General features: G+C 71.3%; 41 protein-coding genes and 1 tRNA gene (1 of these 42 running past the window's edge). 20 read left to right on the forward strand and 22 right to left on the reverse strand.

Annotated elements, in window-relative coordinates; genetic code table 11:
- Positions 1-327: 327 nt before the first annotated feature.
- Complete coding sequence (locus ACH4U8_RS38375) at positions 328-5,100, reverse strand: DUF4082 domain-containing protein (RefSeq protein WP_395782791.1); 4,773 nt, start codon at positions 5,098-5,100, stop codon at positions 328-330.
- A 184-nt stretch (positions 5,101-5,284) separates the two neighbouring features.
- Positions 5,285-8,512, reverse strand: a complete 3,228-nt coding sequence (locus ACH4U8_RS38380; protein WP_395782792.1) for a DUF4082 domain-containing protein — start codon at positions 8,510-8,512, stop codon at positions 5,285-5,287.
- Between the two features lie 232 nt (positions 8,513-8,744).
- Here ACH4U8_RS38380 and ACH4U8_RS38385 point away from each other — a divergent pair, with 232 nt between their 5' ends.
- Positions 8,745-9,680, forward strand: a complete 936-nt coding sequence (locus ACH4U8_RS38385; RefSeq protein ID WP_360309609.1) for an NAD-dependent epimerase/dehydratase family protein — start codon at positions 8,745-8,747, stop codon at positions 9,678-9,680.
- Here the strand turns inward: ACH4U8_RS38385 and ACH4U8_RS38390 are convergent.
- A complete protein-coding gene (locus tag ACH4U8_RS38390) occupies positions 9,673-10,290 on the reverse strand; it encodes a NeuD/PglB/VioB family sugar acetyltransferase (RefSeq protein ID WP_395782793.1) in 618 nt (205 codons plus the stop codon). The genes ACH4U8_RS38385 and ACH4U8_RS38390 overlap by 8 nt on opposite strands.
- A 188-nt stretch (positions 10,291-10,478) precedes the next feature.
- On the opposite strand from ACH4U8_RS38390, the gene ACH4U8_RS38395 reads away from it, so the two are divergent.
- Positions 10,479-11,444 (forward strand): O-antigen ligase family protein, encoded by a 966-nt coding sequence (locus tag ACH4U8_RS38395; protein WP_395782868.1) that lies wholly within the window; start codon positions 10,479-10,481, stop codon positions 11,442-11,444.
- Positions 11,445-11,982: 538 nt separating this feature from the next.
- Here the strand turns inward: ACH4U8_RS38395 and ACH4U8_RS38400 are convergent.
- The 5 genes from ACH4U8_RS38400 to ACH4U8_RS38420 all read right to left on the reverse strand — a co-directional run bounded on the left by ACH4U8_RS38400 (position 11,983) and on the right by ACH4U8_RS38420 (position 17,999).
- On the reverse strand, positions 11,983-12,756 hold the full coding sequence (locus ACH4U8_RS38400; protein WP_360309615.1) for a sugar transferase: 774 nt from the start codon (positions 12,754-12,756) through the stop codon (positions 11,983-11,985).
- An 87-nt stretch (positions 12,757-12,843) separates the two neighbouring features.
- Complete coding sequence (locus ACH4U8_RS38405; protein ID WP_360309617.1) at positions 12,844-14,001, reverse strand: glycosyltransferase; 1,158 nt, start codon at positions 13,999-14,001, stop codon at positions 12,844-12,846.
- Positions 13,994-14,809 (reverse strand): polysaccharide deacetylase family protein, encoded by an 816-nt coding sequence (locus ACH4U8_RS38410; protein WP_360309619.1) that lies wholly within the window; start codon positions 14,807-14,809, stop codon positions 13,994-13,996. Before ACH4U8_RS38410 ends, ACH4U8_RS38405 begins: the two co-directional genes overlap by 8 nt.
- A complete protein-coding gene (locus ACH4U8_RS38415) occupies positions 14,806-16,383 on the reverse strand; it encodes a GNAT family N-acetyltransferase (RefSeq protein WP_379988939.1) in 1,578 nt (525 codons plus the stop codon). The genes ACH4U8_RS38410 and ACH4U8_RS38415 overlap by 4 nt, the downstream gene beginning before the upstream one ends.
- Positions 16,383-17,999: a GNAT family N-acetyltransferase gene (locus ACH4U8_RS38420; RefSeq protein ID WP_395782794.1), complete on the reverse strand. Its 1,617-nt coding sequence runs from the start codon at positions 17,997-17,999 to the stop codon at positions 16,383-16,385. The genes ACH4U8_RS38415 and ACH4U8_RS38420 overlap by 1 nt, the downstream gene beginning before the upstream one ends.
- A gap of 325 nt (positions 18,000-18,324) precedes the next feature.
- On the opposite strand from ACH4U8_RS38420, the gene ACH4U8_RS38425 reads away from it, so the two are divergent.
- The 3 genes from ACH4U8_RS38425 to ACH4U8_RS38435 all read left to right on the forward strand — a co-directional run bounded on the left by ACH4U8_RS38425 (position 18,325) and on the right by ACH4U8_RS38435 (position 21,580).
- On the forward strand, positions 18,325-19,251 hold the full coding sequence (locus tag ACH4U8_RS38425; RefSeq protein WP_395782795.1) for a polysaccharide deacetylase family protein: 927 nt from the start codon (positions 18,325-18,327) through the stop codon (positions 19,249-19,251).
- A 110-nt stretch (positions 19,252-19,361) separates the two neighbouring features.
- Entirely contained in the window at positions 19,362-20,438 is a 1,077-nt protein-coding gene (locus ACH4U8_RS38430) for a GNAT family N-acetyltransferase (RefSeq protein WP_395782796.1), read from the forward strand.
- Positions 20,435-21,580, forward strand: coding sequence for a glycosyltransferase family 4 protein (locus tag ACH4U8_RS38435; RefSeq protein WP_395782797.1), 1,146 nt, complete (start codon positions 20,435-20,437; stop codon positions 21,578-21,580). The genes ACH4U8_RS38430 and ACH4U8_RS38435 overlap by 4 nt, the downstream gene beginning before the upstream one ends.
- Before the next feature lie 129 nt (positions 21,581-21,709).
- Here ACH4U8_RS38435 and ACH4U8_RS38440 read toward each other — a convergent pair whose 3' ends face one another.
- The 5 genes from ACH4U8_RS38440 to ACH4U8_RS38460 form a co-directional block, all read right to left on the reverse strand.
- Positions 21,710-22,786 (reverse strand): glycosyltransferase family 4 protein, encoded by a 1,077-nt coding sequence (locus ACH4U8_RS38440; RefSeq protein ID WP_395782798.1) that lies wholly within the window; start codon positions 22,784-22,786, stop codon positions 21,710-21,712.
- Positions 22,783-24,054: a glycosyltransferase family 4 protein gene (locus tag ACH4U8_RS38445; protein ID WP_395782799.1), complete on the reverse strand. Its 1,272-nt coding sequence runs from the start codon at positions 24,052-24,054 to the stop codon at positions 22,783-22,785. The genes ACH4U8_RS38440 and ACH4U8_RS38445 overlap by 4 nt, the downstream gene beginning before the upstream one ends.
- A gap of 6 nt (positions 24,055-24,060) precedes the next feature.
- Complete coding sequence (locus ACH4U8_RS38450; protein ID WP_395782800.1) at positions 24,061-25,281, reverse strand: ABC transporter ATP-binding protein; 1,221 nt, start codon at positions 25,279-25,281, stop codon at positions 24,061-24,063.
- Positions 25,271-26,374 (reverse strand): ABC transporter permease, encoded by a 1,104-nt coding sequence (locus ACH4U8_RS38455; RefSeq protein WP_360309637.1) that lies wholly within the window; start codon positions 26,372-26,374, stop codon positions 25,271-25,273. The genes ACH4U8_RS38450 and ACH4U8_RS38455 overlap by 11 nt, the downstream gene beginning before the upstream one ends.
- Positions 26,375-26,496: 122 nt before the next feature.
- On the reverse strand, positions 26,497-27,621 hold the full coding sequence (locus ACH4U8_RS38460; RefSeq protein ID WP_395782801.1) for a glycosyltransferase: 1,125 nt from the start codon (positions 27,619-27,621) through the stop codon (positions 26,497-26,499).
- 130 nt (positions 27,622-27,751) lie between these two features.
- On the opposite strand from ACH4U8_RS38460, the gene ACH4U8_RS38465 reads away from it, so the two are divergent.
- The 7 genes from ACH4U8_RS38465 (at position 27,752) to ACH4U8_RS38495 (ending at position 38,270) form a co-directional block, all read left to right on the forward strand.
- Positions 27,752-28,948: a glycosyltransferase gene (locus ACH4U8_RS38465; protein ID WP_360309641.1), complete on the forward strand. Its 1,197-nt coding sequence runs from the start codon at positions 27,752-27,754 to the stop codon at positions 28,946-28,948.
- Positions 28,949-29,095: 147 nt separating this feature from the next.
- A complete protein-coding gene (locus tag ACH4U8_RS38470) occupies positions 29,096-31,018 on the forward strand; it encodes an AAA family ATPase (RefSeq protein WP_395782802.1) in 1,923 nt (640 codons plus the stop codon).
- Positions 31,018-32,121 (forward strand): glycosyltransferase, encoded by a 1,104-nt coding sequence (locus ACH4U8_RS38475; RefSeq protein WP_395782803.1) that lies wholly within the window; start codon positions 31,018-31,020, stop codon positions 32,119-32,121. Before ACH4U8_RS38470 ends, ACH4U8_RS38475 begins: the two co-directional genes overlap by 1 nt.
- Positions 32,118-33,203 (forward strand): GNAT family N-acetyltransferase, encoded by a 1,086-nt coding sequence (locus ACH4U8_RS38480; protein ID WP_360309647.1) that lies wholly within the window; start codon positions 32,118-32,120, stop codon positions 33,201-33,203. The genes ACH4U8_RS38475 and ACH4U8_RS38480 overlap by 4 nt, the downstream gene beginning before the upstream one ends.
- A 92-nt stretch (positions 33,204-33,295) precedes the next feature.
- On the forward strand, positions 33,296-34,786 hold the full coding sequence (locus ACH4U8_RS38485) for a hypothetical protein (protein ID WP_395782804.1): 1,491 nt from the start codon (positions 33,296-33,298) through the stop codon (positions 34,784-34,786).
- Positions 34,777-35,955 carry a DegT/DnrJ/EryC1/StrS family aminotransferase gene (locus ACH4U8_RS38490; protein WP_395782805.1) on the forward strand — a complete coding sequence of 393 codons (1,179 nt, stop codon included), beginning with the start codon at positions 34,777-34,779 and terminating at the stop codon, positions 35,953-35,955. The genes ACH4U8_RS38485 and ACH4U8_RS38490 overlap by 10 nt, the downstream gene beginning before the upstream one ends.
- Positions 35,956-36,077: 122 nt before the next feature.
- Positions 36,078-38,270 (forward strand): hypothetical protein, encoded by a 2,193-nt coding sequence (locus ACH4U8_RS38495; protein ID WP_395782806.1) that lies wholly within the window; start codon positions 36,078-36,080, stop codon positions 38,268-38,270.
- Positions 38,271-38,294: 24 nt separating this feature from the next.
- Here ACH4U8_RS38495 and ACH4U8_RS38500 read toward each other — a convergent pair whose 3' ends face one another.
- Both ACH4U8_RS38500 and ACH4U8_RS38505 read right to left on the reverse strand, forming a co-directional pair.
- Positions 38,295-38,966, reverse strand: coding sequence for a hypothetical protein (locus ACH4U8_RS38500; RefSeq protein ID WP_395782807.1), 672 nt, complete (start codon positions 38,964-38,966; stop codon positions 38,295-38,297).
- Positions 38,967-39,000: 34 nt separating this feature from the next.
- Complete coding sequence (locus ACH4U8_RS38505) at positions 39,001-39,747, reverse strand: PIG-L deacetylase family protein (RefSeq protein WP_395782808.1); 747 nt, start codon at positions 39,745-39,747, stop codon at positions 39,001-39,003.
- An 85-nt stretch (positions 39,748-39,832) separates the two neighbouring features.
- Here ACH4U8_RS38505 and ACH4U8_RS38510 point away from each other — a divergent pair, with 85 nt between their 5' ends.
- The 3 genes from ACH4U8_RS38510 to ACH4U8_RS38520 all read left to right on the forward strand — a co-directional run bounded on the left by ACH4U8_RS38510 (position 39,833) and on the right by ACH4U8_RS38520 (position 43,068).
- Positions 39,833-41,470 carry an ABC-F family ATP-binding cassette domain-containing protein gene (locus tag ACH4U8_RS38510; protein ID WP_395782809.1) on the forward strand — a complete coding sequence of 546 codons (1,638 nt, stop codon included), beginning with the start codon at positions 39,833-39,835 and terminating at the stop codon, positions 41,468-41,470.
- A 22-nt stretch (positions 41,471-41,492) separates the two neighbouring features.
- Positions 41,493-42,380, forward strand: a complete 888-nt coding sequence (locus ACH4U8_RS38515) for a CAP domain-containing protein (protein WP_360309661.1) — start codon at positions 41,493-41,495, stop codon at positions 42,378-42,380.
- A 196-nt stretch (positions 42,381-42,576) separates the two neighbouring features.
- A complete protein-coding gene (locus ACH4U8_RS38520) occupies positions 42,577-43,068 on the forward strand; it encodes a hypothetical protein (protein ID WP_360309663.1) in 492 nt (163 codons plus the stop codon).
- A 691-nt stretch (positions 43,069-43,759) separates the two neighbouring features.
- On the opposite strand, the gene fahA is transcribed toward ACH4U8_RS38520, so the two are convergent.
- The 4 genes from fahA to hppD all read right to left on the reverse strand — a co-directional run bounded on the left by fahA (position 43,760) and on the right by hppD (position 48,225).
- A complete protein-coding gene (gene fahA, locus ACH4U8_RS38525; RefSeq protein ID WP_360309665.1) occupies positions 43,760-44,980 on the reverse strand; it encodes a fumarylacetoacetase in 1,221 nt (406 codons plus the stop codon).
- 22 nt (positions 44,981-45,002) lie between these two features.
- Positions 45,003-45,875, reverse strand: a complete 873-nt coding sequence (locus ACH4U8_RS38530) for a hypothetical protein (RefSeq protein ID WP_360309667.1) — start codon at positions 45,873-45,875, stop codon at positions 45,003-45,005.
- Positions 45,872-47,074, reverse strand: a complete 1,203-nt coding sequence (locus ACH4U8_RS38535) for a homogentisate 1,2-dioxygenase (RefSeq protein WP_395782810.1) — start codon at positions 47,072-47,074, stop codon at positions 45,872-45,874. Before ACH4U8_RS38535 ends, ACH4U8_RS38530 begins: the two co-directional genes overlap by 4 nt.
- A gap of 71 nt (positions 47,075-47,145) precedes the next feature.
- The gene (gene hppD / locus ACH4U8_RS38540; RefSeq protein ID WP_360309862.1) at positions 47,146-48,225 is read right to left on the reverse strand and encodes a 4-hydroxyphenylpyruvate dioxygenase; all 1,080 of its coding nucleotides are present in this window, start codon (positions 48,223-48,225) and stop codon (positions 47,146-47,148) included.
- 242 nt (positions 48,226-48,467) lie between these two features.
- Here hppD and ACH4U8_RS38545 point away from each other — a divergent pair, with 242 nt between their 5' ends.
- Positions 48,468-48,977, forward strand: coding sequence for an Lrp/AsnC family transcriptional regulator (locus tag ACH4U8_RS38545; protein ID WP_380018114.1), 510 nt, complete (start codon positions 48,468-48,470; stop codon positions 48,975-48,977).
- A gap of 678 nt (positions 48,978-49,655) precedes the next feature.
- Positions 49,656-52,169 carry a Tex family protein gene (locus tag ACH4U8_RS38550; protein ID WP_395782811.1) on the forward strand — a complete coding sequence of 838 codons (2,514 nt, stop codon included), beginning with the start codon at positions 49,656-49,658 and terminating at the stop codon, positions 52,167-52,169.
- Between the two features lie 126 nt (positions 52,170-52,295).
- Here the strand turns inward: ACH4U8_RS38550 and ACH4U8_RS38555 are convergent, their stop codons facing one another.
- Together ACH4U8_RS38555 and ACH4U8_RS38560 are read right to left on the reverse strand one after the other, a co-directional pair.
- Positions 52,296-52,871 carry a Clp protease N-terminal domain-containing protein gene (locus tag ACH4U8_RS38555; protein ID WP_360309675.1) on the reverse strand — a complete coding sequence of 192 codons (576 nt, stop codon included), beginning with the start codon at positions 52,869-52,871 and terminating at the stop codon, positions 52,296-52,298.
- Positions 52,871-53,080 (reverse strand): helix-turn-helix domain-containing protein, encoded by a 210-nt coding sequence (locus ACH4U8_RS38560; protein ID WP_026218136.1) that lies wholly within the window; start codon positions 53,078-53,080, stop codon positions 52,871-52,873. Before ACH4U8_RS38560 ends, ACH4U8_RS38555 begins: the two co-directional genes overlap by 1 nt.
- A 151-nt stretch (positions 53,081-53,231) precedes the next feature.
- Here ACH4U8_RS38560 and ACH4U8_RS38565 point away from each other — a divergent pair, with 151 nt between their 5' ends.
- From ACH4U8_RS38565 to ACH4U8_RS38575, 3 genes are all read left to right on the forward strand, one after another.
- Complete coding sequence (locus tag ACH4U8_RS38565; RefSeq protein WP_395782812.1) at positions 53,232-54,188, forward strand: NAD-dependent epimerase/dehydratase family protein; 957 nt, start codon at positions 53,232-53,234, stop codon at positions 54,186-54,188.
- Positions 54,189-54,330: 142 nt separating this feature from the next.
- Positions 54,331-54,414, forward strand: a tRNA-Leu gene (locus ACH4U8_RS38570).
- A gap of 430 nt (positions 54,415-54,844) precedes the next feature.
- On the forward strand, positions 54,845-56,956 hold the full coding sequence (locus ACH4U8_RS38575; protein WP_395782813.1) for a protein kinase: 2,112 nt from the start codon (positions 54,845-54,847) through the stop codon (positions 56,954-56,956).
- Positions 56,957-57,161: 205 nt separating this feature from the next.
- Here ACH4U8_RS38575 and ACH4U8_RS38580 read toward each other — a convergent pair whose 3' ends face one another.
- Positions 57,162-57,671, reverse strand: the final stretch of a protein-coding gene (locus tag ACH4U8_RS38580) for an MFS transporter (RefSeq protein ID WP_395782814.1). The gene runs 1,071 nt beyond the window's last position; 510 of the gene's 1,581 nt are visible here — the last part of the coding sequence; its start codon lies off the right edge, out of view; it ends in the stop codon at positions 57,162-57,164.

A 57,671-nucleotide genomic window follows, 5' to 3' on the forward strand; every position in this document is an offset into this window, starting at 1 on the left:
CTTCCGGACTCTAGCAGATCCTGCGACCCGCTTTTCGTCCGTTGCTTTCCGCCTTCGAAACTTTCGTTTCCTCGGCTTCCGGCTCTTCGAGCTTAGCAGTCCTTGCGGCCTGCTTCGCTCACCGCTTCGGGCATCGGGAATTTACATTCTCCGAGGCATTTGGCGGCGTCCGCAGACTTTAGCGGAGCGCATTCCCGATCGCCTAATCGGTGATCATGGATTTGCTCGCCTCCCGGGCGGACTTCGCAACAGTACACGGCCGGGCCCGGAGCACCAAATCGCTCCGAGCCCGGCCGCTCATACCGTCCCCGCGGCGTCAGCCCAGGGTCAACGCCCCTTCCCCATCGCCGGTTTCGGGCCCGTCACCGGCTTCGGGCCGGGCAGCGTGTTCGGGCCTGCCTCCGTCACCGGGGGCGTGGTCGTGACCGTGCCGTCGTGGGTGAAGCCGATGCCCCGGAGAGTGGGCAGCGGGCGACCGTCGGTGGTGCCGGCGAGTTCCACTCGGTATTGCAGGAAGCGCGATGCGCTGCCGACCGTGTCGCCGGGGCGGGTGAGGTCCTTCCATGGTGTCCAGCTCGCGTCCGGGGTGGCCGTCGTGCCGGTGCGTACCGATACCCGCAGCGTGGTGCCCTTGGGGATGTCGGCCTGCCAGTCGCCGGCCAGCCAGGTCACCATGCGGCCCGCGTCCAACGGCTTCGACACGTACGTACCGGTTGAGGCCCGGTCCAGGGTGAGTGCGTCCGGCCGGTCGCCGCTGACCGCTCCGCCGGAGACCGTGCCGTTGGTGAAGTCGAACGCGCCGGTCTCGGCGACGCCCGGCCTGGGCATCACCAGTCGGGCGCTGTCCTTCTTCCTTCCGTCGCCGCCCGACCAGGTTCCCTCGTTCCCGGCCGCGTCGACGCCGGCGAGGCGGAACGCGTAGGTCTTGCCCGAGCCGAGGTGGCCGAGCTTGGCGTGGTGCTCGGTGGTCGACTGCTTCCGGTCCGCGTATACCGGGCGCACCGACGCGGGGTTGTCGCCCAGGAGCACCGAGGCGGTCGTGGGCTTGTCGGTCTTCCAGGTCAGGTCGGCGCTGCCGTCCGGCCAGGTCTTGACCGAGACGTCGCTGATCACCGGCGCCTTGCGGTCGGCCTTGGGGGTGCGGAACTCGGCGGGCTTGGCGTTCGGGGCGGGCCAGACGCTGCGCTCGCCCTTCGCGTTCTCCGAGGTGAGTCGGTAGTAGTAGGTGGTGTCGGGCTTGAGCGCGCCCAGGGCGATCTTGTGTTCGCCGGCGGTCTCCACGCTCTTGTGGGTGATCGGCATCTGGTCCGGCCTGGTGCCGAGCTGCATCTCGGTGGTCGAGGGCACGTCGGTCGTCCAGGTCAGCGTGCCCGAGCCGTCCGCCGTCGGGGCGGCCTTGGCCTGGGCGATCTGCGGTGCGACCGGGTTGGCGTAGGTCGCCGTGTAGGCGCCGGAGGTCCCGTCGAAGACGGCGTACTCGATGCCCTTGACGGTGGTCTTCTGGAAGGTGACCGGAATGCCGCCGCGGGAGAGCGCGGTGAGTGTGGTGCCGCCCGAGCCGGTCGTCGGCAACATCGTCATCAGGTTGGTCGCGGCCGCGTTCTGGTTGACGGTGAAGGTGACCGAGTTGCCGACCCTGGTGAGGCCGGTGATCGTGGACGCGTTTCGGGCGTCGGTCCAGTCCAGCAATTGTTTGGCCGAGACGATCGGGACGTTCTTCGCCTTGGCCGAGGCGATCAGGGCCTGCTCGATGTCGAGCTGACCCACGTTGCCCACTCCGCCGTTGGCGTTCGCCGAGTCCGTGTGGTTGTTCATCACGAAGGCGCCGTAGAAGCCGTCGTTGTTGGCGCCGTTGACGAGCTGGTCGAAGGTGTCCGGATAGACCTGCTGGAATTCGTCGTTGATCTGTGTGGTGCCCTGGTAGATGTCGATCATCTGACCGCTGGGGTCGGTGAATCGCATCGGGAAGCCGGAGCCGGTGAAGAAGCCGGGACTCGCCTTCATCAGCGGCCCGCCCCAGGTGTTCTTCCAGTAGTCCGGCATGTAGTAGTAGTTCGTGTCGAGCCGGATGCCCTTGGCGCGGGCGATCGAGGCGTTCGAGCTCCAGTCGGGCCAGGTCAGACAGTGGGTGCGGTTGGTGGTCGGCTTCAGGGGCGCGTAGCGGGTGAAGTCGTCCAGGCTGTTCTCGTACACCGCGCCGAGTTCCGCGTTGATGTCCGTCTGGGACGCGCCGGCGCGCAGTTGCGGGCAACTGCCGTTCTGGTCGACGTGTCGGGCGATCTCGAAGCCCTGTGCGGTCCAGTTCTGGACGTCGGACACCGACGGTGCCTGGGTGCCCTGCGGTCCCGGGCCCCAGACGTAGATGGTGCCGCGCATGCACTTCCAGTTGCGCACCGCGGCGTCGCGCAGCGCGGCGATCGGGCTCGCGCAGGCCGGGTCGGAGCTGTTGTTGTTGTAGCGGGTGACCCTGCCCTGCATGTCGCTGAGGTTCTGGCCGTGGTTGTCACCGGTGGAGACCATCACGACCTTGAGCAGGTCGGGTGCGGCGGTGGCGGCGTTGCCGGGCAGGTACCAGGTGCGCGGGATCGGGGCCTTGGCGCGGTTGCCGATTTCGATCAGGTTGGCGAACAGGCGCTGCTGCTCGTCGGCCTGCGGGACCTGGACCCGGCTGAGGTCGACCCAGTCCGGATAGAACATGTCGTCGGCGCGCATCAGCGGGCCGCCGCTGTCGGAGAAGTTGTCGTTCTCGACGCCGGCCTGGGCCGGGTTGCCCTGCCGGGTCTGCACGATCGAGCGGGCCAGGTCGTAGGTGAACGCGGACGCGGTGCCGCTGCCCACGGTGCGGGTGGTCACGGCCGGGCCGAGCGGGCTGGTGCCGGTGCGGGTGTACAGGTCCGCGACACGGACCGTGCCGACGCCGCCCGGGACCGTCCACACGTCGGCGGGCCCGTGGTACTGCATGCTCAGTTGGCTGTAGATGCCGGCGCCGGCGGCGGTGCCGCTGTCGACCTTCATGTACTGGTTGGCCTGGAAGCCGCCGGAGGTGCCGAGGCCGAGCAGGCCGGCCAGGGCGGCGCGCGGGTGCATGGCGATCAGGTTGCCGCCCGCGTTGACCCACGCGGTGAGGTCGGCGACCAGTTGCGTCGAGGGGGCGAAGTCGCCGAGCACGACGGTGGTGTAGCCGTTGAGGACGGTCGCGGTGACCGCGCTCGCGTCCTTGACCGCGAACGAGTTGAGGCCCTCGCTGCGCAGGATCTCGGTGTAGTAGCAACTGAACGGGTTGGAGTCGGCCTTGATCACCAGGATCGGGCCGGTGTTGGGCGCGTCGCACGGCGGGGTCGGCGGGGCCTGGCCGGTGGTGAAGGTCCAGGTGGCGTCCGGCATCGCGTTGTCGGATCGGTCCTTGACGCCGCTTACGGTGAGTGTGTAAGGGGTGCCGTAGGCCAGTTCGGCGTTCGGCTTGAGGGTGAGCTGGGTCGGTGTGGTCGGGTTGTCGAGTTCGAGCTCGGCGGGCACCGCCGTGCCGTTGCGCTTGAGCTGGAAGTTCAGGCCGGTGGGCTTGAGCGGTTCGCTGAAGGTGACCGAGGGCTGGATGCCGGAGAGCACGCCGTTGGCGTTCGGCGTCGGTGTCATGTCGGTGACGGCGGGGGCGACGGTGTCCTCGGCGTTGGTGCTGAAGACCACGTCCACCCAGTAGTTGCTGCCGTTCCAACTGTCCGTCGGGTAGCTGCTGCCGGCGTTGTACTTGTACACGCCGTTGCCGCCGTCGACGCCGTCGGCCAGGGCCGTGATCATCGAGTTGCCGACGGGTTGGGAGAACGAGGCGGTGTTGGCCGGGTAGTTGCCGTTGGGCGCGAAGTAGGACGCGACGTAGGTGACACCGGCGTGCACGGTGATCGGGGTGGGCAGGTCGACGGTCTGCCAGCCGCTGCCGGTGCGGTTCACGTTGGGCACGGTGGCCAGGCGGGTCTGGGTGTTCTTGTCCCACAGGCTGACCGCGTACGGGCCGGTGCTGCCGGTGAGCTTCCAGAACCTGATCGACTTGATCTGGCCGTCGGTGGTGGTGCGGAACTTGACGCCGACCTCGACGCTGTTGTTGTCGGTCTGGTTGGGCGTGCTCGGGCTGACCGGGCCGGTCCAGATGCTGGTTTCCACGGACTGGCTGCTGCCGGTGCCGGTGGTGAAGGACCAGGACTTGGTGGCCATGGTGTTGCCGGCGGCGTCCTTGGCCCCGGTGACCGTGACGGAGTAGCCGGTGGATACCGCGAGTGCCGCGGTGGGCTGGAAGGTCGCGGTGTTGCCGGTGTACGTGGCGGTGCCGGCGACGGCCGGGCCGCCGGTTTGGGTGACCGCCCACTGCACGGTGGCAGGCTGTACCGGCTCGCTGAAGGTGGCGGACAGCGGTGCGGCGGTGGCCACTCCGGTGGCGCTCGCGGCCGGCGTGGTCTGGGTGACCGTGGGCGGCGTGGTGTCGGCGCCGGGGACGAAGGAGACGTCCACCCAGTAGTTGCCGGCCTGGTAGGAGTCGGTCGGCATGCCGCCGCCGGGGTTGTAGGTGTAGACGCCGTTGCCCTGGGTGCCGTTGCTCGCCGGGGCGACGAGTTGTTCGACGGTGTGGTCGATCGCGAAGAAGTTGTCGGTGACCGTGTAGCGGCCGCCGGGTGCGACGTAGGAGGCGATGTAGGTGGAGCCGGCGGCGACCGGGATCGGGGTCGCGAAGGTCGCGGTCTGCCAGCCGGAGGCGCTCTCGCCGGTGAAGGTCACCGAGGTCGCGGTGCCGGTCGCGGTGTTCCAGATCCGGCCGGTGTGGGTGCCGGTGTTGCCGGCGTCCTTCCAGAATTTGACCTGGGTGATCGTGCCGTTGCTGTCGGGCTTGAACCGCACTCCCACCTCGACGGCCACCGCGTCGGTGTCGGTCACGGCGCCGGCGGGGGTGGCGCCGGCGAACAGCGAGCACGGACTGCATGGCGCGGCCTGGGCCGCGGTGATCGGTGCGAACAAGGTGAACAGCAACGCGCCGATCGTGGCGAACGCGATGCTCGTCCACGTCGCTCTGCGTGGCCGGTGACCCGATCTGGTCCTGGCGCGGGCAGCCTTCATCGAGTTGGTGCTCCTCAATGGCATGACGGTCGGTTCGTGGGGGTCGAAAGGGCCGTGCGGCGCGCCGGATCCGGGTCGCCGTGTCCCTTTGCGAGACCGGCGGCCGGCGGATCGATGTCGATGCCGCCGGCTGCCGGGTCGGTGCCCGGTGTCGGGTCGCTGGGGCCACCCGCACCGCTGTGGGCTAGTTGGTGGTGAAGACGACGTCCACCCAGTAGTTGCTGTCGTTCCAGGTGCTGGTGGGGAAGCCGGTCCCGTAGACGTAGACGCCGTTGCCGCCGACGCTTCCGGACGCGGCGGCCTTGATCGGCCCGGTGCCGGCCGCCGAGGTCAGGCCGCCCTCGGTGGAGGAGTACCGGCCCTGGGGGGCGAAGTACGAGGCCACGTAGGTGGTGTTGGCGGCGATCACGATCGGTTGGGCGAAGTTCACCTGTTGCCAGCCGGAGGCGGTTTCACCGGTGAACGTGGCGGTGGCCAGTGCGGTGCCGGTCGAGGACCACAGCGTCCCGGTGTGCGTGCCGGTGTTGTTGGGGCCCTTGTAGAACCGCAGTCCGGTGATCTTGCCCGGCACCGTGCTGCTGAATTTGACGCCGAGTTGGATGCCGGTGGTGTCGGTGTCGGAGAGCACGGCCGGCGTCGCGGTGGCGGGCCAGATCGTGCAGGACGGATTGCAGGTCGGCGGTGGTGTGCCGCCGGCCGTGGTGAAGGACCACGACCTGGGGGCCATCGGGACGCCTTCGGCGGTTTGTGCGCCGCTGAGGGTGACCGAGTACGACGTGCCCGGTGCCAGGTCGGTGGTGGGATCGAAGGTGGCGGTCCTGGTCCCGGCGTTGTAGCTCGCGGTGCCGGCGACGGTGCTGTTGTCCGACTTCTTGAGCGACCACACGATCGTCGCGGGTTGCACCGCGAGGTCGAAGGTCGCGGCGAGGTTGCCGGCGACCGGGGCGAAGCCCGCGCCCTCCGCCGGGACGATCGTGGTGACCACCGGCGCGGGGCCGGCCGGGCCGGTGTTCGAGGTGGTGAACACCGGGTCGACCCAGAAGTTGGCGTCGTTCCAGGTCGAGGTCGGGAATCCGGTGCCGTAGCGGTACACCCCGTTGCCGCCGGAGGCGTTGCTGGCCGGTGCGGTGAGCGGGCCGCGGATGTGCGCGTTGGTCAGGCCGCCCTGGTCGGCGCTGTATCTGCCGTTGGGTGCCTGGTACGACGCCACGTAGGTGGTGCCGGCGGTCACCGGTACGGGCTGACCGAACGTCACCTCCTGCCAGCCGGAGGCGGTTTCACCGGTGAACGTGGCGGTGGCCAGTGCCGTGCCGGTCGAGGACCACAGCGTCCCGGTGTGTGTGCCGGTGTTCGCGGCGTCCTTCCAGAAGCGGATTCCGGTGATGAAGCCGGCCCGATCGGGCTGGAATTTGACGCCGAGTTCGGTGCCGGCGGTGTCCGGGTCGGGCCCGGACGAGGGTTGGTCGGTCGGGGTCCACAGGGTGCATGGGCAGACGACCGGTTGCGGTGGCCCGCCGATGGTGACCGTGACGCCGGCACCGGGGGTCTCGGTCCGGGCGCTGTCGTCGGTGGCCCGGGACTTGATGGTGACCGACCCGCCCGGGCCGGTGGTGAACACGTAGGTCCAGTTCTCCCGCCCGGTGGTGGCCGGGTGCCAGGTGGCGCCGTTGTCCACCGAGACCTCGACGCCGCCGACCTTGCCGCCGGTGTCGGTCGCGGTGCCGGTGACCGTCACGTTGGCGTTGGCGGGCAGGCTGCCCCCGTTGGTGGGGGCGGTGATGGTCGAGACGGGCGGTGTGGTGTCGGTGCTCTTGACCGGCACGACCATGCCGGCCATCAGCGTGCCGGGTTGCACGCCCATGTCGGAGAAGAGGTTGATGGTGGCCTGCTGCATCGCGGTGTCCACGGTGCCGTTGGCGCCGATCCGGTAGACGTCCAGGCCCCAGGCCCATTGCACGGTGCCGGCGCCGAAGACGAGCGCGCCGCTGGGTGCGCGGTAGAGGGTCAGGCTGTGGGTCGAACTGCCGTCGGCGTAGGTCGAACCCTGGTCCTGGAGCACCGACATGCCGGACTTGACCGTGGTCGAGAGCCGGATCAGACCCGCGGGTCGGGCGCCGTTGTCCAGGTCGGAGTCCCATTCGTAGCCGAGGGTTCCGCTTCCGAGAGTGGTTTGTTCGGTGAGGCCGAGGGTGGCCAGGCGGGTGTTGCGCCACAGGCGCAGTCTGCCGTCGGCACCGTTGGCGTACATGTCGGTGGTGCAGCAGTTGACGGTGAAGATGGTGCCGGTGAGGCTGTTCTCCGGTCGGCCGCCGTCACCGGGTGGCGAGAAGCGCGGGTCGCGCCACGTGCCGGTCCACATGGCCGGGCCGAGCGGGTCGATCGACTCGTTGGCGTGGGTGTCCTTGTACGCCACCAGGTTGCGGTGGTCGGGACCGTTGCCGTTGATCCCGCCGTTCTCCCAACGGGTTTTCCAGAACACCTCGTTGCCGGAGAAGAAGGCGAGGTTGACGCCCGCGTCGCGGGCCGCCTCGACGTTGGCCCGTTGCGGGCCGGACCAGTACTCGTCATGACCCACCGACAGGAACACCTTGTGGTTCTTGATCAGTTGGCCGCGTCGATCGCTGTCCACACCGGTCGAGTACGTGACGTCGTAGCCGTTGCGCTCCAGGAAGCGCAACATCGCGAACTCGGCGTTGAACAACGAGTCCGCGGGGTTGTCGGCACGTGTCGTGAACGGCCGGTTGTAGCTGACCTTGTACGCCCGACCCACCGGCTGGCCGGTGTAGAGGTCGTTGCCGCCGTACGCGTTGTACGCCTGCCACGTGGTGTCGGACGCCTGCATCAGCAGCGCCGAGTGCGAGGCGTCGTTGCGGACCACGAACGGGATGTGGCTCGCGCCCGAAGTGCCGTCGGTGCGTGTGGGTTTGGCGATGTAGTAGCCGGACGCCGCGTCGGCGGGTACGGTCCAGGAAGCGGAGTCGGTCCAGTTCGAGCAGTCGATCAGGCCGGTCACCAGATTTTCGGTGTCGCAGTTCGACTGCTGACGCGGGGTCACCGCCGAGGCCGGGATCGTGTAGACCTTGCGGGCGCCGTTGCCGTTGTACCAACCGAGCCGGTAGATGTCGACGCGATAGGAACTCGCGGTGGTGTCGATCCGGAACTTGATCTGGCCACCGGCGTTGACGCTGATGTCGGTGGAGAAGCCCTGGATGGAGCTGCTTCCCGCACCGCTGACGTCCCATTCGGTCCGCGGGTTGCCGGTCTTGCTGTTCTCACAGACGACCGCGTTCGTGACCGGCGCGTCGCACGGTCCCGCGGCTGCCTTCGGTGTGTTCGGTGCCGCGACGATCAGCGCGAGCAACAACGCGATGAGCGTCGGAATCGTTGCTCTGCGCAGCCGCGGCCTGGGCATGTTCATGAGTGTCCCCCACCCCAACTTCGGTGCCCGGGGCGGTGTCCCGGGTCCGAGATAGGGGAAAGTGTGGCGCACGTTCCGGCCTGTTGTCCGGGTTTTGCCCTCTCGTGAAGCGGCCCGTGGGTACAGTGCGGGGGCCGGGGGCGGGTCGGCCTCGGGTCGGACTTGGGGGAGTTCGAAACACCGGCCCTCGCGGGGCTGGTTCCGCACGACGGTCCGGGGGGACTTTGTGAAGGTAGTGATCACCGGCGGCGCCGGTTTCATCGGCTCGAATCTGGCCGCCGCGTTGCAGGACCACGACGTCGTGCGCGACGTGCACGTGGTCGACGACCTGTCCACGGGGTCGCTGGAGAGTCTGGCCGGTCTGAAAGTGACGTTCCATCAGGGATCGATCCTGGAGCCGGAGTTGCTCGACCGGGCATTCGCGGGCGCGGACGCGGTGGTGCACCTGGCGGCGTTGCCGTCGGTACCGCGGTCGGTGGAGGCGCCGTTGGCCAGCCATCACGCCAACGCGACCGGCACGTTGGAGGTGCTGGAGGCGGCGAGGCGGGCCGGGAACATCCACGTGGTGGCCGCGTCCTCGTCCTCGGTGTACGGCGCCAACCGCGAGTTGCCCAAGCGGGAGGACATGCGCACCGCGCCGCTGAGCCCTTACGCGGTCAGCAAGTTGGCCACCGAGTCGTATCTGATCGCCTACGGCAACTGCTACGGCCTGCCGGTGTTGCCGTTTCGCTTCTTCAACGTCTTCGGGCCCGGTCAGCCCGCCGATCACGCCTACGCGGCGGTGATTCCGCGGTTCGTGGACGCGGCGTTGGCGGGTCGGCCGTTGTCGGTGCAGGGCGACGGCGAACAGACGCGGGACTTCACCAACATCGGGAGCGTGTGCGCGGTGCTCACCGACGCGGTGCTGCGCCGGGTGGTCTCGGACATTCCGGTCAACCTGGCGTTCGGCTCCCGGACTTCGTTGAACGCGTTGATCGACTTGTTGACGCAGGTGCTCGGGCATTCGGTCGAGGTCGAGCATGTGCCGCCGCGTCCCGGCGATGTCCGGGATTCGCAGGCGGACGGGTCGCGGCTGCGTGCGCTGTTCCCGACCGCGGAGCCGGTCGAGTTGCGGGACGGGCTCGCGCAGACGGTCGCGTGGTTCCGGTCTCGGCTCAGCTGAGCCGGTCCTCGCGCGGGCGGAGCGGTCGAGCGGGTGAACCCACCACGGTGACGCCCGCCGGTACGTCGCGGGTGACCACGGCACCGGCGCCGACGAAGGCGCCGGCGCCGACGGTCAGCCCTTGCAGGACCACGGCGTTGCTGCCGACGGTGGCGTCCTCGCCCAGGTGCACGTTGCCGGAGATGTTCGCGCCCGGGTACACGGTGCTGCGGGGGTCGAGCACCGCGTCGTGACCGATGGTGGCGTTGTAGTGGACCTGCACGTGCCGGCCCAGGGTGACGCTGCTGGAGACGTGTGCGTTGGCCTGGATCAGGCAGCCGGCGGCGATCGAGGTCTCCGGCGAGATCACCGCGCGCGGATGCACGAGGGTGACGGCGCGCAGGCCGCGTTCGTCGAGCAGGAGAGCCAGTCGGGCGCGGGCGGCCGGGGCGGCGATGCCGACCAGGTAGTCGCCGGAGTCGACGTCGGCGGGGCGCAACACCGGCAGGCCGCGCACCTTCTCGCCGGCGCGGGCGTCGTCGAGGAACGCGGTGACGGTGAGGGTGGTGGCGAGCGCGGCGTCGAGGGCTTCGCGGCCTACGCCGCCGGCCCCGCAGATGTAGAGCGGCATGAGGGACATCCTGGCATCGCCGGGCGGCCGGGATGAGCGCGCGCACTGGGGCGCGGTACGGGTCGGGCCCGGATCGTCGAGCGGAAGCGGGTTGTGCGGTGGAGGCTGACCGGGAAGGGGACCGTCGGGTCCGGGGTTGGGCGCGGTATCCGTCCCGACTCGATCTGTTGGGTGCGGCCGTGGTCGCGATGACCGCGCTGTGGGCGCTGGTGGCGGCGGCGAACCGGGCCGGCGAGCCGGCGGCGTTCCTGCTCGCGTTGTCGGCCGCCGTCGGCGGGTATGTGCTGGGGCGTTTACTGGGCGTGGGTTCCGCGTTACCGGCGCCGGCGATGGTGGCCGGCGCGGTCGCGGGAATGTCGGTGTTGTGGCCGGGCGCGTCGAGTGGGGACGCGACGGCGCCGCCGTTGCACTACGGGAATGCGAACGGCGCGTTGGTCGCGCAGGCGGCGGGGGCCGCGTGTCTGGCGGCTCTGGCGGTCGCCTCCGCTCGGTGGCGGCGCGGAATTCTGGTACTGGCGGCCTTGTTGGTGCTCGCGACGTTCGCGACCCGGTCGGTGGCGGCCGCGGTGGGCGCGCTGGCGGTGTTGTCGGCCGGGTTGTTGTCGGCGGCGGCCCGTCGCAAGGGCACGGTGGTACTGGTGTCGGCCCTGTGTGTCGTCGGCGTCGCGTTGGGCACCGTGGTGCTGGGGGTGCTCGGGACGCGTACGGGTGGTCTGGAGGGCGCGGCCGAGGCGGGTCTGACCGAGCGTCGGGTGCAACTGTGGGGCGAGGGGGCACATCTGACGAAGAGTCTTCCGGTGCGCGGGACGGGTCCGGGGATGTTCGTGACGAACAGTGCGACCGCGAGTTCGGATGCGGATGTGCATTCGGCGCACTCGTTGTGGCTGCGACAGAGCGCCGAGCAGGGGGTCCCGGGCGCGGTGTGTCTGGTCGCGCTGGTGGGGTGGGTGTACGTGCGGTTGTGGCGGTCGCCGCAGCCGGTTGCGGTGGTGCTGGTCGGGTCGGCGACGTTCACCGCTTTTCTGGTGCAGGCGTCGATCGACTATGTGGCCGAGTTTCCTGCGGTGTTGGTGGCGGTCGGGGTGCTGACAGGGGTGGCGACGGCCGGTCCGGATCGCAGCGCGCGGGCACGGTCGACGGACGGGGTCTCGTAGCGCGGGCGGGTTGTGGGTCGACCGGCGCGCGGTGGGGATTGTCTGCAATGGGTGGCTCGTTACTTTTGGGCGTGATGCCCGACTCACCCATATCCAGGGGTGCGAAACCTCAGATGATGCTCAGATCCGTGTTGTGTGAGGGGCTCCGCGTCTATTTTGTGGAATCGCCGCACCACGGGCGCACCTATTTCCCAGGCAAGGGGAATGTCACGTCGATTCGCAGGTTTGTCGATCCGCGTGCAGGATTGCCGGAATCCCGTTTCGAGTTCGTTGCGGGATTTTCCAGAAAATAAGAAAAGCGGGACGAGCGGTCCGGGGGGCCGCTGCCGCACAGGTGGGTATGAGCCCTGGGTGTCCCGTGTACGTGCAGGTCACAGCATGCCTGGGCCGCACGATCGTGTTCCGGACGATTCCGGGAAGCCCTCACCGCGATATCGCCTCGGGCCCTTCGAATACGCTGCGCGACCGGTTCGACGTGATGTCCGTGCTCGACCCCCACGATCGGGCACGGACATCCGCACATCGAGCCGTTCCGGCCTCAGGAGACCTCTTCGGCCAGCGAGTCGCCCTTCGGCCGCTGCGGTGGCAACAGCCGGGTCGGGTCGACCGGGGAGTGCGTGATCGGCGCGGACCAGACGATGGGTCTGGGCAGCGGGAATGTCTCGCCGCGGTCCTGCCGGACGGTGCCGGAGCGGGCGGCGGCCTCGCGCCCGGGATCCTCCTGGGGCAGCGTGGCGACCGGCACCGGGAAGCCCGGGTTGACGCCACCGGCGGCGGTGATCCCGCTCGGCTTCAGCAGCACGCCGACGGTGCGCCACAGGATGACCAGGTCGACCCGCAGGCCGCGGTTGCGCACGTACCAGAGGTCGTATTCGATGCGCACCGGCCAACTGAGCGCGTTACGCCCCTGAACCTGTGCCCAGCCGGTCAGCCCGGGTCGCACGTCGAGCCGGCCGCGCTGGCGTTGCGTGTAGTGCACGACCTGGCTCGGCAAGGTCGGCCGCGGCCCGATGATGCCCATCTGACCGCGCAACACATTGATCAGTTGCGGCAGTTCGTCCAGGCTCGTGGTCCGCAGCAGTTGCCCGGCGCGGGTGATCCGGGTCGCGTCGGGTTCGTCCGGATAGCGCGGGTCGTGCATGGTGCGGAACTTGAGGATCTCGAAGTCGCGGCCGTGCAGGCCACTGCGTGTCTGGCGGAACAGTACGGGTCCACCCATGGTCGCGCGGATCATCACGTGTATCGCGAGCAGGACCGGTCCCAATAGAACCAATGCCAGCACGGCCACGGTGATGTCGAACAGTCGTCGCATGCCATGCCCCTCCCCTGGTGTGGCGTTCGGTGTGGCGTCCCTCGGGCGCCGGCGGTGTCTCCCTCACCGGCCGTCGCCCGTTGTGCGTCAAGTCCAGCCCAGGCCGCGGCGTCCGGCCACGGCCCGATAGGTGTCGATCGAGATGCCCGCGACGCGGCGCTGGTCGAATTCGGCCAGTGCGCGTCGCCGGGCGGCGGCGCCGAGTTCGGCGCGCAGATCCGGTTCGGTGAGCAGTCGGTCGATCGCGGCGGCCAGCGAGCGGGGCTCGCCGGGCGGCGCGAGGAGCAGGTGTTCGCCGTGGGTGCCGATCTCCCGGCAACCCCGGATGTCGCTGAGCACCATGGGCAGCGCGCAGGACGCGGCCTCCATGGCCGATCGTGAGAAGCCCTCGCGGTGCGAGGGCAGGACGAACACGTCGAGGGCGTTGTACACGGCGGGCATGTCGGAGCGTGCGCCGACGAATTCGACCCGGGACCCGTGCACGGCGCGCGAGACCGCGTCGGCCTTGTCCGGGTCCTCCGGCCCGATCCATACGAATCTGGCCTTGCCCGCGAGCAGTCCGGCTGCTTCCACGTATTCGAGGATGCCCTTTTCCGCGACCTGCCGCCCGACTCCGCCCACGAGCAGTTCGTCTTCGGCCACGTTCAGTGCCCGACGAACGGCCGCCCGGGCGACGGGATCGGGTCGAAAGCGGGTCAGATCGGTACCGTTGCCGACCACTCGCGCGCGCCACCCGGGCACGGCCCGGCGCAGCGTCGCGTGGTCGGTGGCGTTCTGGTACAGCTCGGCGTGCGAGGCGCGGGCGGCCAGGCCCTCGGTGCCGAGCACGAACGCCCGGCGGGCCCACGGGTCGCCGGGGCGGATCCACAGGCCGTGGCAGGTGTTGACCACCACCGGAACGCCGGTGGCGCGGCCCAGGATCCGGCCCAGCACACCGGTCTTCGGGTTGTGCGTGTGCAGCACGTCCAGGCGCAATCGGCGCAGGGTGCGCACCAGTTCGCCGGCGGCCGCGGCGTCGCTGCGCAGACTCCAGGCGCGGGTCAGCGAGTTCAGCGGTACGTGGGTGACGCCCAGCGCCTCGATCTCGGGGACGTAGGGGCCGGCGGCGCTGATCCCGTAGGTCTCGAAGCCGGCCGCGACGTCCTCCTCCAGTTCGGTGCGCAGGAGCAGGGCCAGGCTCATGTCGATGGTGGTCAGGTGGGCGACCCGCAGGGGTCGACCACCCGGCCCGCGCGGCTCACGCATGGGCACCGGCCCGCTTGCCCAGGCTGACCACGGCCGCGTAGGCGCGTTCCTGCGCGAGCCGGCCGCCGAGTTTGGCGCGGAAGAACGCGGGTGGGTCGGTACGGCGGACCGGGACCCGGCGCAGCCGGATCGGGTCGCAGCCCGGGAGGTTGCGGCCGAGCACGCCGGTGGCGGCGCTGCGGAACCGGCAGCGCAGGGCGTGCTCCATGTCCGGGACGGCGATGCCCCACGGGTAGGCGAAGTGGGCCGGGCGCAGCCCGAGTCGACGCTCGACGTCGTCGGAGGCTTCGTCGAGTTCGGTCGCGGTGAGTGCCTCGGGGCGGGCGTGGCTTCGGGTGTGGTTGCCGATGGTGGCCAGGCCCGATTCGGCCAGTTCGGCGACCTGCTCCCAGCTCAGCGCGGGGGATCCGCCGCTGGTACCGGTGGAGCCCTCCCAGCGCATCTGTTCGCCGATGCAGCCGGTGGCCAGGTAGAGGGTGAACGGCAGCGCGCGGGCCCGCAGTTCCGGCCAGGCATTGGCGTACACGTCGGCGAAGCCGTCGTCGAAGGTGAGCACGATCGAGGGTGTCGGGTCGCCGGCCGCGAGCCGGTCCACGGCGGTGTCCAGCGAGACCACGTGCGCGCGCGGGAGCAGGTCGAGCTGGGTGCGGAACGCGTCTGCGGGCAGGTCGAGTTCGTCCCGGCTGCCGCCGCCGACCCGGTGGTAGATGAGCAGTGTCGCGCCGGGCGCGGGATCGCGGCCGAGCGAGGTGGCGGCCAGGCCGCGCTTGAGCGTGGCGCGCACGCGGTCGCCGCTGATGGCGGTCATCGGGTGGTGCCCTTCGGGGTGAGCCGGGTGGGATGGGTACGGGCGAGCGGCCACGGGATCGGTTCGCTTTCCCGCCGGAGCGGGGTGCCGGCGCGGCCGGCGGGGTCGAGCAGGTGCAGCCGCAGGGTCTCGCCCAGGGCGGTGGCCACGCTGCGTACCGCTTCGTCGGGCTCCCACGCGTGTGGGTGCTCCCGGTCGGTGCCCAGCGCGGCGACGGTGTGCACGGTGCGGTCCGCGTCCAGGTGCACCAGGGTGTGTGGCTCCTCGCCGACCAGCCACCACGTCTCGCCGCGGGTCCGGCCCCCGTCGACCACGTCGGTGCCCCGATAGCCGCAGGCCAGCGCGATGGGTCGGTTGTGCTCGGCGCCTGCTTCGTGGACCGGGTCGAGCTTGTGGCCGGCTTCGCCGTGTGGGTTGATCGCGGGCGGGATCACCGTCTCGGCGACCAGGGTGGGTTGCTCGGCCGCGGGCTTGGCGCGGCGAACCCGAAGGTGTTGTTCGACCGACATCCGGGTGGCTCGGGCGAAGCCGCGGACGGGCAGGGTGGCGGCCAGCAGGCGTCGGTCGCGGATCGCCTCGATGTCCCACAGGGCGGGGCGCTCGGGGGCCAGTCGCAACTTCTGCGGGGTGCGGGTGGGCATCAGGTCGACCAGGCGCGGGCTGCTGCCGGCGGGCCAGGGTTCGGTCAACACCCGTTCCTGGGCCTGCCATTGCACCACGGTGCCGATGCCGAGCGCGGCGAAGCGCTCGTCGTAGGCGGTGGAGTGCCAGGTGGCCACGTCGCCCAGGCGGAACCACAGGTGCATCGCGGCGGGGATGCCGTCCACCCGCAGGATGTACAGCCGGGCCCAGTCGTGCCGGGCGGCGCGGGCGATCAGTTCGCGGCGGGCCTCGGCGGCGGCGGGTTGCAGCGGGCCCTTCCAGCTACGGGCGAACAGGTCGGTGTAGAGGGCGAATCCGGCGTCCAGGTCGCGCTCGGATCCGGTGTCGGCGCCGGCCAGTTCCTCGACGGTCAGGTCCCAGTGCGCGCGCACCCGGGCGGCGAAGCGATGTGCGTAGCGGTCGAAGCTGCGGAATCGGGCCTTGTGGCCGGCCCAGCCGCCTTCGACGCCGGCCAGCATGTCGCAGGCTTTTTCCCGGGCGGAGACGGTGTAGCCGCACGCGCGCAGTCCGGCGATCAGCCGGTGGGTCTCCGGGTCCCGGCTGGGCATCCGGTGCAGGCGCAGTTCACGGATGCCGGTGCGGGCGAGGGCGTCGGCGATCGAGTCGGCGCCGTGCGGTTCGTCGGGGTGCACGACCACGTGGCTGCGGGGTCGGCGGTGTGCCGAGAACACTCCCCAGCGTTCGGCGCCGATCCGCTCCAGCGGCAGCAACGCGCGCGGCTGGTCGGCGTCGTCGAGTACGGAGACCACCCGGATGTCGTCGAGCGGGTCGTGGTGGCCGTGCAGGGTGGAGGCGAACCACGCGTGCGTGTCGAACGGGTCGGCGTGCACGCCGCGGGCGGCCACGAGCCGGTCCCAGGACGCGGCGAACGCGGCGTCGATCTCCAGCGGGTGCATCGGGCGGGCGTGCATCAGGCCCCCTCGGCGCGGCTGAGCGCACCGCGGGCGTCGGTGCCGGCGGCGGACGTGGCGGCCTCGGCGGCCGTGCCGGGCACGGTGGTGACCGGGCCGGCTCCGGTCGGGGCGAGGCCGGCGGTGGGCGGGCCCCACGCGCGGGGCCAGCGCAGGCGCGGGTCGCGCACGGGCACCTCGTCCAGGTACCGGACGGGCGACGCGAGCAGGTCGGCCAGCATCAGCGCGATCGCCTCCAGGGTGTAGGTGGGGTCGTAGCGCACGACCTCGCGCAGGGTGGGTACGGGTTCGTGGTGGTCGACGCGGGCCACCGCCAGCGGGCCGGTGCCGATCCGATACCAGCGGTCGTCCGGCCCCCAGTCGGCCCGCATCTCCTGCGGGCCCCGGCGGGCGCAGGCCACGGTGAGCAGGCGCAGCGTGGGTTGGTCCAGGGTCAGCTCGGCGGCGGCTCGGGTCGGGATCTCGGTCGCGGGTCGGGCCTCGAACCGGCGGGCGGTGCCCGAGGAGCCGGGGTCGACCGCGGTCACCCGCGCGCGCAGGCCGCGGACCCGGGCCCGGGTGGCGATCGGGATCGCGCGTTGCGCCTCGCGGGCGCCGCGCAGCAGCGGCAACACCCGGCTGGGCACCCGGGCGGCGCACATGTCGAGCAGGGCGGGTCGTTCGGTGCTGACCCGGTCCTTGAGCGGGCTCGCTCCGGGCAGCAGGTCGATCAGGGTCAAGCCGCCTTCGGCGAAGGCAAGTTCCTGGGCGCGCCAGTGCACCACGTTGCCCGGGGAGAGCATCGCGGCGGCCGGGTCGTAGGCAACCGTGTGCCAGTGCACGACCGGGCCGATGCGTACGCCCAGGCAGGACGCGATGGCGCGGTCGTCGGCGTAGAGCACGTACAGCCGGGCCATGCCGCGCGCGTCGAGGGCCTGGGTGAGCAGTCGGCGGCGCTCGGGCGCGGCGCCGAGTCGGCCCTTCCAGCTCAGGTCGAACAGTTCCTCGTGGTCGGCCAGGCCGGCCGCCAGCGGCGGGGTGTCGGGCGCGCCGAAGGCGGCCACCCGCAGCTTCCACAGTTGTCCGGCCCGCCGGGTGGTCTGGGCGATCGCGCTGTCGAAGCCTCGGTGTCGGGCCCGGTAGCCGGACCAGCCGTCGGGGGTGGCCTCGATCATGTCGGTCATGCGTTCGCGCACGTCCACCGCGTAGCCCGCCTCGCGCAGCGCGGCGACGAGGGCGTGTGTGGCCGGGTCCCGGCTGGGCAGGCGCTGGAGCGTCAGTTCGCGGATGCCGGTCCGGCGCAGTTCCGCGACGAGTTGGCGCAGTACGGCGGGCTCCGGCTCGGGTGTGCCCAGCACGACACGTGTCCGTTCGCGTTGGCCGCGGCCGAGTTCGTGGGCGCGGCCGGCCGAGTCGAGCTCCAGCGGGAGCAGGGCCAGCGGGCGCCCGGCGGCGAATACGCCGGGTATGCGCACGTGTTCGGCCCGCTCGGGGCGGCTTGCCACCCACGAGGACGCCCACGCGTGTGTATCGAAGACGTCTGCCTGGACCCCCCGTCCCACCACCAATTCGTCCCACGCACGAGCCAGATCGGCATCGATCTCCTCGGCGCGCAGGGTCGATGCACGATTGACCATCGCCTGGCCCCCACCTCGCGGTCCCGATGTGAGCAGCATCGGAACGTTTGTGCCCAACCGGCGTCCCCCGCCCCCACACGGCCGGGACACGAGTCGCCCGCCGACCAGATTAGGCCGGATGGGTCACGCGTGAAGGGTGTTTCGCAATCCGTCCACGAGTCGTTGGTGATGCTCCGCGATATCCGGGGTTGGCAAGCTTGCCCCGATGTGGCCGGTGGACGGACGGCGGATGACCGGCGGTGGACGGCGTTCGGCGACCGGCTGACGGGAGGTGACCCCGCTGTTACGGTTCCGGCAACGACGCCGCGGGGCTGGGGAGGCTTGGGTGGGCGGTTCGATGGTGGGGTCGGTGCGGTCCGGGGGCGACGCGTTGTTGCGGCGTTCTCCGGCGCAGGTGTGGTTCGCGCGGCGCGCCCGGCTGCGGCTCGCGGTACTCGGGTATCACGGGATCGCCGATCCGGACACGTTCGCGGGCCAGTTGGACCGGCTGCGCCGGATCGCGCGCCCGGTGTCCCTGGACGAGGTGGAGACGGCGCTGGCCACCCGCCGCGCGTTGCCCGCCAAGGCGGTGTTGCTGACCTTCGACGACGGTGAACGCAGCATTCTGGAGCACGGTTTGCCGCTGCTGCGCGAGCGTGGCATCCCGGGGGTGGCCTATGTGGTGGCCTCGGCGATCGACTCGGCGACGCCGTTCTGGTGGCACGAGGCGGACCGGTTGGTCGCCGCCGGGGCGCGGGTGGCGGGCGAGCCGGAGCGTTCGCCGGGCGCGTGGGTGGCGTATCTGAAGACGGTGCCGCAGGAGCGGCGACTGCGCCTGCTCGCGGCGCTGCGCGAGGGCCACGAGCCGGTGCGGACCGCCCAGTTGACCGGTGCGGATCTGGGCACGCTGGAGTCGGGCGGCGTGCGGGTGGAGAACCATTCGCTGACCCACCCGCTGCTCGACCGGTGCACCGATGCCGACGTGCGGGACGAAGTGGTCGAGGCGCACGAGCGGTTGACCGGGTTGCTCGGTCGCGCGCCGAGTTCGTTCGCGTATCCGAACGGCAACTGGGACGTGCGGACCGAACGGTTGTTGGTCGAACTCGGTTACCGCACCGGGTTCCTCTTCGATCATCGGCTCGGACCCAGGCTGCCGGACCACCCGTTGCGGATCTCCCGCCTGCGGGTCGGGTCGAATACCCGCCCGGATCGCTTCGCGACGATCCTGTCCGGGCTGCATCCGGCCCTGCATTCGCTGCGCGGCGGGCGTTGACCTGCTTGAATCGGCGCGTTGTTCGGGCCGATGGTGCGCGGATCCGGTCGAGAACCCGACTCCGGTCGACGGACCCGACCGCGCTCGACGGACGAGACAGGGAGATCACCGTGCTTGCTCTGCCCACGCTGCTGCGCTCGCCCGGCGAGTTGGCGGCGCTGGTCCCGTCCTGGCGCGCGCTGGTGGCCGCGACGCCCGGGACGTCGTACTTCACCACGCCCGACTGGGTGTTGGGCTGGAGCGAGTCGCTGGGTCGGGAGCAGGCCGGCCGTGCGGTGGTGGCGGTGTGGCGTGCCGAGGACGGCGCCGCGGAGGCGGTCGTACCGCTGCTGCGCGCCCGTGAGCGGCTGCATCCGCGGTTGCCCGGCGGTGTATTGAGCTGGACGCTGCTGGGCACCGGGCCGGGCGCCGCGGACCACTGCGGGTTCGCCGTCGATCCGGTCCGACACCAGGACGTACGCGCCTGGTTGGCCTCGCTCGCCCGGCGGCGCAGCATGGTCTTCCCGCACCTGGACGCGGCCACCGGCGATCCGTTCCTGCCGCCCGGGGCCCGCGAGATCGAGCGCACCGCGTGTCCGGTGATGCCGGCCGACCCGAACGCGCTCGGCTCGGCCCGGCATCGACAGGGGGTGCGGCGCAAGGCTCGGAAGCTGGCCGAGGACGGGATCACCTTCGACTGGGTGACACCCGACGCGATGACCCCCGAACTGTTCGACGACCTGTTGCGGCTGCACCGGTTGCGTCGGGAGGCCATCGGTGGGTCGAGCGCTTTCGACGCGACCCGGCGTCCGTTGCACGCGGCGCTCGCGGCGCGCGCCGATGCCGATCGTGGGCCGTGCGCGCTGGTGGCGCGTGATCCGCAGGGCCGGTCGGTGGGGATCCTGTACGGGTTCCTGTGGCAGGACACCTTCGCCTACTACCAGTTGGGCTGGGATCCGGCCTACGCGAAGGCGAGCCTGGGCACGGTGTTGTTCCACGAGACGCTCACCGCGCTGGCCGCGCGGGGGGTGCGGACCTTCGACTTCCTGCGCGGGGCCGAGGAGTTCAAGCACCGATTCGGTGCGACCGATCGATACGACACGACATGGCTGGTGGCCCGGGGAGCGGGCGGCGCGCTGTTGGGCGCGAAGTCCGCCGCTCGCCGGGTCAGGGATCGCCGGCTGCGGCCGGTTCGGGGGGAAGCGTGAAGGATCGCATCAGGCTCGTGCACGTGGTGTGGCGGCTGAGCGTCGGCGGTGGCATCCCGCAGGTGAGCCGGCAGGTACTGGCCGGACTCGACCCGGAGCGCTTCGAGTGCCACGCGATCATCGCCCGGCCGGCCTGGGAGGAGGACCGGCTGGCCGAGTTGGGGCCGAACGTGACCGTGCACGCGCTCGACCACGAGGGGCCGACCCGGCCGCAGGACGAGATTCGGCTCGGGCTGCGGATTGCCTCGCGGGTCCGCGAGTTGCGTCCGGACGTGTTGCACGCGCACAGCGGCACGGCTCGGCTGTCGCTGCCGTCCGCGCTCGGCTCGCCGGGGACGCCGAGGGTGCTGGAGGTGCACGAGCCGCTCAAGGACGGCCTGCACTCCCGGCTGACCAACGGCATCGAGGTCGGCATGGTCAAGGCGGCCGGTTTCCGCCCGTTCGCGCATTCGACACACGTCCGGGATGCGACCGCGGCGATCGTGGGGTGGCGGCCGGAACGTATCCCGTTGGTGCCGTTGGGTGTTCCGGTGCACGAGCCGGATCCGGCGGCGGGGTCGGCGTTGCGCGCCGAGTTGGGCATTTCGCACGAGGCACGCGTGGTGGTGGGGGTCGGTCGGGCGACACAGAAGAACATCCCGCTGATGGTGCGGGTCGGCGCGGACGTGGTGCGCAAGCTCGGCGACGCCGGTCCGCCGGTGGTGTTCCTGGTGATCGGTCGTCAGGAACCGGAGATCGCGGCGCTGATCGAGGAGTTGGGCGTCGGCAAGCACGTGCGGGTGGTCCCGCCGTTGCCGCGACTGAGCGACGCCTTCGACGCGGCCGACCTGTTCCTGTCCACGTCGCACTACGAGGGCTTCGGGCTCGCGGTCGCCGAGGCGATGATGGCGGGCGTACCGGTGGTCGGCACGGCGGTGGGCGGGGTGACCGACGTGGTCGCGGACGGGGTCACCGGGCGGTTGTTGCGGGCGGGTGATCGCGGCGGGCTGGTGATGGCGTGCCGCGAGTTGCTCACCGACGACGCGTTGCGGGCCCGGATGGGCGCGGCGAGCCGGGAGCGGGTGCTGGGCCGGTTCACCCGCCGGCACATGCTGGACGGCTTCGCCGAGGTCTACGAACGCGCCGCGCACCGCCGCCGCTAGGCGCCGAGGGCGCGGCTCGGCCCCGAGCGCCGGCCGGACTGCTACCGATCGATCCGGCCGGCGTTCACTGATACCGATCAACCCGGCCGGCGTTCGAGGCCGCTCGATGGGTGGGACGACCGGGGTCGGTCAAGGGCACAGTTCGGTCAGGATGTGGTCGGCGACCGCGGACCAGGTCATCGTGGTGCGCAGTTCCACGCCGCGGGTGAGGGCTCGGGTACGGAAGGTCGGGTAGTCGGCGCTCAGTTGGGTGAGGGCCTCGGTCAGGGCGTCCACATCGCCCGGCGGTACGGCGATGCCCGCGTCGCCCACGATCCACGGTTGGTTGCCGACCGTGGAGGCCACGCACGGCAGGCCGCGGGTCAGCGCCTCGACCAGGGCGATGCCGAACGCCTCCATGTGTGTGGGGATCACCACCGCGTCGGCCTCGTCGTAGGCCGCGCCCATCGCCGCGTGCGGCACCCGGCCCAACGCCCGCACACCGGGCGGCAGCGGTCCGTCGGGGCCGCTGCCGACCAGGGTCAACGTCCGGCGCGGGTCGCGCGCGTACAGGCGCGCGAAGGCTTCCAGCAGCGTGGGGCCGCCCTTGAGCTCCCACTGTGTACCGACGAACAGCAGCCGGGGCGGATCCGCCGCACGCGGACCGGGATCCGCCGCCGCAGGGCCCGCGTTGGTGCCCGCGCCCACCACGTGCACCCGGTCCGCGGCCAGCCCGTACTCGGTGACCAGCACGTCCGCCGTGCTCGGCCCCATCACGAACACCCGGTGCGCGCCCGACAACAGGCGCCGCTCGCGGGCCAACCACCCGTCCGTGAAGCGGGATCGATGCATGCCGCCGACCGCCGCGCCCTCCAGGCCCACCCGGTCGGTGTAGACGCCGTAGCGCACCCCCGCCGGCGGCACCAGCGCGGGCAGCGTCTGCACGATCAGCACCGGACGGTGCGGGCCGAGCAGACCTCGCGCCCGGGCCCTGCGATCCAGCGCCGCCGTCCAGGCGTGCGTCTTGGTCCACGGCGTCCCGGGCCCGGCTCGGCGCGCCTCGCGCACGGCCCGCAACCGGGCGCCGGCCAGACCCGGCGCGCGGGCCAGCGGCATCAGGTCGTGCGCCTCGACCGCGGTGCGCTCCGCCAGCGCCCGGCGCAGCGCCGGCACCGAGCCGGAGAACGCCCCGACGTGCAGCATGGTCAGGCCGGTCGAGCCGGTCATCCCGTCGTGGCCCCACGCGCGCCGCGCGTGCGCCGGCGCAGGGCCTGGCCGCGCTGCCCGGCCTTGAAGCCCACCAGCCGCCCGCCGACCCGGACCGCCTCGCCCACCCGGCCGCGCGCCACCGGCCGCTCCAGCCGTGCCTGTTCGTACCATTCGACCAACCGGCCGGCCTGGCTCTCCAGCGCGAAGCGCTCGTGCACCAGGTCCAACGCCCAGCCGCCGATCCGCTCGCGTTCGGCCTGATCCCGCAGCAGCGCGGTGAGTTGGCCGACCAGCGGGTCCTGCTCGACCGGCACCCGGCCCGCGCCCAGGCCGTAGAAGCCGAGCGCGTCGAAGTCGCCGATCGTCTCCGGGGTCACCGGTTTGCTGAAGCCCTGTTCGCCGACCACCACCGTGGGTTTGCCGAAGGCCATCCCGCGCAGCGCCGAACTGCCCATTCCCACCACGACGTCCGCGAGCGCGTAGGCCGGGCGCGGGTCGGCCAGCTCGCCGGTCAGCACGATCGCGCGCCGACCCAGGTTGCCGTTGTGGTCGGCGGCGCGGGCCTGGAGTTCGCGTTCGATCGAGCCACCGCCGACCATCACCAGGCGCAACCCGGGAATGTCCGGGGACAACCGGGCGACGGCGTCCATGGTGCGTTCCAGGTGTTCCTGTTTGAGGTGCCGGGCCAGCCGCGACACCACCACCACGGTGGGTGCGGGCTTGAGCAGTCCGTGTTCGGCGGCGAACGCGTCGACGTCGACCTTCGGTGTGCCGTCGGCCTTCGCCGAGCCGACCGGGTGGTCGATCGCGGTGTCCACCGGCGGCTCCAGCAGGTGCACTCGCGCACCCTCCAGGCCGCGCAACTCGCCGGTTTCCTCGTACAACTCGCCGTAGCCCACGGTGAGCGGCACGCCGGTGCGCGGAAAGTACGGGGGCAGGCTGCCCATCGACATGATGGTGCCCAGCACCGGGGTGCCGCGCGGCACGAAGGCGCCGAGGAACGCCTCGACGAGCGGCCAGTATTCATAGGTGTGCACCACGTCGATCCGATGCCGACGCACCGCCGCCGCGATGGTCCGGGAGACTGCGGGCGAGGGCCGCACGTGGGCCCGTTCAGGGAGTGCGAGCAGCGGCAGTCCGGCGGCGGCTACCCGTTGCCGGAGCGGGCCCTGACGTCCCATCACCCACACTTCGTGGCCGAGGTCGCGGACGGCGCGGGCCAGGTCCACGGCGTTGATCGAGCTGCCGCCGAGTTGCATGTCGTGCGGACACACCAGGATGCGCACGGTCGGTCACCCCTCCCAGGTGTGGTCGACGTAGACCGGCGCGGCCAGCACCACCGCGCGCGGCGGGGTGTCCAGCTCGGGGCCGGCCACGTCGAACTGCTTCGCCGGATGCCAGGTGGTCAGCGGGTGCCCGTCCCGGTCGTAGACGCCGATCCACAGCGCGTATCGGCCACGTGGCAGCGGGAGTCGGTCCAGGGTGCACCTGACCCGGTTGCCCGCTCGGCCGAACTGCACGTCCCGGCGGGTGGTGAAGACCGGACTCGCGGTGCCCTCGGTGACCCCGATATGCACCGAGGCGGGTCCGCGATGGTCGCCCGTGAACTCCGCCTCGACCACCATCGACCGGTTGGTGGTGGGGCCGGCCGTGTCCACGCCGCGCACGTCCACGAAGGTGGTCCGGATCGCCTCGTCGGTGCGGGTGCGCGCCTCGGTCTCCTCCTCGACGCTGTCCCGATATCCGCGCAGCGCCTGCCGGATCGGGCCGTCGGTACGGATCTCGCCCTGCTCCAGCCAGATGCCGCGGGTGCAGATCGACTCGACCGAGGCGAGGTCGTGCGAGACCAGCACGAGCGTGGTGCCCTGTTCCAGCACCACCCGCATCCGGTCCAGGCATTTCTGCTGGAAGAGCGCGTCGCCGACCGCGAGCACCTCGTCGACCAGGAGCACGTCCGGTTCCAGGAACGCGGCGACCGCGAAGCCCAGTCGCATCTGCATGCCGGAGCTGTACCACTTGACCTGCCGGTCGATCGCGGTGCCCAACTCGGCGAAGTCCACGATGTCGTCGAAACGGTTGGCCACCTCGGCCCGCTTGAGGCCGAGCAACGATCCGTACAGGAACGCGTTCTCACGTCCCGTCAGGTCCGGGTGGATGCCCGCTCGGACCTCGATCAGCGCGCCGACGCGACCCCGCACCTGGAGTCGGCCGGCATAGGGGTACATCACCCCGGTGAGCATCTTGAGCAGCGTCGACTTGCCCGACCCGTTGGAGCCGATCAGGCCGACCGCCTCGCCGGGGTCGATGTGGATGTCGATGTCGCGCAACGCCCAGCGCCAGTCCGCCTGGTCGCGGCCGGAGATCTTGCGCGCGATGCGGCCCAGGTTGTCCCGCAGGAGCATGCGCTGACTGTCCGCGCGAAATCGTTTCCACAGGTGCTCGGCCCGGATGGTGCCCAGCGGCAGGGTGCCCGGCTTGGCCGGGGCCTTGGTCGTCGTCGGGCTAGGCGACATCGGCGATCCCCGCTTCGAGCTTCTTGAAGATCTTGTATCCGACGATCAGGAGCACGGTCGCCGATCCGGCAGCGGCGCCGGTGAGTTCCCAGTCGGGTTGTTGTCCGTACAGGATCGACCGTCGGTAGCCGTCGATCACGGCGGCGAGCGGATTGCAGATCACGTACGGCAGCAGCCAGTCCTTGGTGATCTGGTCCATTCCGTAGGCGACCGGGGTGGCGAACATGCCCATCTGCATGAGCAGCGGCAACACGTGTCGGATGTCGCGGAAGTAGACCACCGCCGCGGACAACACGAGCACCACCCCGAGGGTGACCTCGAATTGGATGAGCAGCAGGATCGGCAACGCCCAACTGGTCGCCGCGGGCGGCGTGGTGTACGCCGCGAACAGCACGACCAGTACGGAGGAGGCGATCAGCATGTCCACGGTGGCCACGATCACGGTGGCGAACGGGAAGACCTCGCGCGGGCAGTAGACCTTGTTCAGCAGCGGCCCGTTGGACACCAGGGACGAGGAGCCCTGGGTCACCGAGGACATGAAGAACGTCCACGGGAGCAGGCCGAGGTAGCTGAACAGCGGGTAGGGCACGTCGTACTTGTGCGCCGTCTCGCTGAGGTTGCCCACCCGCTGGAAGACGACGGTGAACACCAGCATCAGCAACACGGGGGTGATCACCGCCCACGCGAAGCCGAGAACGGCTTGTTTGTAGCGGGCCTTGAGGTCGCGCTCGGCCAGGGTGCGGACGAGTTCGCGCGAGTGCCACAACTCGCGGATGCCGCGGATCAGGCTGGTGCGGCGCTTGAACTTGAGTTCCGGCGGTGGTCCCTTGATCTCGGGGTCGGGTGCCTGTGCTGCGGCGATCCGGCCGGTTCCGCTGCCGACGCCCGCCATGGGCGCCGCATGTCGTCCGGTACCGGTGCGACTGTCGATGGTCGGCGTGGTCGCTCCCCCGTGGCCCGTGATGGGCGCTCCGTTGACGTGTGTTCGGTGGTCGGCGGGTTCGTCGACACTGCCGCCCGGCCGCGCATGCCGGCCCACCCGGCCCATGCCGTCGCCGGGCATGCCGACGGCACCCCCCACATACTCCCCCACGGACTCCCCCTCCCTGGTTCGACAACAACCTTGGCACATGCGATCTCCCCACGAGTCGCATTCGGCCGTACGGAACTCGACGCTCCCGCCCTACTTCTTCCCCACCCTGCGGTCCTGCGGCCTCATCGGCGCTGTTCGTCGAGCAGCGCGATCCACGCGTCCACCACGGTCTCCATCGCGTGCCGTTCCAGGCAACGGGCCCTGGCCGCACGCCCCATCGTGTCCCGATCGGCCAACACCCGGCGAATCGCGGCGACCAGCGCCCGCGGATCGCCGGGGCCGGGGCCGACGTCGGCGAGCGCGCCGGTGACCCCGTCCACGACCACGTCGCGCACGAAGCCGACATCGGTCGCCGCAGCCGGGACCGCGCTCAGGCCCGCCTCGACGAGCACGCCCGGGACGCCCTCGCTGGTGCTGGACAATACGAGCAGGTCGGCGGCCCGGTACACCGGACCCGGGTCGGCGAGGTTGCCGGTGAAGGTGACCCGGCCCGGCGCCCGGCGTTCGGCGAGCGCCTCCAGGGCGGCCCGTTCGGGGCCCTCCCCGGCCACGAGCAGGCGGTGGTCCGGGGTTTGCGGATGCTCCCCGACGCTCGCCGGCTCGGTGCCCGCGAGCAGGCCGAACGCCTCGATCGCCAACGCGACCCGCTTCTCGCCGGCCAACGCGCCCACCACCGCGAGCACCGTCGCCTCCGCCGGCAGCCCCAACTCGGCACGCGCCTTGGCCCGATCGCTCTCGTCCGGCGGCGGGAATCGTTCCGGTCGGCGGCCGTTGGGGATCGCCCGCACCCGCTCCGGCGCCAACCGGTAGGCATGCAGCAGCACTTCCCGGCCCATCGGCGACACCGACGCGATCGCCGTCGCGCGGCGCAACATCAGCCCGACCCGGGCCCGCCGCAGCGCGTCCTTGGCCCAGTGCCGGGGGTCGCCGATGTTGACGTAGACGAACGGCGTGCCCGCGCCCACGAGCGCGATCCCGCAGGCGTCCAGCGTGGTCGAGCCATGAGCGATCACCAGGCCCACGCCCGCCGCCCGCCGGCGCAGTGCGCGCAACGTGCGCGGGTGCAACCGGCCCGGCCCCAGCACCGGGATGTCCAACTCGCCGGAACCCGCGAGCGCGACGATCGACGACGCCCGGCCACGCTCGCGCAGCGCCACGTCCAAGTCGTGGGCGAATGCCTGTGATCCCCGGCGTCGGGGGTCGGTCACGACGTGCAGGACCGCACGCCGGTCCGTCGGTGTCCCCATGAGGTGACAGGTTGTCACGAATCCCGCCCCGCCGGGGGCGTATCGATGACATGCTCAGCCGTGTGGGGTGGGGGCGCCCTGGTGTCGGCGACTTGCCGAGCAAATTGGCGGGGATGGCAGAGGTGATGCAGTGCACGTGCTCCAGGTGATCGACAGCGTGGATCGAGTCGGTGGGGCCGAGCGGGCGGCGGTGGCCATGGCCCCGCAGTTGATCCGCAGGGGAATCACGCTGGACATCGCGTATCTCTTGGATTTGGACGGATTTCAACCGGAGTTGACCGAGGCCGGGGTGTCGTTGTTCGGCGTGCATCGCGGTTCGCGGGCGGGTTCGGCACGCGGACTGGCCCGGGTGATCCGCGATCGCCGTCCGGATCTGGTGCACACGACCCTGTACGAGGCGGACATCGCCGGACGAATCGCCGCACTGGCGACCGGCGTTCCGGTGGTGTCGAGTCTGGTGAACACCTCCTACGGTGCGGAGATGCGCGACCAGCCCGGGATTCGGCCGTGGAAACTGCGGGCCGCCCAGGGCCTGGACGCGGCCAGCGCGCGCGGCGTGCGCCGTTTCCACGCGTTGACCGAGCACGTGGCCGGTGTGATGTCCCGCCGACTGGGGGTGCGCCGCTCGCGGATCGAGGTGGTGCCGCGCGGACGCGATCGCGAACTGCTCGCCGCCGCCCGGGATCGCCGCGACGCCACCCGGGCCGCGCTGGGGCTGGGGCCGGACGTGCCGGTCCTGGTCACGGCCGCCCGGCAGGAGTACCAAAAGGGTCTGGACGTGCTGATCACCGCGTTCGCCCGGGTGCGCCACGAGGTCCCGGACGCGGTCCTGTTGCTGGCCGGACCGGACGGGAGCCGCACCGAGTCGCTGCGCCGATTGGCGGCCGAAACAGGCGGAATCGGGGATTCCGCCGGCGCGGCGGAGCCCGTACGGTTCTTGGGACACCGTGACGACGTGCCCGATCTGATGGGCGCGGCCGATGTGTTCGTGCTGCCTTCGCGCTGGGAGGGGTTGGGCAGCGTGCTGATCGAGGCGATGGGGGTGGGGACGCCGATCGTCACCAGCGACCTGCCCCCGGTGCGCGAGATCACCGGGGCGGGCGACTGTGCGGCGTTGGTGCCGCCGAACTCGCCCGAGGCGCTGGCGACGGCGCTGGTTGCCGCCCTGACGGAGCGGGAGAAGACCGCGATGCGCACGGAAGCGGCGTATCGACGTTTCGGCGAGGAGTACACGATCGACAGCGTTTGCGACCGGATGGTCGCGTTCTATGCCCGGGCCATCGACCCCAGAGCCGGCCGTGACGTGTCGTCAGGTCCGGTGCGGTGACGGCCACCCGAACACACCCGTCGGGATCTCGACGGAATCTCCACACTTCCGGCACAGTCCCGGGACCGATCGACACCGCGAGTGCTCTACGTTTGGCCTGCCCCGCGGTCCGTTCGCAGGGCGGCAACTCGAACCGGAGGGGGACCGGTGGAAACCTCTAGCTACTTCTCCGTTCTCCAGCGCCGTTGGCCGCTGGTACTCGCGTGTTTGGCGATCGGACTGCTCGCCGGGTTGATCCTGACGCCATCGGACCCCAAGGGCACGGGCAATCAGTGGACCAGCTCGGTCAACGTGGTGCCGGCGCCGAACTCGGCGAAGGAGTTCAATCTGGCTCCGGTACAACTGATGACGGACGGCGGTGAGGTGGCCCGCCGGGTGGCGAAGCGGCTGAACAACCCGGATCCGGCCGTGCTGGCGGCCAAGGTCACCTCGCAGTTGAACCCGGACCTGGGGCTGGTGCAGATCGCGGCCAAGGCGCCCAGTCGCAAGGCGGCCGAGGATCTGGCCACCGCGTGGGCGCAGGAGACCGTCGCCGCGTTCGGCGACTCGCAGCGCAAGACCCGCCAGGGTCAGGCGGACAGCATGACCGCCCAGTTGGACAAGCTCAAGACCGACATCGACGGTCTGGAGAAGAGCACCACCAACGCACCGGTGGGCAAGAAGGCCACGCTCCAGGCCGAGTTCGACGCCAAGCGCGGGCAGTACACCACGCTGGTGGGCCAACAGCAGGAGCTGATCAACCCGCTGAACGACCCCAAGGTCGAGGTGATGGACGGCCTCAAGAGCACGCCGGACTCCACCACGAGCATCCTGGCGCCGACCTCGCGTCCGCTGCGGATCGGCCTCGCGGCGGCGCTCGGGCTCGCGCTCGGGTTGATCGCGGCGCTGATGGTGGACCGAATGGACGTCCGGCTGCGCGGGCGCATCCAGTTGGAGGACGCGTTCGGCCTCCCGGTGATCGCCGAGGTACCCAGGGCGACCAGGCGCCAGCGCGCGGGCCACGCGGTGCTGGTCGCCGGACGGCCGGAGAGCCCGGTCGCGGAGGCGTATCGCACGCTGCGTTCGGCGCTGTTGTTGTCCGGGCCGCCCGGGCTGGCCTATCGGCTCAGCGGCACCGATCCGCGGCAGACCAGGGCCACCGCGATGCCGGTCCGCCGGATCAGCGACCCGGCGCCGGTGATCCTGGTGGTGTCGCCGAGGCCGGGCGACGGGCGCACCAGCACGGTGGCCAACCTGGCCGCGGCGCTGGCCGAGGCGGGGCGCTCGGTGCTGGTGCTGGACTGCGACTTCCGTACTCCGGCCACCCATCTGTACCTGGGCGCCAAGCCGGGCAAGGGCATGTCCGAGGTGCTGCTCGCCGAGCAGGAGATCGACCTCCAGGACGTGATCCGCGGCACGAACATCCCCAACGTCCGGGTGATCACCGCCGGCGCGCCGGCCGCCTACCCGGCCGCGCTGCTGCTGCGCGCCGGCGAGGTGGTGCAACGCGCCCGGCATCACGCGGACGTGGTGCTGGTGGACAGTGCGCCGCTGCTGTACGCGAACGACACCAACGACCTGGTGCAGCACGCCGACGCGATGTTGGTGGTGGCCCGCAGCGGCAACCTGACGGCCGATCAGGCCTCGCGGGTGGGCGAGCTGTTGACCCGTACCGGGGTGCCGATCGCCGGGGTGGTGCTGCTCGGGGTGGACCCGCAGCGCTCGATGGGCGGCGGACTCAAGCGCGGATCGCGCGTGGGCGCGGTGGGCCGGATCGGCTCGACCGCGGGCCTGGTGCTGCGTGGCCGCTCGGCCGCCCCGAGCCCGGTCGAGGACGAGGACGCCGAGCGACCCGCGCCCAGTTGGGCCAAGCGCGGCCAACTCACGGACGGTGAGCCGGAGTCGACCCCGAGCGGGCGGGGCACGCACCGCGCCGAACCGGTGGCCTCGACGCCGGACTCGGCGGACCCCGGATTCCGGGTGCAGTCCGCGACGGAGCGGGCGTTGCACAACGGCGCCGGTGACGGTGCGCAGCTCGGACCGCACTTCGACACGTGGTCCACCGTCGAACTCGGCTCGGAGGATCGCTGATGGGTGACCGCGTTCGCGTCCTGTGGCTCGCCAAGGGTCTGGGGCGCGGTGGCGCCGAGCAGTTGCTGGTCAACTGCGCGCGACACCTGGACGGCGAACGCTACGAGGTCGAGGTGGCCTACGTGTTGCCGTGGAAGGACGCGCTGGTGCCGAACCTGCGGGAGTTGGGCATCACGGTGCACTGCCTGGGTGGCGGCCGAACCTGGCCGCTGCGGTTGCGCGCCCTGTTGCGAGCGCGCCACTACGGCCTGATCCATACCCACATGCCGGTCCCGGCGGTGGCCGCGCGGGTGCTCTCGCGCGGCGTGCCGCTCGTGCACACCGAGCACAACATGTGGCCGCGCTATCGGCGACCGACCCGGATCGCCAACGCCTGGACCTACCGGCGCAACAGCGGGGTGATCGCGGTCTCCGGCGCGGTGGCCGAGAGCATCCGATCGACCCGGTTGCGGCGCGGGACCACGCCGACGGTGATCCACCACGGCCCGGACCTGGGCGAGGCGTTCGCCGGACCGGGCGCGCGGGAGCGGGCCCGGCAGGCGCTGGACCTGGACCAGGACGCGTTCACCGTCGGCACGGTGGCCAACTTCACGCCGAAAAAGGACCAGTTGGGCCTGCTCGACGCGCACGCGCTGCTGCGGGTCCGGTATCCGGACGCGGTGCTGGTGCTGATCGGTTCCGGCCCGCTGGAGGCGACACTGCGCGAGCGGGCGAGTCGTCCCGACCTCAAGGGAGCGGTGGTCTTCGCCGGCTCGCGCGGCGACGTGCCCATGCTCCTGCCCGGATTCGACGTGTTCGCGCTGAGTTCGCGGCAGGAGGGGTTGCCCGTCTCGCTGATGGAGGCGATGACGGTCGGCCTGCCGTCGGTGGTGACCGCGGTGGGCGGGATGCCGGAGATCGTCACCGACGGTATCGAGGGCACGGTGGTGCCGGCCGGTGATCCGGCGGCTTTCGCCCGGGCGTTGACGGCGTTCGCCGACAATCCGGCGCGCCGGCGCGCGTGCGGCGAGGCCGCGGCCAAGCGCTCCGACGAGTTCGATGTCGCGGGCGCGCAGCGGCGGATCGAGGACGTGTACGCGAGGGTGCTGGAGGGATCGCGGTGAGTGGACCGGAGCGGGACGGTTCGCCGTTCACCGTCCGCGAGTTGGGCAAGCACGACGAGCCCCGGGTGTTGGCGCTGCTCGGTGACGCGTTGTCGGGTGGCCCGACCGGTGAGCGCACCTCGGAGTTCTTCCGCTGGAAGCACCGGGACAACCCGTTCGGCGCCAGTCCGGGCCTGGTCGCCGAGGCGGCCGGCCGGGTGGTCGCGGTACGGCTTTTCCTGCGTTGGGAGTTCGTGCTCGGCGGCGAGGTGATCCGGGCGGTGCGCGCGGTGGACACCGCGACCCACCCGGACGTCCAGGGCCGCGGCCTGTTCCGCCGGTTGACCACCGAGTTGCTGACGCGGATCGAGGCGGACACCGCGCTGGTGTTCAACACCCCGAACGGCAACAGCCTGCCCGGCTATCTGCGGATGGGTTGGCAGGAGGTCGGCAAGGTGCCGGTGTCGCTGCACCCGATCCGGCCGATCGCGTTCGCACGCGGCCTCAAGGAGTTGCGTGCCACCGGCGATCTGTCCGGTACCTCGCAGTCCTGGAACGAGGTGGACCCGGCGGCACGTTGCCGCTTCCCGACGGCTCGTCAGTTCTTCTCCGATCCCAAGGCCGCGGTGGGCTTCGACGAGTTGGTCGCGGAGGCGGACGCGGGTGACGCGGCGATCGGGCACGACAAGCTGCGCACCGCGCTCACCGGCGATTTCCTGCGCTGGCGCTACGGCGACGCGCCGGGCCTGGACTATCGGGTGGTCGCCTCGTACAAGAACGGCGAATTGACCGGCGTGGTGTTCGGCCGGCCGCGACTGCGCGGTCCGCTGGTCGAGTTCACGCTGTCCCAGATGGTGGTGCGCCCCGGCGACCGCGACACCGCGCGCAAGTTGTTCTCCGGGGTGGCCATGTCCGGTTGCGACCACGTCGCCACCCATCTGGCGCGCGGCTCCGAGGCGGCGCGGGCGGCCCGCTACGCGGGCTACGCCACACCGCCGCGCACCGGCATGCTGCTGGTCGCGCGGACCGTGCACCCGCATCCGATCGACGTCCACGACCTGCGCTCGTGGCAGCTCTCCCTGGGGGACTTGGAGGTCTTCTAGCCATCCGGCGGGCAGCCCCCGGGCCGGTCCACAGCCGCCCCCTCGCCGCCCGCCCGACGCCGCACAGGTACGCCGTCCCGCAAGGAGCTCCGTTGTCGTCCCGTCTTGCGCCGTACACCCGGTGGGTGCCTCCGTCGCGACTGCCGTGGGGTTCCCTGCTCGCGCTCGCCGCGGTCGGTCTGTATTGCTCGGTGTTCGCGTGGGCGATGGAGTATCGCCCGTACGACACGTGGGGCGCGCTGATCGTCTTCCCGCTGCTGCTGACCATCAGCGTGCCGCTGTTGTCCCGGTTCTCCCGCGACGAGCCACCGTGGGTGCGGCGGTTGGTGATCGGCGCGCTGGTGGCCAAGTTGCTCGCGTGCTTCGCCCGGTACTGGATGTCCTTCGTGCTCTACGAGGGCCGCGCCGACGCGGCCACCTACGACCTGGTCGGGCGGGCCATCGCGCCGCACTTCCGGGACGGCGACTTCACCGTGGACATCGGCCGCAAGGTGATCGGCACCGGCTTCATCATGATCGTCACCGGGATCGTGTACGCGATCGTCGGGCAGTCGTTGCTGGCCGGCTACCTGGTCTATTCGTGGCTGGGGTTCTGGGGCCTGTATCTGTTCTGGCGCGCGTTCAACGTGGCCTATCCGGACGGTGACCGGCGCCGCTACGGCAAGTTGTTGTTCTTCCTGCCGTCCCTGTTGTTCTGGCCGTCCGGGATCGGCAAGGACACCTGGATGATGTTCACGCTGGGCCTGGCCGCCTATGGTGTGGCGCTGCTCCTGGTGCGTCGGCGCGGTGCGTTCGTGTTCCTGATCCTGGGCGCGGTGGGCACCACGATGGTGCGCCCGCATGTGACGGTGTTGCTGCTGTGCGGGCTGTGTGTCGGCTACCTGCTGCGCAATCGACCGCAACAGGCGTCCGCGCTGGGGCCGTTGCGGGCCGGTTTCGGGATCCTGGTGCTCGGGGTGGGCTGTGTGCTCGCGCTCCAGCAGGTGGGCACCTTCTTCGGGACGCCGGGCATCGGGGCCGCGCAGGCCAATCAGGTGATCGCCAAGACCCAGACCCAGACCGCGCAGGGTGGTTCGGCGCAGGCGGTGGACGATTCGGCGGCGCTGTCCATTTCGCCCGCCGCGCTTCCGCAGTCGTTGGTGACCGTGCTGTTCCGGCCGTTCCCGTTCGAGGCGCACAACATCCAGGCGCTGGTGGCGTCGCTCGAAGGGGTCGTGTTGATGGGCCTGTTCGTGGTCGCGCTGCCCCGATTGAAACGCATTCCGGGCCTGCTGATCCGAAGACCCTACGTCGCCTTCGTGATCGTCTACACGCTGGTGTTCGCGCTCGCGTTCGCGAACATCCGCAACTTCGGCATCCTCACCCGCGAACGGGTCCAGGTGTTCCCGTTCGTGCTGGTGTTGCTCGCGGTGTCGAAGCCGGATCGCACCGAGACCGACAAGGGCGGGAGTTCGGAACGCAGGCGACGACGGACGTCGGGGCGGCCGCAGTCGGCCCCGGCGGTCGACGCCGCAGGTGGGGAAACGAGTTCGACCAGTCCGGGGTATCCCGGTGAATCCAGGGGGGATGGGGCATGGCGGTGACCGGCAAGCCGGCGGTTCTGGGTGGGGACGCGATGTTCGCGGAGGGGCTGCCGCTGACGCGCGTGCAGGTGCCCGAGCGGGAGGAGTTGGCGCGACGGCTGGACACGATCCTGACCAGTGGTCAGTTGACCGACGGGTCCACGGTGCGCGAGTTGGAGGAGGCCGCGGCGGCGCAGTTGGAGGTGCCGTACGTGGTGGCGGTGTCGAACTGCACCAGCGGGCTGATGCTCGCGTTGCAGGCGCTGGGGGCTCACGGGTCGGTGGCGATGCCGGGGTTCACCTTCTCGGCCACCGCGCACGCGGCGCACTGGGCGGGGGCGACTCCGGTGTTCGCCGAGGTGGACCCGGACAGCCTGACCCTGGACCCGGCCGACGCGGCGGCGCTGTTGGCCGAGTCGGGCGCGTCCGCGTTGATGGCCACGCACGTGTACGGAACGCCGTGTCGGGTCGAGGAATTGGCGAAGGTCGCGGCCGACGCGAACGTGCCGATCGTCTACGACGCGGCGCACGCGCTGGGCAGCCGGCGAGCGGGTACGCCGATCGGTGGCTTCGGCGCGGCGGAGGTGTTCTCGCTGAGCCCGACGAAGGTGGTGATCGCGGGCGAGGGCGGGCTGATCGCCACCCGGGACGAGGAGTTGGCCAAGGCGTGCCGACTGGGCCGCGGGTACGGCAACCCGGGCGACTACGACTGCCTGTTCCCGGGTCTGAACGCGCGGATGTCCGAGTTGCACGCGGCACTCGCGCTGGTCTCGCTGCGGGGCCTGCCGGAGCGGGTGGCCACCCGGTCGCATCTGGTGGGAGTGTTCGCGGACGCGGTGCGCGACGTGCCGGGGTTGCGGCTGCCGGCGCTCGCCGAGGGCGACGTGTCCACCTGGAAGGACCTGACCCTGATCGTCGACCCGGACGCCTTCGGCCTGGACGTGCCGACGCTGGCCCGGGCGTTGAAGGCGGACGGGATCGACTCGCGCCGCTACTTCCACCCGCCGGTGAATCAACAGAAGGCGTACGCGCATCTGCCTTCGCGGGCGCTGCCGATCACCGACGACGTGTCGTCCCGGGTGTTGACGCTGCCGCTGTGGTCGCACATGGACGAGCCGACGGTGCGCCGGGTCGCGGACGCGGTGACCCGCGTGCACGAGCACGCCGACGGCGTACGGGCGGCGGGCTAGCCCGAAGGGTCCGGCCGGGCCGATGGCGGTCGGTTCGGCCGGGCCGGTCGACCTGCTCGCGGTCGGGCTGAATTCGGCCCGGCCGGCGTTTGAGGCCAGACGGGCGGGGCGACGGTCGGGAGATGGTGGCAGGCCGGTGGCTGATCGTGCTGCGCGTGGCCGCGAGCATCGTGGTCGTGCTCGCGGTGGTCGTGCTCACGGCCGCCGGCACCGCCCGCAGCACCGTGCTCAACCGGGCCTTCTATCAGGCGGCCCTGGACGACGAGCGCGCCTACAACCGGATGTACGACGAGGTCCTGGTCGACCCGGCGGCCGCACAGGTCACCCGGGACCTGCTGGCCCGGATCCCGGTGCCGTCGTCGGTGATCACCGCCAACCTCAAGAGCGTGCTGCCGCCCGCGACCCTGCGCGGCATCGTGGACCGGCAGATCGCCAACACCATCGGCTATCTGCGCGGCGAACAATCGGTGTTGCGGCTGACCGTGGACCTGCGCCCGGTGCTGGGCAACGTCGGCAATCTCGCCGAGCTCTACCTCGGTGACCTGATCGCCAATGTGCAGGGCAAGCCGTCGGCGGACTTCGGCGCGTTCCGCTCCGGCCTGGACGCCGCCCTGGACGACCTGGCCGCCGGGCGCCGCCCGGCCGACTTCCCGTCCTTCGCGTTGGACGGGCCGAGCATCGCCGCGACCACCGACGCGCTGGTGGCGATCGTGCCCTCGGACGCCGAGGCGCAGGTGCGCGACCAGGTCACCGCCGCGCTGGCGACCGGCGACATCGCGGGCGCGCTGGCCGTGGTCGGGCCGTATGTACTGGGCGGCAGCGCCGGGTCGGCCGGTTCGGATCTGGCCGCGCGTACCGACGACGGACAGTGGGACATGCTTCCCGACCTGGAGCACGCCGGCCTGGATCTGAGCAGCGTCTCCACCACGCGCGGTTTCACCAGGCTCGCGCTGGGTCCGGTCCAGACGCTGGCCACCGTGCTGGGCATCGTCGCGGTGCTGCTGCTGTGGTTCACCGGGCCGCGCTCCTGGACGCGCCGGGTGTCAGCGATCGCGTGGGCGCTCGCGGTCGGCGGGGTGTTCGCCGGGGCGCTGGTCCTGCTCGTGCGCTCGGAACTGCCCGACGTGTCGGCCAAGCCCACGTCGAGTTGGCCGCACTCGGTCAACACGCTGGTGGGCGATGTCCAGCAGGCCGCGATCTCGTCGCTGACCGGCGTCGGCCTGTTCGCCGCACTGGTCCCGCTGGTCCTGGGTCTGGTCCTGGTCGCGGGCGCGTGGAGCTGGCGGCGGACGGCCGCGCGCCGCGCGCTGAACCTGCCGCCCCGGCACCGGATCGCGATCGCCGCGACGGTGGGCGTGTTCGCGGTCGCCACCGTGGTCCTGGGCGCGACGGTGGTCCCGGTCGCGGCGGGCAGGACCGAGGAGCCGCACTGTCTGGGCTCGATCGAGCTGTGCGAGCGCCGTTACGACGAGGTGGCCTACCTGACCACGCACAACGCGATGGCCAGTACCACCGACCGGTTCATCGGCCCGCTCCAGGACCCGGACCCGATCGCGCAGCTCAACGCGGGGGCGCGCGGGCTGCAACTGGACACCTATACCTGGGAGCTGCCGGATCAGGTCCAGCCGCGACTGAGCCTGTCCAGCTTCGCGCCGGACATGCAGGCCGAGATCCTGCGCCTGATCGACCTGGCCAATCCGCCACGCCCGGGCCTGTGGTTGTGCCATGCGCTGTGCCGCGCGGGGGCGGTCCCGTTGGCGCCCACGCTGCAGCGGATCGGCGCCTGGTTGGACGGGAATCCCGGGGAGGTGGTGACGCTGATCCTGCAGAACGACATCACCGGCGAGCAGACCGAGCAGGCGTTCCGCGAGGCGGGCGTGGAGCGGCTGTTGTACACGCCGTCCCCGGATCCGGCGGCGAGGTGGCCCCGACTGGGCGATCTGGTCCGCGCGGACAAACGCCTGGTGGTGTTCGCCGAGCGCGGCAGCGGTCCCGCGCCGTGGTACCGCAATTTCTACGAGTACGGCATGGAGACACCGTTCGCGTTCGCCTCCCCCGCCGAGATGTCCTGCGAGCCCAACCGCGGCGGCACCGACAAGCGACTGTTCCTGCTGAACCACTTCATCACCAACCGCGGCGGCAGCCGGTTGGACGCGGGGCGGGTGAACGCGCGGCAGTACGTGCTCGACCGGGCCCACGCGTGCGAGGCGCGGCGCGGGCGGCCGGTGAACTTCGTCGCGGTCGACTACGCGACGATCGGCGACGCGGCGGGGGCGGTGGAGGTGCTGAACGCGACGCGCTCGCGGTCGGGCTGAGCCGGGGCCGAACCCGGGCGCGGCTCAGTCGAGTTGCCTGGCGAACGTGCTCGCGAGCGTGGCGATGCGATCGGGCGGCAGCGTCTCGGCGGAGACGAACAACACCGCCTCGCCGGGGCCGTCCACGTTCAGCCGGACGGCCGCGACCTTGCCCTCGCCGACCGGGACCACCTGTTGCGGCGCGATCCGGGTCATCCGGGTGGCGAAGTCGCCGAGTGTGTCCACGCTCACGCCGGCATCGCGTTGGATCAGTGGCAGCGCCGCGTTGATCGCGGGACCGCGCCGTGCGGCCCAGGTGTCCACGTGGATCTCGACGGTGCCGATCTTGTATCGACAGGTGGCCTCGACGCCGTTGGATCGCTGCATCGCGGTCAGGTCCGAGTACGGGTCGCGCGCCTTCGCCTCGTCGTCGGACCAGCCCTGGCTGCCGTCCGCGGCCGGATCGCCCGGGGTGACCACCCCGTCGAGGTGGATCGCGGCGGTGGCCGCGGCGACGTCGAACGGCAGCGGGCATTGCGGGCCGCCCGCGCCGATCGGCCGGACCGCCTGCCGGAACTTCTCGATGTTCAACCGCTTCGAGGCCCCGGACAGGATGTCGTCGCCGTCGCTGCTGCACGCGCCGATTCCGGTGACGGCCAGTGCCCCCGCCGCGCATACGGCGAGGACCCGGCCACGTGGATGCTGCCTACGGCTCATTCGCGCAGCGTACTGAGCGTTGGTCAGGGGATCGTCATGCCATCGGAAAGACTTCGAATGCGGCTGCGAATCGGGTGCCCAGACGCGCGCCGGCCGCCCGGCCCATGCCCTCCAGGAACTCCCCCGCGTCCGCCATCTGCCCCTGGCCCAGCCCGGCCAGGTAGGCCGCGTGCGCCTCCAGCGAGGCGACGCCGAGGGCGAAGTCCTCGGTGGTGTCCACCGCGTGCCCGGACTGCGGCGAGCCGCCCGCCCACACCGCGCGCACCCCGCCCCACGGCTCGTGCCCCTCGGCGAGCAGGTCGCGGAAGACCCAGCGGTTGCCCGCGTCGCGCACCGCGTCCACGACCGCGCGGCCGACCGCGATGTGGTCGGCCTGGTTGAGCATGACGCCGCCCCAGGTGTCCCGGAAGTTCCCGGTGATCACGATCTCGGGCCGGTGCCGGCGGACCACCCGGGACAGGTCGCGGCGCAGCGGCAGGCCGTACTCCAGCACGCCGTCCGGGTAGCCGAGGAACTCGACCGTGTCCACCCCCACGATCCGGGCCGACTCGATCTGTTCGGCCTCGCGCAGCGGGCGACACTCGTCCGGATCGAGTCCGTCGATGCCGGCTTCGCCGCTGGTGACCATGACGTAGGTGATCTTCTTGCCCTGCCGGGTCCACCGGGCGATCGCGGCTGCGGCGCCGTATTCGAGGTCGTCCGGGTGCGCGACGATGGCGACGGCGCGCTCCCAGTCCTCGGGCAGCGGCTCGTACGGTTCGGGCCGGGGCTCGGTGGTCATCGCATGGTCCTTCCCAAGTGGCCGCACGGGCCGGTGCTACGCGGACGTCGTCATCCTCGCAGCGGCCGATAGGATTCGTATCCTCATGAGCGCCACGATCGTCGTCAAAGACCTTGCCGCCGGACACGGAGACCGTGTCCTGTTCTCCGGATTGGACCTGGTGATCGCCCCGGGCGATGTGGTGGGCCTGGTCGGGGTGAACGGCGCGGGCAAGTCCACCCTGTTGAGGTTGCTCGCCGGCCTGGCCGAACCGGAGGCGGGGTCGATCCAGGCCAGCCCGCCGACCGCGTCGGTGGGCCATCTGCCGCAGGAGCCGGAGCGCCGGCCGGGCGAGACGGTCCGGGCGTTCCTGGCCCGGCGTACCGGCGTCGCCGCCGCGCAGGTCGCGCTCGACTCGGCGACCGAGGGCCTGGTCGAGGGCCGCGCGGGCGCCGACGACGAGTACAGCGTCGCGTTGGATCGCTGGCTGGACCTGGGCGGCGCGGATCTGGAGGAGCGGGCCGAGGAGGTCGCCGCCGATCTGGGTCTGGCGGTGGACCTGGATCGCGAGATGACCGCGTTGTCGGGTGGTCAGGCCGCGCGCGCGGGGCTGATGTCGCTGCTGCTGAGCCGGTACGACGTGTTCCTGCTCGACGAGCCGACCAACGACCTGGACCTGGACGGTCTGGACCGGTTGGAGAAGTTCGTCACCGGGTTGCGGGCGGGCACCGTGGTGATCAGTCACGACCGCGAGTTCCTGGCTCGCACGGTGGACCGGGTGGTCGAGCTGGATCTGGTCCAGCAGCAGATCCGCAGTTACGGCGGCGGCTACGACGCGTATCTGACCGAGCGCGAGGTGGCCCGCCGGCATGCGCGCGAGGAGTTCGACGAGTACGCCGACAAGCGCGGCGACCTGGAGGCCCGTGCCCGGATGCAGCGCGGGTGGATGGACAAGGGCACCCGCAACGCCCGCCGCAAGTCCACCGACAACGACAAGATCAGCCGCAAGACCCGATCCGAGGCGAGCGAGAAGCAGGCGTCCAAGGCGCGCCAGACCGAGCGCATGATCGAGCGCCTGGAGGTGGTCGAGGAGCCGCGCAAGGAGTGGGAGCTGCGGATGGAGATCGCCGCCGCTCCTCGGGCGGGCGCCGTGGTGGCCACCCTCGGCGGTGCGGTGGTCGAGCGCGGCGGCTTCACGCTGGGCCCGGTGACGTTGCAGATCGACTGGGCCGATCGGGTCGCGATCACCGGCGCGAACGGCGCGGGCAAGTCCACCCTGCTGGCGGCGTTGCTCGGGCGGGCCGAGTTGACGGCCGGTCGCAGTGCGCTGGGTCCGGGTGTCGTGGTCGGCGAGGTGGACCAGGCGCGTGGGCTGTTCCTGGGCGACCGGCCGCTGCTGGAGGCGTTCTGCGCGGTGGTCCCGGACCTGGCGCCGGCCGATGTGCGCACGCTGCTGGCCAAGTTCGGGCTCAAGGCGGCGCATGTGCTGCGTCCGGCGGCGACGCTGTCCCCGGGTGAGCGCACCCGGGCGGCGCTGGCGCTGCTCCAGGCCGAGGGAGTCAACCTGTTGGTGCTGGACGAGCCGACGAACCACCTGGATCTGCCCGCGATCGAGCAGTTGGAATCCGCGCTGGAGTCCTACGAGGGCACGTTGCTGCTGGTCACCCACGACCGGCGGATGCTGGAGGCGGTGCGCACCACCCGGCGCATCCGAGTCGCGGACGGCCGGGTCACCGAGGTCTGATCCGTCGTTAGAATCCGAGGCCATGAACGAACTGCCGCCGGGTGCGAACCAATCCCTGCCGGGCGGCGTGGTGCACGTACGCGTGCCCGGTCCGTTCGATCTCTCCGCGTTGATCACGGGTGAGGACGGACAGGTGTCCGGCGACGCGGACTTCGTCTTCTTCAACCAGCTCGTCGCACCCGGGGTGCGCCTGGGCGGGGACACCGTCACGGTGGACCCGGCCGGCCTGCGGGCGGGCGCCACGCGCGTGACGGTGGTGATCAGTCCCGCCGACACCACGCACACCCTGGGCGAGTTGCCGCCGCCGGCGATGACGCTCACCGGCGCGGGCGGCACGCTGTTGGCCCGGTTCACCCCGCCTCGGCCGCGCACCGAGACGGTGCTGTTGTTGGTCGAGATCTACCGCCGGGGCGCGGGCTGGAAGGTACGCGCGCTGGGGCAGGGCTACGCGGACGGGCTGGCCGGGATCGCGCGCGACTTCGGCGTCGACGTCGAGGAGGAGACACAAACCCCGTCGGGTCTCTCCGACTTCCAGCGCGGGGTGGTCGAGCTGACCAATGTCGAACGTGCCCGGCACGGCCTGCGCGCGCTGGCTCCGCAGCCACAACTGACCGCGTGCGCTCAGGCGTTCAGTGCGGACATGATCAGCCGGGCGTTCTTCTCGCACACCGATCCGGACGGCCGCGAGCCGTGGGACCGGGCGATCGCGGCGGGCTACCTGTACAGCCGGATAGGGGAGAACATCGCCTGCGGCCAGCAGAGCCCGGCCGAGGTGGTGCAGGGCTGGATGGACAGTCCCGGCCATCGCAAGAACATCCTCACCCCGGAGTTCACCGAGATCGGTGTCGGGTATGTCACGGGCGGCACCTACGGCACCTCGTGGACCCAGGTCTTCGGCACCCCGCGCTGACGCCCCGGAGCCGGTGTCGGCGATCGGCTCGATTGGCCCGAATGGGTACAAAGAAGAAGCCGGCGCCGGCACCGACCGGAGCGTTGCCGTTCGGGTACGGGCAGCGCGCCACTCGTGCGCACCGAACCGGCAACCGGGTGCGAGGGGCCTCGATGACGGTGCGTCATACTCGGGTGTTCGAGGCGAGGGAGATCACGTGCAGCTTGAGTTGGATCCGCCTTACGGCGTAGGGCCGATCAAGATCGGCATGTCCATGGACGAGGCAGAGGCGGCTCTGCGCGAACTCGGAGGAGATCTGTCGGGACGCACTCGTGGGTTCGCCCACTTCGGTGCGGACCTCTCGATTCATGTGGTGAGCGACAAGGACGGACTGGTCGAGGCGATCGAGGTCCATCGGTCCGAGGACGACTTCGCCGACACGGTGTTGTGTCTGGGCGTCGACGTCTTCGGCACGCCGGCCGTCGACGTCACCCGACTGCTCGGTGAACTGACACCCGTGCGAGTGGAGACCGAGGGCGCGTCGCTGGTGGCCCCGGAACTGCTGGTGGCCCTGTGGCAACCGTTCGTGCCCGGACACGGCAACAACAACGGCGTGGTCGGCGAGGGCCTCTACTTCCGCACCGCGCTGGTGGCCGGCCCCGGCTACTACGACAAAAGCGGCGAATACCGGGCTGTTCAGACCGGCTGATCCGTCTCGGCCGATCCGTCTCGGGTGACCCGGATCCGGTAACCCGGATCGGGTGACCCGAGACGAGGGGTCGGCACCGAACGATCCGGCCGTCCGAGCCCGCGGCCGGTATCGAAGGCGGACCACGGCCGGGCCGGGGGCCACGGCGGAGTCGCACGCGGCCGCCGTGGCCTTTGTCCGGCCGCCACGGGCACCATCGCGAGCACCTCGCGCGCACGAGCCGCGAGGACGGCTCGGAGGCCGCCTGCGGGCCACCGGTGGCCGTCCCGGAGGGACCGTCCCGGAGTGATCCGCTGCGGACGGTCCGCGGGCCCGGCCCCGTCCGGCGGATCCCGACCGGGCTCGGCTCCTGGCGCGCGGGTGGGCCCGGCTCGCGGTGGACGGGCTCTTCGACATCGCCGCGCCCGTGCCCGCGCCGTCCACGAACTCCCGTCCCGACGGGGCTCGCGCGACAGCGCGTCACCGGAACGCGGGGACGACCGGGGTGGCGTCGGACCCGATGCGGTGGGCACACCCGTGACGGCCGAGCCGGCCGCGGCACTGCCCGCCGAAAGGGTGCAACGGCGGTGTTGTTCCACGATCTGCCCGCGAAGGACGACAACGACGACATGGGGCGACCTCGCGGTCGCCCCTCGGTTCCTCGTCCTCGGCAATATGCCGGCTCCCGCAAGTTGCGGGAGCCGGCATCGAGTCAGCGCGCCGTCATGATTCGCCCGCTTACCTCGCCGAATCCGATACGAGTGCCGTTCGGGCCGGGAGCGGTAGCGGTGATCGTGACCTCGTCGCCGTCCTCCAGATAGGTCCGGGTGGACCCGTCCGGGAGCTTGAGGGGGTTCTCGCCGTTCCAGGTGATCTCGATCAGCGCGCCGCGCTGACCGACCTCGGGGCCGCTGACCGTGCCGGAGGCGAACAGGTCGCCCGGGCGCAGCGCCGCGCCGTTGACGGTCAGGTGGGCGAGCTGCTGCGCCGCGGTCCAGTACATCGCCGCGAACGGCGGCCGGGAGATCAGGTGGCCGTTGAGCCGGACCTCCAGGGCCAGGTCCAGGCCCCAGGGTTCGCCGCCGCGGTCGTCCAGGTACGGCAGTGGCTCGACGTCGCGCGCGGGGGGTGCCACGCGTGCGACGCCGAGAGCTTCGAGGGGGACGATCCACGGCGACACCGAGGTGGCGAAGGACTTGCCCAGGAACGGGCCCAGCGGGACGTACTCCCAGGCCTGGATGTCCCGGGCGGACCAGTCGTTGACCAGACACACGCCGAACACGTGCTCGGCGAAGTCGCCCAGGCCGACCGGGGTGCCGAGTTCGGAGCCGGCGCCGACCACGAAGCCGACCTCGGCCTCGATGTCCAGTCGCCGGGTGGGTCCGAACGAGGGCGCCGCGTCGGCGGGCGCCTTGCGCTGGCCGCTGGGCCGCACGATCGGCGTGTGCGAGACGACCACGGTGCCGGCGCGGCCGTGGTAGCCGATGGGCAGGTGCTTCCAGTTCGGCGTCAGCGGCTCGGAGCCGGGTCGGAAAATGCGGCCGAGGTTGCTCGCGTGGTGCTCGGAGGCGTAGAAGTCGACGTAGTCCGCGACCTCGAACGGCAGTCGGAGCACCACCTCCTGACGCGGGATCAGGTGCGGCTCGACACTCGCCCGCAGACTCGGGTCGGTCAGCCAGGTGGTGAGCGAGGCGCGCACCTCGCTCCAGGTCGCCCGGCCGGCCGCCATCAGCCCGGTCAGGCTCGGCGCGTCCAGCACGTCGGCCGGTGCGCCCACCGCGTGCGCCGCCGCGCCGGCGTCCAGCACGAAGTCGCCGATCGCCACCCCCACCCGCGGCCGATCCGGCTCGTGGTCGGTGGTGAACACGCCGTAGGGCAGGTTGTCGATGCCGTACCCCGTGTCGGTCGGCAGCGGGACCCAGGTGGTGGGCATGGCGTGCGGCTCCTCGATCGGATCAGTCGCGGTGGTGCGGGGGTTCGCCGAGCAGACCCAGGGTGAGCGCGTCCTGGAGCGGCTCGGCGACGCTGCAGGTGCCGTAGGAGGTCAGGTAGCCGCGCAGGCGGGTGCGCTCGGTCAGGGTCAGGTCGTGCGTCATCCGGGTGAGTTCCGCGCTGTCGCGGATCGCGAGTACGTCCGCGAGCGCGTCGGATTCGGCGCCGGCGACGGCGTGGTGGGTGGCGAGCAGCAGGTTGAGGTAACCGTGGTGCTCGAAACCCGTGGTCGGGTCGGTGTGCCGCACGGCGTTGTGCAGCCCGGCCGTGACCTTGAACGGCAGTTCGCGGATCCGGCACGCGTGCACGAACGCGGCCAGCTCGGCCTCGTCCGGGAACGCGTGCGCGGCGGTCCCGCCGGTGCGGAACTTGGGCCGCCCGTACGTGCCGGCGAGATTGTCCAGGTCTGCGTCGAGGCCCGCGCCTTTGAGGACCTCGACGTAGCCCGCCGTCATCTCCGGCAGGTGTTCGTGCAGCGCCGCGACCGCCTTGCCGATCTCGCCGTCGCCGGCGACCTCGATGCCCTCCAGGATCAACCCGGGGGTGTTCAGGATGGTGCGTACGGCCGGCCCCACGGTGGCGGGGCCGCCGGGAGCCACGAGCACCACGCGCAGCGGCGCGTCGGGATCGGCCAGTTCGACCAGGTCGGGCACGTGCGCCGCGCCGACCAGGAAGTTGCGCACGAACGGGGCGAACCACTCGGTGCGGTAGAGCCGGTGCGCGGGCACCGCCTCGGCCATCGGGGCGTTGCCGGGCGGGAACAGCGCGGCGTCGTCCCACAGTCCGGTGAACAGCGACCGATGCAGCGTGTCGAGGGCGTCGGTGGAGGTGCTCACGATCGCGGCGCCTTCCCGGCCCAGGTCCAGGCGTAACCGGGATCCTCGCTCGCGAAGCCGCCCTCGCCGACGCCCAGTGGCCGGAAGGTGTCCACCATGACCGCCAGTTCGTCGAAGAACTCGATGCCGATGCTGCGCTCGTAGGCCCCGGGCTGCGGCCCGTGCGCGTGCCCGCCCGGGTGCAGCGAGATCGAGCCCTGGCCGATGCCGGATCCCTTGCGGGCCTCGTAGTTGCCGCCGCAGTAGAACATGACCTCGTCCGAGTCCACGTTCGAGTGGTAGTACGGCACCGGGATCGACAGCGGGTGGTAGTCCACCTTGCGCGGCACGAAGTTGCAGATCACGAACCCCTCCCCCTCGAACACCTGGTGCGCGGGCGGCGGTTGGTGGATCCGGCCGGTGATCGGCTCGAAGTCGGAGATGTTGAACACGTACGGGTACAGGCACCCGTCCCAGCCGACCACGTCGAACGGGTGGGTGGGGTAGACGTAGCGGGTGCCGGCGACCTCGCCGCCCAGGCCGCGGTGCTTGACCAGCACCTCGACATCGGTGCCCTCGGCCAGCAGCGGCTGGACCGGCCCGCACAGGTCGCGCTCGCAGAACGGCGCGTGTTCGAGCAGTTGGCCGAACCGGGAGAGGTAGCGCTTGGCCGGCGCGATGTGCGAGTTCGCCTCGATGCAGTACGCGCGCAGCGGCTCGTCGGTGCCGGGCACCCACCGGTGGGTGGTGGCGCGCGGCAGGATCACGTAGTCGCCGGCGCCGACGGTGAGTGCGCCGAACACGGTCTCCACCGTCCCGGTGCCGGACTCGATGTAGACGCATTCGTCGCCGAGCGCGTTGCGGTACAGCGGGGAGGGGCTGCCCGCGACCACGTAGGCGATCCGTACGTCCCCGTTGCCCAGCACCAGTCGGCGGCCGGTGACCGCGTCGACCGCCTTCCACTCGTTGTCCGCGAACAGCTCGTGCAGCTTGAGGTGGCGCGGCTTGAGCGGGTGGTTGGCGGCGATGCTCTGGTCGGGGACCTCCCACACGCTCGCGTCGGCGATGGCCGAGGGGATCGCGCGGTGGTAGAGCAGGGAGGAGTCGGAGGTGAAGCCCTCCTCGCCCATCAGCTCCTCGTAGTACAGGCCGCCGTCGGGGCGGCGGTGCTGGGTATGCCGCTTCGGCGGCACCTCGCCCACGCTGCGGTAGTACGCCATGACTGCCCGACTCCTCCGTCCGCTCCCGTGCCCTGCTCTCCCGGCGCTGCCGGTGGGTTCCCCCGACCGGCCTAGAGGTTGCCGCGCCGTTCCTGCTCGCGCTCGATGGCCTGGAACAGCGCCTTGAAGTTCCCCTTGCCGAAGCCGAGCGAACCGTGCCGCTCGATCAGCTCGAAGAACACGGTCGGCCGGTCCTGGACGGGCTTGGTGAAGATCTGCAGCAGGTAGCCGTCCTCGTCGCGGTCGACCAGGATCTTCAGTTCGCGCAACGTCTCGACCGGTACCCGGGTCTCGCCGGCCCACTCCCCGAGCGTGTCGTAGTAGCTGTCCGGGGTGGCCAGGAACTCGACGCCCATCTCGGCCATCGCGCGCACCGAGGCCACGATGTCGCCGGTGGCCAGCGCGATGTGCTGCACGCCGGGGCCGCCGTAGAACTCCAGGTACTCGTCGATCTGCGACTTCTTGCGGCTGACCGCGGGCTCGTTGAGCGGGAACTTCACCCGGTGGTTGCCGCTGGTGACCACCTTGGACATGAGCGCGGAGTACTCGGTGGCGATGTCGTCGCCGATGAACTCCTTCATGTTGGTGAAGCCCATGACGCGGTTGTAGAAGGAGACCCACTCGTCCATGCGGCCCAGTTCGACGTTGCCCACACAGTGGTCGATCGCCTGGAAGTAGCGCTTGGGGTGGTCGGCCGGCTTGCCGCGGAACAGCGGGTCGGCGGCGACGAAGCCGGGCAGGAACGGGCCCTTGTAGCCGGACCGGTCCACCAGCGTGTGTCGGGTCTGGCCGTAGGTGGCCAGCTCGGCGGTACGCACCGTGCCGTGCTCGTCGCTCTCGTCGTGCGGCTCCACCAGGATGGTCGCGCCGTTCTCCCGGGCGTAGGCGATCGCCTTGTCGACGTCCGGCACCTCGATCGCGAGGTCGGAGACGCCGTCACCGTGGGCGGCGGTCGCGACGCCGACCTCGGTGCCGGCGTGAACCTCGCCGGTGATCCGGAAACGCGCCTTGCCGGACACCAGTACGTACTCGGCGACGTCGCGCGACCCCGTTTCGGGCCCGCGGTAGGCGACACAGGTCATGCCGAATGCCGTCGAGTAGTAGTGCGCGGCCTGTTTGGCGTTGCCGACGAAGAAACGAACATGGTCCATCGCGACGACCGGGAAGGGGTCTCCCGCCGGGTCGTGCTCGACGGCGCCGACGAGGGCGTCGGTGTCTTCAAGGGTGGTGAAGGTGCTCATGACGCGCGATCCCCTCGGAAAGGAACGGATGCCGGAAGTACACTTCCGGATACAACATCTGACAACATCAAACTCGGGAGCTGTACAAAATGCCTAGCTGAGGCGGCCATATGCGGGATGATCTTCAGGATTCGCGTAGCACGCTCGACGAATTGGACGTGCGTCTCATCCGGGCGGGCCGGCAACACCCCCGGGCCGGCATGTTGGAGTTGTCCCGGGTGATCGGGGTCTCCCGCGCCACCGTCCAGGCCCGCCTGGAGCGGATGGAGGCGGCCGGAGTGATCACCGGCTACGGCCCCGAGGTCGATCTGGTCGCCGCCGGATACCCGGTTCTGGCCTTCGTAACACTGGAGATCGCCCAGGGCGGCCTGTCCGGCGTGGCCACCGCGCTGAGCGCGGTCCCCCAGGTGCTGGAGGCCTACGGCACCACCGGCATCGGCGACGTGCACTGCCGCATCGCCGCCACCTCGAACCAGGACCTGCAACAAATCCTGATCGACATCAACCGCATCCCCGAGGTGGTCCGCTCCACGAGCGTGATCGTCCTGTCCGAGGTCGTCCCGATGCGCACCCTCCCCTTGCTGGAGGCCCGAGAACGCCGCCGCCCCAGCCGCGTCCCGGCCCTGCGGGAGAACGCCGCTCGGCCGGACGCGGCGAGCTGATCCGACCGGGGCGGGGCCGGCGGGCGATCGGACCCGGCCCGGACCGGCCAGGCCAGGCTTGGGCCCGGCAGGGCGAACCGACCCGATCGGGTTCGGGTCCGGCGCGCTCTGCGGCCGGGGTCCGGCGCGCTCCACACCACCGGGCACGTTCTCGGTGGGCGAAGCGTCTTCATGCACGTCCAGCCGCCACCCGTGCCCGGCGCCTTTCGTGCGCGAGAGCCGATCCCGCCGCACCGCGCTCGACCCACCCGCGCTCGCCGGCGTACCCCGCCTGCACCGTCGCTCTCCCCGCGTTCGCCGGCGTCCTCCCGTGGGAGCCCGTCCGGTCCGCCACACCGCGCGCGACCCGCCCGCTCCGAGCCGCGCCCGGCGCCTCGCGCCTCGCGCCTCGCGCCTCGCGCCTCGCGCCTCGCCGAGCGTCGCCCGTCCGCGTGCGAGCCGGTCCCGCCGCACACGGCACTCGACCCACCCGCCACCGCGCTCCCCGCGCAAGTCGGTCCCGCCACACCGCACGCGACCCGCCCGGACCGACCCCCGCCCCGCGCCGCCGACGCCCCCGGCCGCCCCGTGCCCGAGCGGAAACCGGAGGCGCCCCGGTGGGGCAGGGCGACAGGGGGTTCGGTGGGGCGGGAGAATGGCGGGGGCAGGCTTGGTGATGAGGTGGATCGGGACGTGACGATGTCGGTGTCTGGGCAGCAGGGTTCGGAGCAGGGTGCGCCGCGGGATGTGCATCGGCTGATCGCCGAGGAGCTCGGGGTTCGGGAGGGGCAGGTCAGAGCCGCGGTCGAGTTGCTCGACGGTGGGGCGACCGTGCCGTTCATCGCCCGGTACCGCAAGGAGGTGACCGGGACTCTGGACGACACGCAGTTGCGCAATCTGGAGGAGCGGCTGCGCTACCTGCGGGAGCTGGAGGAGCGCCGCACCGCCGTGCTCGCCGCGATCGAGGCGCAGGGCAAGTTGGACGACCCGCTGCGGGCACAGATCCTGGCGGCCGATTCCAAGGCTCGGTTGGAGGACATCTACCTCCCGTACAAGACGAAGCGGCGAACCAAGGCGCAGATCGCCCGCGAGGCCGGTCTGGAACCGCTCGCGCTCGGGCTGTTGGGCGACCCCTCGCGCGAGCCGGCCGCCGCGGCCGAGGCGTTCGTGGACGCGGACAAGGGCGTCGCCGACGCCCAGGCGGCGTTGGACGGCGCGCGTTCGATCCTGGTCGAGCGGTTCGCCGAGGACGCCGACCTGATCGGCGCGCTGCGCGAGCGGATGTGGACGCGCGGCCGGGTCGTGGCCAAGGTACGCGACGGCAAGGAGGAGGCCGGCGCCAAGTTCGCCGACTACTTCGACTTCGCCGAGCCGTTCACCCGGCTTCCCTCGCACCGGATCCTGGCCATGTTCCGCGGCGAGAAGGAGGATGTCCTCGACCTCACCCTCGCCCCCTCGGCGGACGAGGAGGTCGACGGCCCGACCGAGTACGAGCGCTCGATCGCGCACACGTTCGGCATCGTCAACCGGGACCGGCCGGCCGACAAGTGGCTCGCGGACACCGTGCGCTGGGCGTGGCGTACCCGGATCCTGGTGCATTTGGGCATCGACCTGCGCGGTCGGCTGCGGCAGGACGCCGAGGACGAGGCGGTCCGGGTGTTCGCCGCCAACCTGCGCGATCTGCTGCTCGCGGCGCCGGCCGGCACCCGCGCCACGATGGGCCTGGACCCGGGGCTGCGTACCGGGGTCAAGGTCGCGGTGACCGACGACACCGGCAAGGTGGTCGCCACCGAGACGATCTATCCGCACGAGCCGCGTCGCCGCTGGGACGAGTCGATCGCCACGCTCGCGAAGCTGGCCGCCGCGCACCGGGTGGACCTGGTCGCCATCGGCAACGGCACCGCGTCCCGCGAGACCGACAAACTGACCGCCGAACTGATCGCCAAGCACCCCGAGTTGGGCCTGACCAAGGTGATGGTGTCCGAGGCCGGCGCCTCGGTGTACAGCGCCTCGGCCTTCGCCTCGCAGGAACTCCCGGACCTGGACGTGTCGTTGCGCGGCGCGGTCTCGATCGCCCGCCGACTCCAGGACCCACTGGCCGAGTTGGTCAAGATCGACCCGAAGTCGATCGGCGTCGGCCAGTACCAACACGACCTGTCCGAGCTGAAGTTGTCCCGGTCGCTGGACGCGGTGGTCGAGGACTGCGTGAACGCGGTCGGCGTGGACGTCAACACCGCGTCCGCACCGCTGCTCACCCGGGTATCCGGAATCGGCGCGACGCTGGCCGAGAACATCGTGCAACACCGGGACGCCAATGGCCCGTTCAAGACCCGGCGCGATCTGAAGAACGTCGCGCGGCTGGGCCCGAAGGCGTTCGAGCAGGCGGCGGGCTTCCTCCGGATTCCGGCCGGCGACGACCCGCTGGACTCCTCCTCCGTGCACCCGGAGGCGTATCCCGTGGTGCGCAAGATCGCCGCGGCGGCGGGCGGTGACCTCCGCACCCTGATCGGCGCGGCGCCCCGGCTGCGCGCGCTGGACCCGAAGGCGTTCACCGACGAGAAGTTCGGCCTGCCGACGGTGACCGACATCCTGCGCGAGTTGGAAAAGCCGGGCCGCGACCCGCGGCCGGCGTTCAAGACGGCGACCTTCAAGGAGGGCGTCGAGAAGTTGTCCGACCTGCAACCCGGGATGCTCCTGGAGGGCGTGGTCACCAACGTGGCCGCGTTCGGCGCGTTCGTGGACGTCGGCGTGCACCAGGACGGCCTCGTGCACGTCTCGGCGATGTCGAAGACGTTCGTGAGCGACCCGCACGACGTCGTCAAGTCGGGCGACGTGGTCCGGGTCAAGGTGCTCGACGTGGACATCCCGCGCAAGCGGATCTCGCTGACGCTGCGGCTGGAGGACGAGGCGGAGCAGCGCGGGGCGCGCGGGGATCGCGGCGACCGGGCCGATCGCGGTGACCGCGGCCCTCGGCCGGAGCGCGGGGCGCGCGAGGGTCGGCCGCAGGGTGACGGGCGACGGGGCGACGGCCGCCAGGGCGGCAACGGCGGGGGCGGCCGGGGCCAAGGCCAGGGCGGCAACACGGGTGCGAGTGGCGGGGGTCAGGGACGACGTGCCGCCGCACCCCCGAAGCAGACCAGGGGTCCGCAGGGGCCGGCCGGGGGCGGCGGCGCAATCGCGGACGCCCTCCGGCGGGCCGGATTGGTGGAGTGAGGCCGGTGATCGCCCTCTCGTGAGGGCGGGTGGGGGCGCGGGTGGCCCGGCGGGTCCATGGAGCGACCGGGCACCCGAGCACTCCGCACCCCCACCTTCGGGCGACCGCCACCACCGAGCGCCCGTTCAGCTCGCCTGCGCCCGGGGGGCCAGCGCCTTCAGGACCGTCGTGTGGGTGACGCCGTACTCGGCGAGCAGGTCCGCGACCAGGCCCGGGCCGGCCGTCAGTGCGAGCAGGATGTGTTCGTCGCCGATGTGCCGCTGACCGCGCTCGATCGTCTCGCGCAACGACTGCTCCAGCACCCTCTTGGCGCCGGGCGTGAACGGCACGTGCCCGGTCCGACCGCCGCCGAACGGCCACAGTCGCCGGGTCCGCCGCGCCGGCACCAACGCACCCTCGCCGTGCGTCTGTTCGACGCGCGCGACGATCTCGCCCACGTCGATCCCGAGGTCGGCGAGCGCCGCCTCGTCGGCCTGCGAGACGCCGCCGCGCCGCCGGGCCCGGGCCAGCCCGCGCTCGATCTCGTCCCGACCGGCCACGAAGCCGAGCGCGGCGAGCGCGACCGAGGTCCGCGTACCCTCCGCGTCCAACAGCGCCGCAAGCATGTGCTCCTCCTCCACGCAGGCGTCGCCGGCCTGCCGCGAGTGCTCGATCGCCCCGTACACGACGCCGCGGGCACTGTCCGTGAACCTCTCGAACATCAGTTCCTCCCGTGCTTCTTGTGCACTGCCTGCCGGCTCACCCCGAGCTCCGCGGCGATCTCCTGCCACGACCAGCCCTGCACACGCGCGCTGCGCACCTGCACGGCCTCGAGCTGTTCGAGCAGCCGGCGCAGCGCGGCCACGGCCCGTAGGCCCACTCGTGGATCGCGATCCCCCGCACGACTGGCGAGGTCGGTTGCTTCGGTCATATCCGTCAACCTACGTTGACATTCCGCACCTGTCAACCACGATTGACACCCACGTCGCCGGAAAGGCCGCCGAGCGACCGCCGGAAAGGCCCTCCGGAAGCCGTCGAAAAGAGAGCGCACACACCCCGCCGACCCGCTACGGTCGCGAAACATGCGAATTCTTGTACTCGGAGGCACCGCTTTCGTGGGCCGGGCGATCGTCGAGGACGCACTGGTCCGGGGCGCCGAGGTAACCCTGTTCGGCCGTGGCAGAACCGGCACCGACCTCTTCCCGCAGACCTCCCGGCGAATCGGCGACCGCGACACCGGCGACTACTCGGCACTGCGCGACGGCGAGTGGGACGCGGTGGTGGACGTCAGCGGATACGTACCGCGCCATGTCGGCCAGGCGATGGCCGTACTCGGCGACCGGGTCGGCCGCTACCTGTTCGTCTCCAGCCAAGCGGTGTACGTACAGTCCGGGATCGGCCCCGGCTCGGACGAGGACACCCCTCGTCGCCCACCCGTCCGCGACACCGAAGAGCTCGACAACGACACCTACGGCCCCTGCAAGGTCGCCTGCGAGGACGACGTACTCGCCCGCTACGGCGACCGCGCCACCATCGTGCGCCCGGGCAAGGTCGCCGGTCCCCACGACGTCCAGGAAACCTTCACCTACTGGACCCGCCGAGCCGCCCGAGGCGGCCGCGTCGCCCTCCCGGGCAGACCCGAACAGCCGATCCAGATCGTCGACTCCCGCGACCTGGCCCGCCTGGTCACCCAGCTCCTGATCGACAACCGCCCCGGCGCCTTCCACGCCGTGGGGCCGGCCGAACCCACCACCCTGGGCGACCTGATCCACACCTGCGCCCATGTCGCCGGCACCGAGGTCGAAATCGTCCCCGTCTCCCCCGACGCGGTCCCCGGCCCCTTCCCCCTGGTCACCCCCGAGCACCAATGGGCCGCCCGCCAACGCAGCGCCGCCCGCGCCCGCGCCGCCGGCCTCCCGTCCACCCCCCTCTCCACCACCGCCGCCGACGTCCTCGCCTGGGACCGAGCCCGAGGCGAACCCCCGCTCTCCCAGGGCCTCTCCCCGGAGCAGGAGGCCCGCCTACTCGACAAGACCTGACCCCCGCCCCCACCCCGGCGCCCGCAAGCCGACCTCCCCCGCCAAGCCCCAGGTCAGCCCCACCCATCCCGGTCCGATCCCCCTCCGGATCTTTGATATGGTTCTCCACGTCGCCGCACGAAACACCAGCGGAGACCACCCGGTCCGGGTGGCGGAATTGGCAGACGCGCTAGCTTGAGGTGCTAGTGCCCGAAAGGGCTTGGGGGTTCAAGTCCCCCCTCGGACACAGGCCGTATTCCCAATTTGTGCGGGTCGAGGATCACCTCGGCTCGCACTTTTTGCGTTCCGGGGTCGTATGGGAGCCGTAGCCCGAGCGCGTCGTAGGTCGCCTCCTTGAACTGCGGTTTTGCCTCGACGAGGGCCATACGGATGTTCCCGATGCCGTGCGCACGAGTGCTTCCATCTCGTTCCTCTCCATGCGCCGGCCCTGCGCGCATCCGTCGGTGCGCCGCTCCCAGAGGCGGGACGCGGCGACGTGACCCGAATCGAGGCGGCGGCCCGCGCCGGATCGACCGAGGCGGAGACCGCGAGTTCGCCGCAGGCATCGGCTCCTGGGACGCTGCGCCCCAGTGCCCGAGAGGGCTTCTTGCGGTGCCCGTACCCTGATCGCGGCGCGGCCGCGACGGGCGTGCCCAAACCACAACGGGGGATTCACCGTGGAAGGTCTGCTCCTCGACGGCCGCTACCGCTGTGTCGTGTGTATCGGCAGCGGCGGGATGGGCGACGTGTGGCGTTGCCGCGACGAGCGCATCGGGCGGAATGTCGCGGTCAAGCTGTTGTCGTACGCCGCGAACTCCGGCGGCGCACCCGACCGCTTCGAGCGCGAGGCGCGCATCGTGGGTGCGCTGGGCAGCCCGGCGATCGTGACCGTGCACGACTTCGGGCGGGCCGAGGTCGGCGGGCGGATGACCCCCTACCTGGTGATGGAACTGCTCGCCGGCACCGCGCTGAATGCCCGTCTCATGACCGGAGTTCCGGTGCCGGTCGCCGACGTGGTGGCCTGGGGCAGCGCGGTGTGCATCGCGCTCGAACACGCGCACGCGCGCGGCGTGGTCCACCGCGACATCAAACCCGCCAACGTCTTCCTGTGCGCCGACGGGTCGGTCAAGGTGCTCGACTTCGGCATCGCCCGGATCGTCGAACCGGACGCCGGGCACACGCCGATGACGGTTACCGGCGCGATCCTGGGCACCCCGCACTACATGTCCCCGGAGCAGGCGGGCGGCAAGAAGGCGGACCACCGCAGCGACCTGTACTCACTGGGCTGCCTCCTGTACGCCCTGGTCGACGGGCAGCCGCCGTTCCACGCCGAGTCCATGTACGGCATCGCCATGCAGCACCTGACCACGCCGCCTCGTCCGCCGGGTCCGGAGCGTCGGGGGCTGCCGGAGGACTTGCGGCAACTGATTCTCGCGTTGCTGGCCAAGGCGCCCGAGGACCGGCCGCAGAGCGCGGTGGAGGTACGCGAACGCCTGGCCGCGATCGGGGCCGACGGCAGTGCCGGGGATGGTGCCCCTGGCGGTATCCCGGCACGTCCGCGCGTGCCTCCGATGATGCCTCCAGCCCCTGTCTTGCCCGGCTCGGTGCCCGCGCCCGAGCCGGCAGCCCGGCGCCGCAAGTTCGTCCTCGGCGCTGTCGCGGCCGTTGTCGCGCCGGCACTTGCGGTTGCCCTCGCCATCCAGTGGACGGAAGGCGACGACTCGGGGAGCAAAAGGAAAGGCGCCGCGAGCGGCCAGTCGGACACGAGAACGAACCCCGCCGCCGACCCGAACGCGAAACGGGACTCGACCTCACCCGCTGCCCCGCCCGCCGGCGGATCCGGGGCGAGAGCCGACGCGATCCCTGCCACCTTCGAGGAAGCCGAGGCCCGCAAGGCGACCGTCCCGCTCATGTCGCAGATCCGGGCGACCGACCCCTGCGCGATGCTCGACCGTGAGTTCCCGAAGCGTTTCGGCTCTGTCGTCGTCGAGACGGCACGCCAGGCGCAGAAGTTCACCGAGTGCCAGATCGTGGCGAACAACGGCGGTGCGACCGACCTGAGTGTGCGGTTCCGGGTCGAGTTGGGCGTCCTGCTCACCGCCCAGGAACGCGCCAAGCTGACACCCGTCACGGTGGACGGCGTCGCACTCTTCCAGGATCAGGTGTCCGCGTCGGCCAACACCTGCACGGTCACCCTCCCCTTCGGGGACAGCGGGTTCGGGGCGGCGGTGCAAGTCAACCAGCACTACCCCAACAAGGGGTCGGACCAGGCACCGTGGGCCGAGGGCTGCGCAACAGCCAAGTCATACGCGGTCCTCATCGCCCCGAAGGTCACCAGACTGGCGCCGCGCGCAACGGCCCCGACCGGACACACACTCGTCGGCAAGGACCCGTGCAACTCGATCGACGCGTCGGCGCCCAAGGTCCAGGGCTGGACGTACCAGGGCATCAGCCGCAACCTTCCCTACCGTTGCTCGGTCAAGCTGGTGAACGGCGACTCGACCTACACCGTCGCGATCACCTACAAGCGCGACGCCGAGCAGGTGGCCGCAGGCGCCAAGCCGATCTCGGTGCGCGGCATGAACGGCATCGAACTGTCAGACAGTGGAAAGACATCGTTCTGCATCGCGTCGCTGACCTACGTCCGCGAAACATCCGGCACGGCGTGGGACGCCCAACTCATCAGCCTGGACGTCAACCAGGAGTCGGACAAGGGCGGCTCCACGCTGGACACCTGCGCCCTGGCCGACACCGTCTTCGAACTGGTGACCGACGCACTCGGCGGCTGAGCCACCACGCCGCATCCCCCGCCGGCGCGTCCGGCGCCGATGCCCGAGGAAGGCGCCTGCTCCGGGCCGTGAGTGCCGAATAGTCCATCCGCGCAGGTCAGGCTGCGCGTCGGCACCCGTGGACGGTGGTCGAACGGGTACGCGGCCACCCACGCGGGAAGACCCGACCCGCTCCGACGGCACGTGCGCGGCCGCCTTCGGGCGGTCAGCCACCCGCCCCCGGGGGGCCGTCGCCGCGCAGTCGTTCCAGGTCCGAGGCGCGTACCTGGATGACGAACACGGCGATCACCACGGCGATCACCGCGAAGATCGCGGCCGTCACGAAGGCCGTGGAGATGCCGGTGGTCAGCACCTGGTGACTCCATGGCGCGGGCAGCACGCCGGTGCGCTCGAAGTTCGCCCGCTCGGCGGGGCTCGCCTGGGCGAGGAACTCGGGCACCTGATCCTTCGCCTCGTTGCGGTTGGCCGTGCCGAAGACGGTGACCAGGATGGACAGGCCCAGCGAACCGCCCACCTGCTGGGTGGCGTTGAGCAGGCCCGTGGCGGCGCCGGTTTCGTGGGGGGCGACGCCGGAGACGGCCATCAGGGTCAGCGACACGAACTGCATGCCCATGCCGAGGCCGAAGATCAGCGTCGGGCCCAGGATGCTGCCGGCGTAGGTGCTGTGCACGTCGGTACGGGTCAGCCAGGCGAGGCCGGTCGCCGCCAGGATGGC

The organism is Embleya sp. NPDC020886, from assembly GCF_044333915.1.
Lineage (GTDB): Bacteria > Actinomycetota > Actinomycetes > Streptomycetales > Streptomycetaceae > Embleya.

Coding starts and splice junctions, on each gene's coding strand:
- ACH4U8_RS38515 (WP_360309661.1), top strand. CDS start 41,493: ATGAACGAACTGCCGCCGGGTGCGAACCAATCCCTGCCGGGCGGCGTG.
- ACH4U8_RS38395 (WP_395782868.1), top strand. CDS start 10,479: ATGACCGCGCTGTGGGCGCTGGTGGCGGCGGCGAACCGGGCCGGCGAG.
- ACH4U8_RS38390 (WP_395782793.1), bottom strand. CDS start 10,290: ATGCCGCTCTACATCTGCGGGGCCGGCGGCGTAGGCCGCGAAGCCCTC.
- ACH4U8_RS38440 (WP_395782798.1), bottom strand. CDS start 22,786: ATGACCGGCTCGACCGGCCTGACCATGCTGCACGTCGGGGCGTTCTCC.
- ACH4U8_RS38510 (WP_395782809.1), top strand. CDS start 39,833: ATGAGCGCCACGATCGTCGTCAAAGACCTTGCCGCCGGACACGGAGAC.
- ACH4U8_RS38410 (WP_360309619.1), bottom strand. CDS start 14,809: ATGACCGCCATCAGCGGCGACCGCGTGCGCGCCACGCTCAAGCGCGGC.
- ACH4U8_RS38500 (WP_395782807.1), bottom strand. CDS start 38,966: ATGAGCCGTAGGCAGCATCCACGTGGCCGGGTCCTCGCCGTATGCGCG.
- hppD (WP_360309862.1), bottom strand. CDS start 48,225: ATGGACCATGTTCGTTTCTTCGTCGGCAACGCCAAACAGGCCGCGCAC.
- ACH4U8_RS38565 (WP_395782812.1), top strand. CDS start 53,232: ATGCGAATTCTTGTACTCGGAGGCACCGCTTTCGTGGGCCGGGCGATC.
- ACH4U8_RS38535 (WP_395782810.1), bottom strand. CDS start 47,074: ATGGCGTACTACCGCAGCGTGGGCGAGGTGCCGCCGAAGCGGCATACC.
- ACH4U8_RS38400 (WP_360309615.1), bottom strand. CDS start 12,756: ATGCGACGACTGTTCGACATCACCGTGGCCGTGCTGGCATTGGTTCTA.
- ACH4U8_RS38560 (WP_026218136.1), bottom strand. CDS start 53,080: ATGACCGAAGCAACCGACCTCGCCAGTCGTGCGGGGGATCGCGATCCA.
- ACH4U8_RS38505 (WP_395782808.1), bottom strand. CDS start 39,747: ATGACCACCGAGCCCCGGCCCGAACCGTACGAGCCGCTGCCCGAGGAC.
- ACH4U8_RS38460 (WP_395782801.1), bottom strand. CDS start 27,621: ATGGGGACACCGACGGACCGGCGTGCGGTCCTGCACGTCGTGACCGAC.
- ACH4U8_RS38490 (WP_395782805.1), top strand. CDS start 34,777: ATGGCGGTGACCGGCAAGCCGGCGGTTCTGGGTGGGGACGCGATGTTC.
- ACH4U8_RS38380 (WP_395782792.1), bottom strand. CDS start 8,512: ATGCCCAGGCCGCGGCTGCGCAGAGCAACGATTCCGACGCTCATCGCG.
- ACH4U8_RS38475 (WP_395782803.1), top strand. CDS start 31,018: ATGGGTGACCGCGTTCGCGTCCTGTGGCTCGCCAAGGGTCTGGGGCGC.
- ACH4U8_RS38375 (WP_395782791.1), bottom strand. CDS start 5,100: ATGAAGGCTGCCCGCGCCAGGACCAGATCGGGTCACCGGCCACGCAGA.
- ACH4U8_RS38550 (WP_395782811.1), top strand. CDS start 49,656: ATGTCGGTGTCTGGGCAGCAGGGTTCGGAGCAGGGTGCGCCGCGGGAT.
- ACH4U8_RS38415 (WP_379988939.1), bottom strand. CDS start 16,383: ATGCACGCCCGCCCGATGCACCCGCTGGAGATCGACGCCGCGTTCGCC.
- ACH4U8_RS38405 (WP_360309617.1), bottom strand. CDS start 14,001: ATGCGTGAGCCGCGCGGGCCGGGTGGTCGACCCCTGCGGGTCGCCCAC.
- fahA (WP_360309665.1), bottom strand. CDS start 44,980: ATGCCCACCACCTGGGTCCCGCTGCCGACCGACACGGGGTACGGCATC.
- ACH4U8_RS38450 (WP_395782800.1), bottom strand. CDS start 25,281: ATGTCGCCTAGCCCGACGACGACCAAGGCCCCGGCCAAGCCGGGCACC.
- ACH4U8_RS38495 (WP_395782806.1), top strand. CDS start 36,078: ATGGTGGCAGGCCGGTGGCTGATCGTGCTGCGCGTGGCCGCGAGCATC.
- ACH4U8_RS38420 (WP_395782794.1), bottom strand. CDS start 17,999: ATGGTCAATCGTGCATCGACCCTGCGCGCCGAGGAGATCGATGCCGAT.
- ACH4U8_RS38555 (WP_360309675.1), bottom strand. CDS start 52,871: ATGTTCGAGAGGTTCACGGACAGTGCCCGCGGCGTCGTGTACGGGGCG.